Raw genomic sequence first — 53,740 nt, 5'->3', positions numbered from 1 at the left:
TTTCGGTGTTGTGTTGGTTGTTTTCATACCGTTTTACTCACTGTTTTCTCATCACCCGACCCCGGGCCCGACAGGTGGACCATCAGCTCGGCCCGGCTCGCCAGCCCGAGCTTGCGGTAGATCTGCTGCAGGTGCTTCTGCGCCGTCCGCGGGCTGATGCCCAGCCGGCGGGCGATCTCCCGGTCCGTCGCGGCCCGCGCCACCAGCCCGGCCACCTCGCGTTCGCGGGCCGTGAGCACCTCGACCGGCCCGCCGGTGACCGGCCGGACCGGCGGCCGTGCTTCGCGGGCGAACGCCTGGGCCAGGTGCGGCGCCAGCAGGTCCACCAGCTCCCGGTCCCGCGCGGCGAACCCCGGCCGCGACCGGCTGAGCGTCAGCACCCGCCCGTGCCGGTCGTCGACCTGCACCACGCACAGCAGCTGGTCGACCGTCCCGCGCGGGCGGTAGAAGTCGGTGTAGAACGGCAGTCCCCGCAGCGTGCGCAGGTCGGCCAGGTCGCTCAACGCGGCCGACGTGCCCAGCCGCAGCGCGCCGGAACGGTAGGCCGCGAACCCCGGGTGCTGGTGCACGTGCGCCCGGAACTCCGGGTGGCGCATCAGGTTCTGCTCCGGCCGGTCGGTGACCGTGCCGGTCAGCCGGCGGGTCGTGTGCTCGGTGCTCGTGCACGAGACGACGTCGCAGCCGATCAGCCGGCCCAGCCCGGCCAGCCCCGCGCCCGGCCCCGCCGCCTTCAGCTCGCGCACGACGTCGAGGGCGCGGTGCAGGCACCGCGCCGATACTTCACTGCTCACCCGTGTCCCCCTCGGTTCGCCCGGTGGAAAAGACCCAGGCGAACCGAGGGAGATACGAACCGGCCGTTACCGGGCGATCCGGACGTTCAGCGTGGTGTTCGAGCCGGCGCTCACCATCGACTGCGCGATGCTGCTGATCCCCGCCGGCGCGCTGTAGGAGTTGTTGTTGCTGTCGTCCTCGTCGTCGGTGTGGAAGAAGCCGGACGAGTCGACCCCGGAGAACACCAGGTAGCCGAAGCCGACGTTCGGGAACGCCGTCGTCGTCGCCACCCCCGGCGCGAACAGGCAGAACCGCAGCAGCGTGTTGCTGTCGCTCACGTTCGGGAAGATGTTGCCGGAGAACGAGTTGTTGTTGCTGTCGTCTTCGTTGTCGAACCGGCGCGAGAACTCCTGCGAGCCGTTCGGGCAGTTCGCGCCGAGCTTCAGCACGGCGTAGGGCCGGAACGAGCCGGACTGCGTGACCCCGCGGAACGCGGCACCGTTGACCCGGCAGAAGAACATCTCCGTGTTGCCGGTGCTGCTGACGGCGCCGATGAACCCGCCGCGCGAGTTCGCGTTGCCCGAGTCCTCGTCGTCCATCCGGATGACGATCGCCTCGGTGCCGACCGGGCACGACCGGCTCGACGGGATGACGCCGACGTCGGTCGTCGCCGCGCTCGCGGGCGCGGCGGACACGGTGAGCGCCCCGGCGAGCGAGGCCAGCAGCAGTGCCGGAACGGTGAAGAGTCGTTTCATGGTGAGCCTTCCTCCCCTTGCTTCATGACCCGTCCAGGACACCAAGCCGGCCGGGGGAGCGGCCATCCGCAGTTCTGCGTACGCGCACGGCCCCCGCACAGGAACGGGAGGTAGGTTGACGCCATGGCGAATGCGCACGGTCCTGATCGGACGTCCGTGGTCGTGACCGGTGGCAGCGGCTTCATCGGCCGGGCCGTCGTGCGCGCCCTCCGCGACCGGGGCGCCGGGGTCACCGTCGTCGACCGCGTCCCGTTCCCCGAAGAGAGCGACGGCGTCCGCGTGGTGACCGGCGACCTCCGCGAGGCCGCGGTCCGCGAGGAAGCCGTGGCGCCGGGGACCACCGGGATCGTGCACCTCGCCGCGCTGACGTCGGTGCTGAAGTCGGTCGAGCTGCCCGAGGACACCTTCGCCGACAACGTCCTGGTCACGCAGGAACTGCTCGAACTGGCGCGCCTTCGCGACGTGCCGAAGTTCCTGCTCGCCTCGACCAACGCCGTGATCGGCGACGTCGGCACCGCGACGATCACCCCGGACCTGCCGCTGCGTCCGCTGACACCGTACGGCGCCACCAAGGCGGCGTGCGAAATGCTGCTCTCGGGCTACGCCGGCGCGTACGGCATGACGACGTGTGCGTTGCGGTTCACCAACGTCTACGGCCCGGGAATGTCCCACAAGGACAGTTTCGTGCCGCGCATGATGCGGGCCGCGCTCTCCGGGACCGGCGTGAAGATCTACGGCGACGGCCGCCAGCGCCGCGACCTCGTGCACGTCGACGACGTCGTCCGCGCGATCCTGCTGGCCCTCGACAGCGGCTACGCCGGCCGTGCGATCGTCGGCGCCGGGCGCTCGGTGTCCGTGCTGGAGATGGTCGAAGCCGTGCGCGAGGTGACCGGCGCCGAGCTGCCGGTCGAGCACGTCGACGCGCCGGCGGGGGAGATGCCCGCGGTGGTCGTCGACGTCTCGGCCAGCGCCGAGACCATCGGGTACCGCCCGGAGGTCCCGCTCACCGACGGCCTGGCCACGGCCTGGAAGTACTTCTCCGGCCTCGACCGTCCAAACGCGACACCGTGATCGCTTTCCTCAAGCGCCACTGGCTGCTGCTCCTGCTCCTCGTCCCGGCGATCGTCCTGCGGGTGCTGACCTGGCTCGCGTACCGGCCCGCGCTGCTGTACATCGACTCGTTCCGCTACATCGACAACCTGCACGCGCTGCGCGCCGACCAGCTCGACCCGATCGGCTACGACCTCGTGCTGCGCCCGCTGCTGGCCGTCGGCGGGCTCGCGTGGGTCACGGCCGTCCAGCACGTCGGCGGGATCCTCATCGCGATCGGCGTGTACGGGCTGGTGCTGCGCCTCTGCGGCCGCCCGTGGGTCGGCGCGCTCGCCGCCGTGCCGGTGCTGCTCGACGCCTACCAGCTGCAGATCGAGCAGAACATCATGTCCGAGGTGACGTTCGAGGCGGTGCTCCTCGGGCTCCTGTGGCTGCTGCTCGGCTGGGGCACCCCGGGCTGGAAACGCGCCGGCGTCGCGGGCCTGCTGCTCGGTTTCGGCGTGCTGACGCGGCTGATCGGCATCTCCCTGGCCGCGCCGCTGCTGGTGTTCCTGGTCGTCGCCGGGGGAGCGTGGCGGCACCGGGCGGGCTGGCGCCGGGCCGGCGTAGGGCTGCTCGGCCTGCTGGCCGTGCTCGTGCCCTACGCGGCACGGGTGCACTCGGAGACCGGCAAGTGGGGCCTGACCGGGCCGTCCGGGAACATGCTCTACGGCCGCACCGCCGCCGTCGCCGACTGCCCGAACCTGCACCTCGCGCCGGAACTGCGGGTGTTCTGCCCGGCCGAACCGCGCGAGACGCGGCTGGTGGACAACTACACGCACGCCGACCTCGACCCGAACTGGCCGGGCCCGCTGCCCCCGGGCGCGGACAAGGCCGCGCTGGCGCACGAGTTCGCCATCGACGTCCTGAAGGAACAGCCCGGCGACGTCGCGGACGCGATCCTGACCGACTTCGCCAAGAGCTTCGCCTGGACCCGCGAACAGGACCCGACCGACGTCCCGCTGGACCGGTGGCAGTTCCAGCTCACCTACCCGCAGTGGGCCGACCAGTCGCTGATCGACCTGGTCACGCAGCAGAACGACGGGGTCAACGCGAGCGTCGACCAGCCACTGGCCAAGATCCTCCGCGACTACCAGCTCGGCGGCGGGTACGTCCCGGGCGCGGTCCTCGGCATCGGCGCGATCCTCGGCCTGCTCACGGTGTTCCGCCGCAAGAAACCCCTGGACCGGGCACGGGCGGGCGCGCTGCTGGCGGCGTCGAGCGGCCTGGTCCTGCTCTTCGCCTCGGCGGTGTTCCAGTTCTCCTGGCGCTACCAGATCCCCGCCCTCGTGCTGCTGCCCGTGGCCGGTGCGCTCGGTTTCACCACCCTGACCTCGGCCAGCCGGAAGCGCCTCGCCGCGTTCCCCGACGACGTCGACTCCGGTGCCCTCGACGACTTCCGCGGCCGCCACCCCGAGCTGAAGCTGGCGCCGCTGACCGTCGTCATCGCCGCCTACAACGAAGCCGGCGGCATCGGCGAAGTCCTGGAGAAGATGCCCGACGAGTGCCTCGGCAGGCCCGTCGACGTGCTCGTCGTGGTCGACGGCGGCACCGACGACACGGCCCGCATCGCCGAAGACCACGGCGCGTACGTCTGCGTCGCGCCCCGCAACCGCGGCCAGGGTGCCGCGCTGCGCCTGGGTTACCACCTCGCCGCGGAGGCCGGCGCCGAGTACGTCGTGACGACCGACGCCGACGGCCAGTACGACAACAGCGAGCTGGAAGCACTGGTCCGCCCGGTCGTCGAGGGCACCGCGGACTTCGTCACCGGGTCCCGGCGGCTCGGGCACGAGGAAGCCGACAGCCGCGTCCGGTGGCTCGGGGTGCGGGTGTTCGCGGCGCTGGCGTCGGTGCTGACCGCCCGGCGGATCACCGACACGTCGTTCGGGTTCCGCGCGATGCGGGCGGACCTGGCCTGCTCGGTCCCGCTCAACGAGCCGCAGTACCAGTCCTCGGAGCTGCTGCTCGGCGTGACCGCGCGCGGCGCCCGCGTCGTCGAACTGCCGATGAGCATGCGGCTGCGCAAGGCGGGCAAGAGCAAGAAGGGCGGCAGCGTCGTCTACGGCGCGAACTACGCCCGGGTCATGACCGGGACGTGGTGGCGGGGGTACGTGCTGCGCCGCGGCCGAACACGAGCCGGTCGAGCAGCGTGAACTTCACGACGAACACCAGCGCGTAACTGGCCACGTACGTGCCGTCGACGAGTACGACCCACCAGAAGTGCGGGAGGTCCAGCGGGGTCAGCAGCGAGCCCGCGAGGGTCGTCAGGCCGATCGAGGCGAGCCCGCCGAGGCCGATGACGACCAGGTAGGGCAGCAGTTCGCGGCGCACGCGCGGGCGTCCGGTGCGGCCCCACACCCAGCGCCGGGTGACCAGGAAGTTCAGCACCGCGCCGGCCGCCCAGGCCAGCGTGCTGGCCAGTGCCGCGGCGCCGCCGGTGGCGAGCACGGCGAGCAGGACGACCTGGCTGAGGACCGTGGCGGCGACCGACGTCGCCGCGGCGCGCGCGAGGCGGGCCCAGCCGCGTCGGCGGGTCTTCTCCGTTGTGCGGGGCCGCACGCCGTTGGTTACGGTCGTCATGCCCCCATCCTCCCCGCGGGCCCGGGCCGCCGCCGTCCGGGTCCCCTACGCATAGGAGATTCACAGCCTATTGCCAGGTCTTCATCAGCACGTGATCGATAGCGTCGGGTTCTTGAACGAGTAGGAAAGGCGGCACAATGCGGGTGCTGGTTCTCGGCGGTGACGGATATCTGGGCTGGCCGACCGCGTTGCACTTATCGGACAAAGGCCACGAGGTAGCCGTTCTCGACAATTTCGCCCGCCGAGGGTACGACGCCGAACTCGGTGTCGAAAGCCTCGTCCCGATCGAATCGCTGGCCGCCCGGATCGCCGCGTGGGCAGAGGTCTCGGGGCGCACGATCACCAGCTACGAAGGCGACCTGCTGGACGCGGAGTTCCTGTTCGGCGCGGTGCGGGACTTCCGGCCCGACGCGGTCGTGCACTACGCCGAGCAGCGGTCGGCGCCGTACTCGATGATCGACCGCGAGCACGCGGTGTACACCCAGCACAACAACGTGATCGGCACCCTGAACCTGCTCTACGCGATCGCGGAGATCGATCCGGCGATCCACCTGGTGAAGCTCGGCACGATGGGCGAATACGGCACGCCGAACGTCGACATCGAAGAAGGCTGGCTGGACCTGAAGCACAACGGGCGCGAAGACCGGGTGCTCTTCCCGAAGCGTCCGGGGTCGTTCTACCACCTGACCAAGGTGCACGATTCGCACAACATCGAATTCACGTGCCGCGCGTGGGGGCTGCGCGCCACGGACCTGAACCAGGGCGTCGTGTACGGCCAGCAGACGCCGCAGACGGCGCTCGACCCGCGGCTGGCGACCCGCTTCGACTACGACGCGGTGTTCGGCACGGTGCTGAACCGGTTCGTCATCCAGGCGGTGCTGGGGCAGCCGCTGACGGTGTACGGCAAGGGTGCCCAGACGCGCGGGCTGATCGACATCCGCGACACCGTCGAATGCATCCGGCTCGCCGTGGAGAACCCGGCCGAGGCGGGGGAGTTCCGCGTGTTCAACCAGATGACCGAGAGCATGTCGGTGGCCGCGATCGCCGACCTCGTCGCCGACCGGTTCCCCGGCCCGGTGCAGATCGAGCAGCTGGAGAACCCGCGCACCGAGGCGCCGGAGCACTACTACAACGTGAAGCACACCGGGCTGGTCGGGCTGGGGCTGGAGCCGCACCTGCTGTCGGACACGCTGATCGAGTCGATGTTCGACATCGTCGGCGCCAACAAGCACCGGGTGAACCCGGAGAAGCTGCGCCCGACGGTGCGCTGGCGGGGCGCGCTGAAGGGCTAGCGGGTGCGGGTGGCGTGCGGGCTCCCCTGCCCGGGAGCCCGCACGCCGCGTTTTCAGCCCGGGATCTTGTCGAGGAAACCGTGCACCTTGGCGATCTTGCCGTCCTCGAGCTCGACGACGTCGAACCCGATGGCGACGGGCTCGGCCGCCCCGGGCGCACCGAGGTACCACTGGAACCGCGCGAGGTCGTGGTGCGCGTCGGGCTCGGCGGGCAGGCTGAAGGTGAGGCCGGCGAACTGCTGCTGCGCGCCGCCGACGAACTGGTCGATCCCGTCGTGGCCGGTGACGGCGCCGAGCGGGTCGGTGTAGCCGGCGCGTTCGGTGAAGAGGTCGGCGATGAGGGCCCGGCGCTTGTCGGCGTCGGTCTCGTTCCAGACGGCGATGTACTGCTCGACGAGGGTGCGGACGTCGGTCATGGGATGCTCCTTCGGTTGGGGGACAATGGGTTCTGTCGTCCCTGCGCTGAGCACCACTCTGTCGGCCCGGCGGCGGCCCGTCGATTACGCGGGAGGTAATGCCTCGGCCGTCGCCGAGCCGGTCGCCGGCATTACCCCCGAAGTAATGGCAGCCACCCCGTGATCGCCGTAGCGTCGCTCGCGTGACGACCACAGTGCAGGCGGCCGCGCGGCAGCGGCCCGTCGGGCAGCTGCTGCGGGAATGGCGTGACCGGCGCCGGATCAGCCAGCTCGACCTCGCCATCTCCGCCGACATCTCCACCCGGCACCTCAGCTTCGTCGAAACCGGCCGCTCGCGGCCGAGCCGGGACATGGTGCTGCGGCTCGGGGAGCACCTCGACGTCCCGCTGCGCGAACGCAACCGGCTGCTGCTCGCCGCCGGGTACGCGCCCGCCTACACCGAGAACGCGCTGGGGGACCCGGACATGGACGCCGTCCGCCAGGCGGTCCGGCAGCTGCTCGCGAGCCACGAACCCTTCCCGGCCGCCGTCGTCGACCGGAACTGGGACCTCGTCGACGCCAACTCCGCCGTCGGCCTGTTCGTCGCCGGGGTCCCCGCCGAGCTGACCACCAACGTCCTGCGCGCGACCCTGCACCCCGACGGGATGGCCCCGCACATCACCAACCTGGGCGAGTGGCGCGCCCACCTGCTCGGGCGCCTGCGCCGCCAGGTCGGCCAGACCGCCGACCCCGGGCTGGCCGACCTCCTCGCCGAGCTGCGCGGCTACCCGTGCGACCAGCCGGTGCCCGAGGTGGAGGTCCCCGGACCGGGTGACATTTTCGTCCCGCTGAAGTTCCGCCACGAGGGCACCGACCTGACGTTCTTCAGCACCGTGGCCACGTTCGGCACGCCCCTGGACATCACCGTCGCGGAACTGGTGATCGAGGCGTTCTTCCCGGCCGACGCGGCGACGGCGGCATACCTGCGCGAGCGCGCCGCCGCGGTGGAATGATGGAGGACACCCGCGCAGCATCCGACGTGAGGATCACCGGTAGATGGCCGTCCCGCCTTCGCTCGCCCTGTCCGACGGAGTCCGCATCCCCCAGCTGCTGTTCGGTGTCGCGGGGCTGACCGCCGCCGAAACCGGCCGGGCCGTCCGCATCGCCCTCGACATCGGCTACCGCGGCTTCGACACCGCGCCGGGGACCGAGGCGGCGGTGGGCACCGCGCTCGCCGGCGTGCCCCGGGACGAGCTGTTCATCAGTTTCAAGGTCCCCGCGCAGGGCTACGACACCGCCCGCCGCGCCGCCGACCAGGCGCTGACCGCCCTCCAGGTCGAGCGGGCCGACCTGTGCCTGCTCGACGGCACCAAAGGCGCGTTCCCCGACACCTGGCGCGCCCTGAGCCGGCTGCGCGCCGACGGCCGCGTCCGCGCGGTGGGCGTCGCCGGCTTCGGCGTCGCGGAGCTGCGCCGGCTGATCGACGCCACCGGCGCGGTCCCGGTGCTGAACCAGGTCGAGCTGCACCCGTGGCTGCAGCAGCTCCCGCTGCGCGAGTTCCACGCCGAGCGCGGCATCGTGACGGCGGCGTCGAGCCCGGCCGCCAACGCCGGGCTACTGGCCGACGAGACCGTCACCGCCCTCGCGGCGAAGTACGGCAAGACCCCGGCCCAGATCGTGCTGCGGTGGCACCTGCAGGCCGGCACGGTCGCGGTGGCGGCCTCGGCCACCACGACCCGCACCCGCGAGAACTTCGGGATCTTCGACTTCGAGCTGGCCGACGACGACCTCGCGGTGGTGGCCGAGCTCGACAACGGCACGCGCGTCTAGGCGGTCTTGATCCCGGCGGCGGTGAAGTCGGCCTGCTGGGCCGGCTGCTCGAGGTACTCGCGGAAGGTCTGCGCCGCGCGGAGCACGGTGTCGTCGATGCCCGGCCCGGTGAGGCCGATGAACGGGTAGTCCGCGGAGCGGGCGCTGGCGACCGACTGCGCGGGGGAGCCGATCATCTCCGGCTTCTTCTGGGTCAGCTCGCTGACCCAGTACGACGACTCGGGCAGCCACGCGGCCGGGAGCCCGCCGATGGCGTCCAGGTTGGCCCGGCCGACCAGCGCGTCGAGCACCTGCGAAGACGGCTTGGCGTCGATCGTCACGTGCACGCACTGGCCGTGGACGACGGTCGCGGCCTGGTTCCAGCGGTCGGCCGCGACGGTCATCGGCTTCTGCACGCTCGGCGTGACGACGATCCGCATCTGCGACGTGCCGCCGGAGCAGCTGGCGGCCTGCGCCTCGGCGCGGCTGTTGAGCTCGCTGTCGGCCCAGTTCCAGCCGATCACGCCGAGCCCGATGAGCGCGGCGAGGACGGCGCAGGCGATCGGCCAGGTGGCGATCCGGCGTCGCGGGGCCTTCTTGCCGACGATCCGGTGCGAGCCGGTGGCCTCGCCCTTCCCGGCGATCCGGTGCGACCCGGTCGTCTCACTCCTGCCGTCGGTGCGGTGCGACCCGGTGGTCTCGCTCCTGCTCTCGGTGCGGTGCGGACCGGTGGTCTCGCTGCGGCCCGGCGCGCGGCGGGCGGACGTCTCGCCGGCGTCGTCGCGGCGACGCCGGCGCGGGGTGGTTTCGCCGCCGGCCGGGGTGGTGCGGTCGAGGGTGCGGTGGGAGCCGGTGTTCTCGCCGGGGCCGGGCGTCCGGAAGGCACCGGAGTTCTCGCTACGGACCGTGATGGGGTAGTCGCCGGAGGCTTCGCCGTGCCGGGTGATGACCTCGGTCCGCTCGGCGGCGGTCTCGTCCCGCCGGGCGGCCGGGAAGGCGCCGGAAGCTTCCCCGCGGCGGCCGGCACGCCGGCCGGTGACGGGGTACGACCCGGAGTTCTCGCCGCGGCCGGCGACGGGGTAGGAGCCGGAGGCCTCGCCGCGACGAGCGGCCGGGTGCGGCCCGGTGGTCTCGCCGCGGCCGGTGACGGGGTACGAGCCGGAAGCTTCACCGCCGCCGGAGACGAAGTAGCCCGACGACTCGCCACGCGGGGTGCCGCGGCCGGCGATCCCGAAGGCGTCGGAGATCGAGCTGCGCTTCGGGGGCTTCGACGGTCCCGCGACCGGGTAGGCGCCGGAGGCCTCGCCCTGGCGGGCATCGCCCGGGTGCGGGCGGCGCGGCGGGCCTTGGGGGACGCGCGGCGCCCCGGCCCGGTCCTGAGGGTGCGGCACGGGCTCGTCGTCCCGGGTGTGTCGCCCCATCGTCGTCCTTTCGGGGTGAGCGCATGTCAAGCACGCGCTGCGATGCAATGAAACCGTTATCACCCTAACAGGTGAGTATCGGAGAGAGAATAATCTGACTCACAGTGGAGCGTGCTCAGGGTGCTGCTCTGACCAGGCGATGGCAGTGCGCGATCAGCCGAGCACGCAGCGGTGCCGCCCGCCGGGCGAACCCGCCCTGCGCCCTCGCGTATTCAGCTCTTCCTTCGGCCGTCTCGATCCGCACCGGCGGGTAGCCGAGCGCGGCCAGGTCGTACGGGCTCGCCCGCATGTCCAGCGTCCGGATCTCCACGGCCAGCTCGAAGCAGTCCGCCACCAGCTCGGCGGGCACGAACGGATCGAGCTTGTACGCCCATTTGAACAGGTCCATGTTCGCGTGCAGGCACCCCGGCTGCTCGAGTGCGACCTGCGTCTCCCGCGACGGCGTCAGCTGATTGCGCGGCCGCGCGTCCGCGGTGAAGAACCGGAACGCGTCGAAGTGCCCGCAGCGGACGTCCAGCGCCTTCACGACGGCGTCGGTACCCGCCGACCCGAGCCGCAGCGGCACCTGGTTGTGCCGCACCGAGTCCGCCGGCTCGCGGTAGACCATGGCCCACTCGTGCAGGCCGAAGCAGCTCAGCCGCGGTGCGCGCGACGCCGTCGCGGTGAGCAGGCCGAGGACGAACTCGGCCGTCCGCGCCTTGCTCTCGGTGAAGCCCATCGGATCCAGCAGCACGCCGTCGTCCGTCCGGACGTACCCCTTGCGGTCCAGGAAGCGCCGCGCCGCGGGTCCGGCGAGCGCGACGCCGGGCCCGGGCTGCCACCGCTCCAGGTGCGAGGGCCGGTAGGAGTAGTAGGTGAACAGGAAGTCCAGCACCGGGTGCTTCTCGCCGCGCGAGCGCCGGTCCTGGTGCGGGACCGTCCACCGCCGCATCCGCTCGACGTGCGCCGCCTCCCGGGCCAGCCAGTCCGGTTCGGCGAGCACCTCGACGCCGGTCATGCGCCGACGTGGGTTCCGTCGCGCACGGTGCCCACGTACTCCTCGACGAGGTCCTCCAGCGCGACGACGCCGACGGCGTTGCCGCCCGTGTCGAGCGCCCGCGCCAGGTGGCTGCCTTCCTTGCGCATGGCCGAAAGCGCGACGTCGAGCCGGGCGTCGGCGCGCAGTTCGGTCAGCGGGCGCGTCTTCGCGTCGGGCACGATCGTCGCCGGGTCCTGCCCGGCCAGCTCGAGGACGTCCTTCACGTGGATGTAGCCGGTCAGCCGCCCGTCGTCGGTGCACACGGGGAACCGCGAGAAGCCGGTCGAGGAGACCGCCCGCTCGACGTCGCCGACGGTCGGCCCGCACGGCAGCGTGGTCAGCTCGGCCGTCGGCACCAGCACGTCGGCCACCGTCTTCTCCACCGACGACAGCGTCTGGGCGAGCCGCCGGTGCTCGGACTGGTCCAGCAGGCCCTCCCGGCGCGACTCGCTGAGCAGCTCGGCCAGCTCGTCGGAGGTGTAGGCCGTCTCCAGCTCGTCCTTCGGCTCGACCTTCACCGCGCGCAGCAGCGAGTTGGCGACGAAGTTCAGTAGCCAGATGAACGGGTTCGCGATCTTGACCCACCCGACGTGCACCGGCACCAGCCACAGCGCGAGCCGCTCGGGCTCGGCGATGGCGAGGTTCTTCGGCACCATCTCGCCGATCAGGACGTGCAGCACGGTGATGAACGCCAGCGCGATGGCGAACGAAATCGGGTGCAGCAGCGCTTCGGGCAGGCCCAGCAGGTCGAAGAACGCCGACAGCCGGTGCGCGACCGCGGGCTCGCCGAGACGGCCGAGCAGCAGCGAGCAGATGGTGATGCCCAGCTGCGCGCCGGCTAGCATCAGCGACACGTGCTTGCTCGCGTTGATGACGATCTTCGCGCGCGTCTTGCCCTGCTCCAGCAGCGCTTCGAGCCGGTCCCGCCGGGAGGAGATCAGCGTGAACTCCGCGCCGACGAAGAAGGCGTTGGTCAGCAGCAGGAGCACGACGAGGGCGATGTTGAGCCAGTCGCTCACGACGCCACCTCCGCCGGCTCTTCGGCGCGGACGGGGGCCACTTCGACCTCGGCGATCCGGCGTTTGTCCATCGTGGTCACGGTGAGCCGCCAGCCGTCGACCTCGGTGGCGTCGCCCTCGGCGGGGATCTTGCCGAGCCGTTCGAGGATCAGCCCGGCGATGGTTTCGTAGTCGCCGTCCGGCATCCGGAACCCGGTGACGTCGGTGACCTCGTCGGCGCGCAGCTGCCCGGACACCAGCCAGCTGTCGCTGCCGACCTGCTGCGACGCCGGCGCTTCACGGTCGTCGTGCTCGTCGCGGACGTCGCCGATGATCTCTTCGACGACGTCTTCGAGGGTCACCAGCCCGGCGGTCCCGCCGTACTCGTCGACGACGATCGCCAGCTGGAAGCGGGAGTCGCGCAGGCGGTTGAGCAGGTCGTCGCCGGGCAGCGACTCGGGCACGGTCGGCACCGGCCGCATGACCGAGCCGATCGGCACGGCGGCCCGTTCGGCGGCCGGCACGGCGAAGGCCTGCTTGACGTGCACGGCGCCGCGGACGTCGTCGAGGTCCTCGGCGTGCACCGGGAACCGCGAGAACCCGGTGCGGCGCGAGATGTCGATGAGGTCCTCGATGGTGTCGTCGACCGTGAGCGACTCGAGCTGCACGCGCGGGGTCATGAGCTCCTCGGCGGTGCGCTCGCCGAACCGCAGCGAGCGGTCGAGCAGCTCCGCGGTCGAGGTGTCGAGCGTCCCGCTTTCGGCGCTGGACCGCACGATCGAGCCCAGTTCCTGCGGCGACCGCGCGGAACGGAGTTCCTCCTGGGGCTCGACGCCGAACTTGCGCACGAGAAAGTTCGCGCTGTTGTTCATGAGCGTGATGAGCCACCGGAAGAGGGCGGAGAAGCGCGAGTGGTACCCGGCGACGGCGCGCGCGGTCGGCAGCGGCCGCGCGATGGCGAGGTTCTTCGGCACCATTTCGCCGAGGATCATCGACAGCGAGGTGGCGATGACCAGGGCGAGCACGATCGACGCGCCCGCGGCGAACCCCGCCGGGAGCCCGACGCCGGTGAGCAGCGGCCGGACGAGCTCGCCGATCAGCGGCTCGGCCAGGTAACCGGTGACCAGCGTGGTCAGGGTGATCGCGACCTGGGCACCGGAGAGCTGGAAGGACAGCGTCCGGTGCGCCTTCTGCACGGTGAGGGCACGGCGGTCGCCGACCTGCCGCACGTTGGCCTCGACGGTGCTGCGTTCGAGCGCGGTCAGCGAGAACTCCGCGGCGACGGCCAGCCCGGTGCCGACGGTCAGCAGCACGAAGAGGAGGACGCCGAGCACGGCGAAGAGGATCTGGATCATTCCGCACCCGCCCGGTCGGCGGGGGATGAGCCTATCGGACAGCCGGGTCGGTCACCCGGCTCGGTACTGTCACCAGGTGACTGCGCTGCGCGCACGAAACGGTCACTCCTAGTAGGAAATCGGCGTGTACTGCGACGATGCGGACAAGTTTAACGTGTGCGGCCCCGGTGTCGCGGGGATATCGGTGTGTCGGCGCGCTCACCTCGGCGGGTGATTCAGGAGGGTTGCCGCCCGAGGAGGGCGACGAGCCGCGCGGTCGGTCCGGCGCCGGCTCACCTGCCTCGCGTTGGCGGGGCGTGGTGTTGCCTCGGGAGGGCGGGCGCCCGCGAAAGTGCCGCCGTGGGTTCAGCTCGCCCGCGGTTCGGCGCGCTCACCTCGGCGGGTGATTCAGGAGGGTTGCCGCCCGAGGAGGGCGACGAGCCGCGCGGTCGGTCCGGCGCCGGCTCACCTGCCTCGCGTTGGCGGGGCGTGGTGTTGCCTCGGGAGGGCGGGCGCCCGCGAAAGTGCCGCCGTGGGTTCAGCTCGCCCGCGGTTCGGCGCGCTCACCTCGGCGGGTGATTCAGGAGGGTTGCCGCCCGAGGAGGGCGACGAGCCGCGCGGTCGGCCCGGCGCCGCGGTGCACGGGGACCGGTGGGTCGAAGATCCCCAGCCCCTGCCACTCGTCCACCCACGGCCGCACGACGTCGAGGAGGCGTTCGGCGAGCGGCTCGGTCACCGGGCAGGGGAGGCCGAGCGCCGTCGCCAGGTCCCACGCGTGGACCGCCGCGTCGATCGTCATCTGCCAGCCGTACTCGCGGGCCGGGAGCAGTCCCGCCGACACGTGCGCCGCGCGTTCGAGCACGCCGTCGTCGAGGAACGCTTCGCGAGCCGCCTCGGCGGCCGCGTCCCAGGCGGCCACCGGGTCGTCGCCGAGGACGTCGCCGTCGAACCGGTCGCCCACGTCGTCCAAAGTGGCGCCGGCGAGCAGGGACGGCGCCCACAGCTGCTCGGCGACGAGGTGGTTCACGAGGTCGCGGACCGTCCACTCGGTACACGGCGTCCGGCGGTCCCAGCCGTCGGCGCCGGCTGCGTGCACCGTGTCGCCGAAGGCCCGCAACGCCTGGCCGTGCGCCTCGAGGAGATCCACGCGGGCCATTGGACCACGGGGGATCAGGCGGTGCCCGGCCGGTGCCGCCGCACGGTCTCCTCGACGAGGTCGAGCACCGGCCCCAGCCCGGCGGCCGGCAGTCCCATGGCCAGGTGCGAGACGAGTCCTTCGAGGACGAGTTCGAGGAACGCGGTGAGCACGTCGACGTCGACGTCGTCGCGCAGGTTGCCGGCCTCCCGCTGGCGCAGCAGCCGCAGCCGGGTCGCGGTGGTGAGCTGCTCGGACCGCTCGGCCCAGCGGGCGCGGAACTCGGGGTCGGTGCGCAGCCGCCGGCTCACCTCCAGGCGCGTCCCGAGCCAGTCGGCGGGGTGGTCGCCCCCGGCGAGCAGGTCGCGCATGACCTGGACCAGGCCCTGCTCGGCGACGACGTCGGCCATCCGGATGGCGTCGTCTTCGGCGAGGGCGAGGAAGAGCGACTCCTTGTCGCGGAAGTGGTGGAAGATGGCCCCGCGCGAGAGCCCGGTGGCTTCCTCCAGGCGCCGGACTGTGGCACCTTCGTAGCCGTAGCGCGCGAAGCAGACGCGCGAGCCGTCGAGGATCTGGCGCCGGCGTGCGTCGAGGTGATCCTGGCTTACGCGTGGCATCCTGAAATCCTGGCACCGAGGACCGGGACTTCGCAATCCGTACGTACGTACTGTGACCCGGAGTGCCCGGGAACCGAACCGGGATCCCCATCGTCGGAACGTTGCGGCGATTCGCTGACACGGCGTGAGACAGTTGGCTAATCTTTGCACCATCACGGTGGGTGAACTGAGGGGAAGGTGCGGAGCGTGATCATCGGCGAAGCCGGGCAGGCGGTCCAAGCGGTCTGGGGTGGCGACATCCTGGGCCAGAGCGGCCGCGTCTACGGCGGCGGTGGCGGCGGGGGCGGTCAGTTCAAGATGGACCCCGAGGAGCTCGCGTCGGTGATCGGTCTCTGGGAAGACGAGCTGGACAAGATCATCGAAGACGGTCACACGATCGAATCGCTCTCGGCCGGGCGCGTGGCGCCAGGAGAGGACCCGGCGAGCGGGAGCTTCGCTTCGGCCAGTAGTAATTCGATTGCTTCGTTGCAGGCTCAGAACGACTCCATGCGCAAGTACGTGCAGGGCTACATCAAGAAGCTCAAGGAAGCGCAGACCAAGACCGTCGCGACCGACCTGAGCATGTCCGAAACGTTCGGGCAGGCGACGTGAGCCTGGCCAGGATCGCTCGCGCGAGTGTTCTCGGCGGGGCTGTTGTCGTTGCCTGCGCGCTCGCGGCCGGTTGCACCTCCGAGACCGGTGGCACGGCCAACGCGGTGGCCCCCGAGTCCTCGCCGGGAACGTCGTCGTCGGCCGCGGGGCCGACCGGAAGCGTTCCGAAGGTGACCACTCCGTTGGACGTGACGAAGTACGAAAACGACACGTGCAAGCTAGTCCCCGACGACGAGCTGACCAGGCTGAAGTTCACCGATCCCGGCGAGCCGCGCCCTCGGGACAGCAATCCCGAGAACCTGTCGGGTCCCAGCTGCGGCTGGAAGATCCGCGGGGAGGGACTCAGCTTGCTGGTCATCCTCGGGACCGGGAACCGCGACGCCGGGGCCGGTGGGTTGGCCGGCATCAAGGCTGCCTACGAACGGCCGAACGGGCCCTACAAGTTCTTCGAGCCCGCGCCTGATGTCGAAGGCTATCCCGCGGTCTATTTCGACATCCGCGACCGTCGCGCCATCGGGAACTGCAGCATGGCGATCGGCGTCGCCGACGACCTGGCGGTTTCGGTCTTCTCGGAAGGCTATGAGGGGCAACAGGATTCCTGCGCCGCCGCGCAAGGCGCCGCGGCCGCGATGGTCAAAACACTCAAGGGGGCTTGACGAGTGGACGGCAAGCAGATCTACGACAACTTCAAACAGGGCGACACGCAAGGGCTCCGGCAGATGTCCGAGTCGGTGAACAAGCTGTCGGAGGCCTATCAGGCCCGTGCGGAAGGCATCAAAGCCCTCCAGGACCGGATGACGCAGGCCTGGACCGGCTCCGCCGCTGACGCGGCCAACGCGGGCGCGGGTCCGCTCGCACTGGCCTTCGCCGAGACCGCACTGCCCCTCGACGAGACCAAGGCCTCGGTCGACACCCAGACCGAGGTCTTCGACCACTCCAGCAACACGGTCGTCCAGGTGCCGCCCAAGCCCGAGAAGCCGAACCCGTGGACGACCGGGCTCAAGGCCGCCATCCCGATCGCCGGCCCGTTCATGGCGAAGGACGACATCGACTCCTACCAAGAGGGCATCGCCAAGTACAACGCGGCCAACGAGACGAACGTCCGAGTGATGGACCAGTACAGCGTCGTCACGAACGGCACGAGCGCCTCGCTGCCGGCCAACTACGGCGTCCTCGAGTCCGACGGGGCCGCCATCTCCGTCACCAAGCCCGACGGTCCCGGGCCCGTCATCGTCGACGAGCACAGGTGGTACGAAACCGGCGGTGGCGATCCCGGCGACGGCGACCGCACCTCGACCACCAGCGTCGACCCCGGCCGCAGCGGGGGAACCGACCAGCCCGGTGGCACCGACCGTCCCGGCGGGACCGACCGCCCGGGTGGCACCGGCCGCCCCGGGGGGACGGACAAGCCGATCGGCATCGTCGAGCCCCCCGGTCCCGGGGTTCCCGGCGGCGACGACACCCACACCACCGGCACCGGCCGTCCCACCCCGACGCGGCCGGGGCAGGTCACCGACCGCCCCGGCAACACGCCGCCGAACGTCGACGGGTTCAACTACTACCCGACGAACACCGGGGGCGGTCAGAACTACTCGAACACCTTCGGCAACGACCCCGACGCGCCCGGGCGCGGCCCGACGAGCGGCAACGCCGGCAGCCGGCTGCTGGACTCCAACGGCCGGCCGATCAGCGGCAGCGGAAGCGGTGCCGGCAGCGGGTCGGCGGCGGGGGAGCGTGGCCTCGGCAGTGGCCGGGGCTCCGGCATGGGCAGCCTCGGCAACGCGGCCGCCGCGGAGGCCGCCGCCGCCCGGTCGGCCGCCGGGCGCTCCGGGCAGCTGGGGCCGATGGGCCCCGGGGGCAGGCGGGGCGAGGGCGAGGAAGATGATGAGCACCAGCGGCCGGACTTCCTGATCGAAGCCGATCCGGACGCCATCTTCGGCACCGACCAGCGGACCAGCCCGCCGGTCATCGGCGAGTAGAGCGAACAGGCGGGTGGACGTGGCAACAGGCCGGGTGGACGTTCCGGTCGAGGCGCTGGCGGCATTGGCCGAGCGCGAACAGGTCGGTCAGCTGCACCTCACCCTCCGTCCGGAGCCGCTGTGGCTCTCGGCCGAGGAGCGCGCCGAGGCGGACAAGCGGGTCGACGCCGCGCTGGCCGAGGCCGGGCTGGTCGACGCCCGCGGGCGGGCCACCGTCGACTTCCTCGACTGGCTGCCGCTGCTGGTCAGCCCGGCGCGGGAGTGCTACGGCTGGGTCGGGGTCGACGGCCGGACCTACGGCGTGCTCGCGGCCGCCAAAGGCCTCCAGGCCGTCCTCGCGGTCTCGGACGGCACGCACGTCGGCGTGCAGGAGATCGACCGGAACCGGCTCGCCGAGTCGCTCGTCGAGCAGCTGCCGCCGGTGGGAGCCGGCGGCGGCCACCCGCGCACCGTGCGGGTGACGGACCTGACCGAGGCGGCCCGCCGCGGCCGGGACGCCTACCCGCTCGACCCCGCGGTCGCCGACGTGGTCAGCCTGGTGCAGCGGCCGGTCTCGGGCAGCGGTGAGCTCTACGTCGGCCGCCGCGACGACGTCGGCAGGCACACCTGCCTGCAGCAGCCGCTGCACTACGCCGACACGGACTGGGGCCGCTACCTCAGCTACACCTCGGGCGCGGGCGACGACGCCGTGATCCACATCGGGCCCGCGGGCCCCCGCGAACTGGCCGACACGCTCATGGAGCTGGCCGGCGCCCTCGTCTGAGCGGACGAAACACCGCGCGTCGAGCCGCGTACGGCGCTAATGTGACAGCGCTGTTGTATTCCGGGCGGAAGGACGCGCTGATGCTGTACCCCGAGATCGAGCCCTACGAGCACGGCATGCTCGACGTCGGCGACGGGCACGAGATCTACTGGGAGACCTGCGGGAACCCGAAGGGCAAGCCGGCGCTCGTCGTGCACGGCGGCCCCGGCACGGGCTGCTCGACGAACCTCCGCCGCTACTTCGACCCGGACCGGTACCGCGTGGTGCTCGTCGACCAGCGCGGCTGCGGCCGCAGCACGCCGCACGCCGGTGCCCCGGTCGCCGACCTCTCCGCCAACACCACCGGCCACCTCGTCGCCGACTTCGAGCTGCTGCGGACGCGGCTGGGCATCGAGAAGTGGTTGCTGTTCGGCGGTTCCTGGGGCTCGGTGCTCGGCCTGACCTACGCGCTGAGGCACACCGAACGGGTCAGCGAGATGGTCCTCATGGGACTGGCGACCGACCGGTTCATCGAAATCGAGATGCTCATCCGCGGGCTCGGCGCGTACTTCCCGGAAGCCTTCGAGAGGTTCCGCGCCGGAGTGCCGGAGAGCGAGCGGGACGGCGACCTGTCCGCCGCCTACCACCGGCTGCTGATGGACCCCGACCCGGCGGTCCACCGCAAGGCGGCCGACGACTGGTGCGCCTGGGAGGACGCGATGCTCCCGGGCGTGCCCCCGTACAAGTCCTTCGAGGATCCGGCCTACCAGCTCTGCTTCGCGCGGCTGGTCACGCACTACTTCAGCAACCGGGTCTTCCTGCCCGACGGCGAAATCCTGCGCAACCTCGGCAAGCTCGCCGGCATCCCCGCGGTGCTGGCGCAAGGCGTGCTCGACACGAGCAACATCGTCGGCACGCCGTGGCTGCTGCACCACGGCTGGCCGGGCAGCGAGCTGGTCATGCTGGAGAACATCGGGCATTCGACGCAGGACACCCCGATGCAGGACGTCCTCGTCGGCGCGACCGACCGGTTCGCGCGGTGAAGGAACCGCGCGGCGCCCCCCACCCGAGGCGCCGCGCGGAACCCCGGCTCACGGGATGAGCAGCCCCGGCTCGCCTTCCGGCGCGAGCGCCGCTTCGGCCCGCCGGGCCCGGTTGGCCTCGGCCAGCTTCAGCCCGGTGATGCGCAGCGGCAGCCGGTCCATGTTCCACTCGGCCAGCAGCAGCGCCACCTTCGCCTGCATCTCGGTGCGCAGCCGCAGGAACGAGTCGGCCGGGTCCGCGCCGACCTCGCCCAGCAGCAGCCACCACGCCCACGCCGCCGCGCCCGCGTTGGCGACGAAGTCCGGCACGACCGCGACGCCCCGGGCCGACAGCGCGGCCTCCGCTTCCGGCGTCGTCGCCGCGTTGGCCGCTTCGACGACGACCGCGGCCTTGACGAGGTTCTCGTTGTCCGGCCGGAGCGCGTAGGAGATCGCGGCCGGGACGAAGATGTCCGCGTCGATGCCGACGACGGCTTCGCGGGCCAGCGACCGCACCCCGGCCGGCAGCCGGGTCCGGTCGACCTCGCCGAAGCGGTCGCGCAGCTCCAGCAGCGCCGGGACGTCCAGCCCGGCCGGGTCGTACAGCGTGCCCGCGGCGTCGGCCACCGCGACGACCTTCATCCCGGCCTCGTGCAGGTACCAGGCCGCGCCGCCGCCCATCGTGCCGATGCCCTGGATCGCCACGGTCGTCTCGCGCACGTCCCAGTCCCACGCCGCCGCGACGCCGAGGCAGGCCTGCGCCACGCCGTAGCCGCCGACGACGTCGCCGAGCAGCAGCCCGCCGGGCACCGGTGCGTTGAGGCCCGCCTGGACCCGCCGCAGGGTGCGCGCCGGATCCGCCGAACGGCCGATCGCCGCGTGGTACGACTGCTCCAGCCCGAGCTCGGCGAACACTTCGTCGATCAGGTGCTGGGGCACGCCGAGGTCCTCGGCGGTCACCCAGTGCGCGTCCAGCCACGGCCGCAGGAACGCGCAGAACCGCTTCAGCACGCCGAACGCCCGCGGGTCCTTCGGGTCGAAGTCGATGCCGCCCTTCGCCCCGCCGACCGGCAGGTTGAAGGTCGCGGTCTTGTTGGCCATGCCCCGGGCGAGGTCCTCGACCTCGCTCATCGTGCAGCCCGCCCGCATCCGGGTGCCACCGGTGGCGACACCGGAGACCAGGCTGTGCACGACCAGGTAGCCGTGCGCGCCGGTGACGGGATCGGTCCACGTGAGCCGCATCAGCGGCTCGGCGTTGCGCGGGGTCATCAGGGCCACTCACCTCCAGGGAAGTCCGGGGCGGCCCGTCGCGGCCGCCTCCCCGAGCGTGCGCCCCGGACGGCGCCGGCGTCCATTTAACGAACCTGCACGATCTCGTTTAGGTTTGGTGTATGGAGCTTTCGTTGCACCGCTTGCGGATGCTGCGCGAGCTGCACCGCCGGGGCACGGTCACGGCGGCGGCCGCTTCGCTGCACTACACCGCTTCGGCGGTATCGCAGCAGCTCGCGCAGCTGGAGCGCGACGTCGGCGCGAAGCTGTTCGAACGGCTCGGCCGGCGCGTCCAGCTGACCGAGCTGGGCAACCTCCTGACGGAGCACGCCGAGGAGATCCTCGGGTCGGTCGAACGGGCGACGCTCGCCCTGGAAGAAGCCCAGGAGGCGCGCACGGTCCGGCTGACCGCCGGCGTGTGGGCGTCGGTGGCCTCCGGGCTCCTGCCGACGGCGCTGACCGCGCTGGCCGGCGACCACCCCGGCATCGAGGTGCGCACGCGCGAGCTGGCGCCGGAGGACACCGCCGACGCGGTCCGCGACGGCACGCTCGACCTGTCGTTCGTGATCGACTACTCGGACGCGCCGACGCCGTGGGACGCCGGGCTGGAACGCGCCGTCGTGGCGGTGGAGCGGCTGCACGCGGCGGTGCCGCGGGGCGCGGTGCCGTCGGGCTCTGCCTCCCTCGACGAGCTCGCCGAGCACCCGTGGATCCTGGCCAGCCCGAAATCGCACTTCGGCCGGGCGATGCGCACGGCCTGCCAGCGGCACGGCTTCGCGCCGAAGATCAACCACGAGGTCGAAGAGCAGTCCACGGCGATGGCGATGGTGGGTGCCGGGCTCGGCGTCACGCTCGTCTCGGACCTGGGCCTGCGGCTGCTGCGGCCGCCCGGGATCGACGTCGTCGCGCTCACCACGCCGCTGCTGCGGACGGTGTCGATCGCCTATCGGCGCACCGCGTTCCGGCGGCCCGCGTTGCACCTGGTGATCGAGGCCGTGCGGGCGTCGGCCGCCTCGCTCGGCCTCGGCACGGAGTCCGCTTTGCCCTGATCCGGGACTTCTTACGGAGTGGTGAACCCGTCCTGCACCGCAAGATCCGGCCTGATTTTGTCGTACCCCGCGTGTAGCGTCCGAAGTCAAGAAGTTCCACCACACGGAACAGGAACGGACATGCAAGCGGTGCACGATTTCCCCGAGAAGTCGGGTAGTGCGTCGAACCGCACCGCGCGGGTCCTGGCGGACCGCGCGGCCGGCGAGGCGTACGTCGCATCGGTGTGTTTCAAGCACGGACCACCCCGCCTGACCGGCGTGGAGCTGGAGTTCACCGTGCACCATGCCGACGACCCGGCCAGACCCCTCGATCCCGACGTCCTCGCCGCGGCGCTGGGTCCGCACACCCCGCGGACGCTCCGCCCCGGCAGCCCCGCCTCGCCCCTCCCGGCCGGCTCACCGGTGAGCCTCGAACCCGGGTGCCAGGTCGAGATCTCCGCTCTTCCCCAGGCCTCCCTGCGCGAACTCGACGCAGTCGTCACGGCCGACCTCCACCACCTGCGCGACCGCCTCGCCCGGCACGGCCTCGTGCTGGGCGAAACGGGCATCGACGCCCACCGCCCGCCGCGCCGGGTCCTGCACACCCCGCGTTACGCGGCGATGGAACGGCGGTTCGCGCCGATCGGTCCCGGTGGGCTCACGATGATGTGCAGCACCGCGGGCCTGCAGGTCTGCGTCGACGCGGGGGAGCCGGAGCACTACGCGGCGCGGTGGGCGGCGGCCCACGCGATGGGCCCGCCGTTGCTCGCCCTCTTCGCCAACTCCCGCGTCCACGCCGGACGGGACACCGGACACGCCTCCGCCCGCTGGCTCGCGGTGCACGACACGGAGGCGGTCCGCACGCGCACGTCCGGCGTCACCGGCGACGACCCGGCCGGAGCGTGGGCCGAGCGCCTGATGGACACCCCGCTGATGGTGCTGCGCCGCGGCGACCGGCCGTGGGACGCGCCGGAGGGGCTGACCTTCGCCGACTGGATCGACGGCCGGGGCGCGGCCGCGCTGCTGCCGAAGCCGACGGCGGCGGACCTCGACTACCACCTCACCACGATGTTCACGCCGGTCCGGCCCCAGGGCTACCTGGAGATCCGGTACCTCGACGCGCAACCGCCGGACGAGTGGCTGGCGCCGGTGGCGCTGGTCTCGGCGCTGCTCGCCCGGCCGTCCACTGTGGACAAGGTGCGGGCGGTCTGCGCCCCGGTGGCGGACCGGTGGACCGAGGCGGCGCGGCGGGGACTGGCCGACGAGGAGCTGGCGGCCGTCGCGGCGGCGCTGGCCGACCTGGGCTGCGCCGAACTGGGCGCGACGGGGCTGGCGGCGGAGTCGATCACCGAGATCAGCGAGAGCGTGCAGGGGCGCGCGTACCGATCGAGGAGCGAAGCATGAGCACGGAAGCACTGGGTGACCTGAGCGCGCAGGACCTGCGTGCCCGGGCCGCCGAAGCACTGACCCGGGCGCGGGCGCGCAGCGTGGCGCTGACCGACGCCGTGGACGACGAAGACCTGGTCCGCCAGCACTCCAAGCTGATGTCGCCGCTGGTCTGGGACCTCGCGCACATCGGCGTCCAGGAGGAGCTCTGGCTGGTGCGCGACGTCGGCGGCCGCGAGCCGCTGCGGCCGGACATCGACGACATCTACGACGCCTTCCAGCACGCCCGCGCCGACCGGCCGGAGCTGCCGCTGCTCGGCCCGGCCGAGGCGCGCGCGTACGTCAAGCAGGTCCGGGAGAAGGCGTTCGACGTGCTGGAACACGCGCCGCTGGAGGGGCGGCGGCTGACCGAACAGGCCTTCGCGTTCGGCATGATCACCCAGCACGAGCAGCAGCACGACGAGACGATGCTGGCCACCCACCAGCTGCGCAAGGGCGACCCGGTGCTGCACGCGCCGGAGCCGCCGCCCGCGCGGTCGGGCACCCTGCCCGCCGAGGTGCTGGTGCCGGGCGGCCCGTTCACGATGGGCACGACGGCCGAGCCGTGGGCCCTGGACAACGAGCGCCCGGCGCACGAGGTCGCCGTCGCCGCGTTCTGGATGGACACCGTCCCGGTGACGGGCGGTGCCTACACGCGGTTCCTCGACAGCGGCGGCTACGACGACGAGCGCTGGTGGAGCCCGGCGGGCTGGGCCTACCGGCGGGACAACGACATCACCGCGCCGCGGTTCTGGAAGCGGGAGCAGGACGGCTGGTGGCGGACGGCGTTCGGCGTCTACGAGCGGGTCCCGGCCGACGAGCCGGTCGTGCACGTCTCCTACTACGAGGCCGAGGCGTACGCGGCGTGGGCCGGGCGGCGGCTGCCGACCGAGGCGGAGTGGGAGAAGGCCGCCCGCTTCGACCCGGCGACCGGCCGGTCGCGGCGGTTCCCCTGGGGTGACGAGGAGCCGACGGCCGAGCACGCCAACCTCGGCCAGCGGCACCTGCGCCCGGCGCCCGCGGGGGCGTACCCGGCCGGCGCGTCACCGACCGGCGTGCACCAGCTGATCGGCGACGTCTGGGAGTGGACGTCGACGGATTTCCACGGCTACCCGGGCTTCGCGGCGTTCCCGTACCGGGAGTACTCGGAGGTCTTCTTCGGACCCGAGTACAAGGTGCTGCGCGGCGGCTCGTTCGGCACCGACGCGGCGGCGATCCGGGGCACGTTCCGCAACTGGGACTACCCGATCCGGCGGCAGATCTTCGCCGGCTTCCGCACCGCCCGCGACGCGGCACCCGGCGAGGTGGGCTAGGCGCATGTGCCGCCACATCGGATACCTCGGCGAGCCGGTCTCGCCCGCCGAGGCGGTTTTCCGCGCCCCGCATGCGTTGCTGGTGCAGTCCTACGCGCCGGCGGACATGCGCGGTGGTGGCTCGGTCAACGCGGACGGGTTCGGGCTGGGGTGGTACCCCGGCCCGGGCTCGGCCCCGCTGCGCCACCGCCGGTCGACTCCACTGTGGACGGACGAGACGCTGCCGCCGCTGGCCGCGGCGGTGACCTCGGGCGCGTTCGTCGCCGCGGTCCGCAACGGCACCACCGGCCTGCCGGTGACCGAAGCGGCCGCGGCGCCGTTCACCGCCGGGCGGTGGCTGTTCAGCCACAACGGCGTCGTCCGCGGCTACCCGGACTCGCTCGCCGAGCTGGCCAAGACCCTGCCGGTCACCGAGCTGCTGACGCTGGAGGCGCCGACGGACTCGGTGGTGCTGTGGGCGTTGCTGCGGGCCCGGCTCGCCACGGGCGAGGACCCGCTGACGGCGGTGGCGGAGCTGACCCTCGCCGTCGAAGCGGCCGCGCCCGGTTCCCGGCTCAACTTCCTGCTGACCGACGGCGCAACGCTGATCGGCACGACCTGGACGCACGCGCTGTCCGTGCTGGAGACCCCGGCCGGCAGTGTTGTGCCGGGGCTTCGCCCCGGGCCGGGGGCTCCGCCACCCGGAACCCCCGGAAGCAACGTGTGGCTCGCGTCCGAACCCTTCGACGGCGATCCGCGCTGGCGGCCCGTCCCCGACCACCACGCCGTGCGCGCCACCGCGGCCGGCGTCGACCTGCTTCCCCTTACCCAGGAGCGTTCATGACCGAGATCGACCTCGACCACCACCGCTCCGGCGACGCCGTCACCGCGGAACTGCGCGCGGACGTCGTCGCCGGGCTCACGGCCGAGCGCAAGTGGCTGCCGCCCAAGTGGTTCTACGACGCCGAGGGCAGCGAGCTGTTCGAGAAGATCACCCAGCTGCCGGAGTACTACCCGACCCGCAGCGAGCGCGAGGTGCTGGCCGCGCACGCCGGCGACGTCGCGGAGCTGACCGGCGCGCACACGCTCGTCGAGCTCGGGTCCGGGTCGAGCGAGAAGACCCGGCTGCTGCTCGACGCGCTCACCGCGCACGGCACGCTGGAGGCGTTCGTCCCGCTCGACGTGTCCGAGTCCGCGCTGGCCGACGCCGCCGAAGCCATCTCGAAGGACTACCCGGGCCTGACCGTCCGCGGGGTCGTCGGCGACTTCACCCAGCACCTCGGCCTGCTGCCCGGTGACCAGCCACGCGTGGTGGCGTTCCTCGGCGGCACGATCGGCAACTTCTTGCCCGCCGAGCGCGCCATCTTCCTGCGCTCGGTGCGCGAAGTGCTCGACGAGGGGGAGTGGCTGCTGCTCGGCACCGACCTCGTCAAGGACCCGGGCATCCTCGAACGCGCCTACGACGACGCCGCGGGCGTCACGGCCGAGTTCGACAAGAACGTCCTCCGCGTGATCAACGCCCGCCTCGGCGCGAACTTCGACCTCGACGAGTTCGAGCACGTGTCGCACTGGGACGCGGACAACGAGTGGATCGAGATGCGGCTGCGCGCCCGGCGCGCGCTGACCGTCGAGATCCCCGGCGCCGACCTGACGGTGAGCTTCGCCGAGGGCGAGCACGTCCGCACCGAGATCTCGGCCAAGTTCCGGCCCGCCGGCGTCGAGGCGGAGCTGGCCGCGGCCGGGTTCGCGCTGGAGCGCTGGTGGACCGACTCCCAGCAGCGGTTCGGGGTGAGCCTGGCAAGATCGGTGCGTGGCTAATCCTCTCCGGGCCTTCGCCCGGGCCCTCGGCACCCGGCCGTGGCTGATGCGCACGGCCGGGGCCGTCGTGTGGGCGGACAAGAAACTGCACCGCGCGTTCGGCGGCCGGGTGAGCCTCGTGGCGCTCGCCGGGCTGCCGTCGCTGCGCCTCACGACGACGGGCCGCAAGAGCGGGCAGCCCCGCAGCACGAACCTCCTGTACTTCCCGCACGGCGGCGACCTGGTCCTGACGGCGTCCAACTGGGGCCGCCCGAAGGATCCGGCGTGGGCGCTGAACCTGCGCGCGAACCCGAAGGCGGAAGTCGCGCTCAAGGGACGGCCGCGCGCGGTGGTGGCACGGGAGCTGGACGGCGAGGAGTACGACGCCATGTGGCGGGAGCTGCTCGAGTTCTGGCCAGGGTACCGGATGGAGCAACGCGAGGCGGGCCGTCCGTTGCCGGTTTTCGTGCTCACGCCGGTGGCCGGGTAGGTTCCCACCATCCTTTTGGCCGGTGACGGCTTTCACCGGTTTGTGCCAGTCTCTCCGGGGTAACGCGCCGTGACGGCTCGACCGCGCGGCTCATGCGTCACCAAGGGAGGAGACGTCTTGCCGAGATCCACACAGGGCCGGGTGCGGTCGTTCGCACTGGTGGGGGCGCTCGTGGCCGGCGTGGGACTGGCCGGGCCGGCCGGAACCGCCGCGGCGGCCGAAGACACCGTCGCCAAGCCCGCCGTCGTCGGGGCGACGGCCGCCGTCGCCTGGGGTACCTGCTCGAGCGACACCCTCGCCGGCGTGCCCGCGGACCAGGTCAAGTTCTACAGCTGCGCCCGCTACCGGGTCCCGATCGACCACGACAACGCGGCATTGGGCACCATCGACATCGCGCTGCTCAAGCGCGCCGCCCGCACGCCCGACAAGCGCGTCGGTTCGCTGTTCCTCAACCCCGGCGGCCCCGGCGGCTCGGGCCTGCGGATGCCGATCAGCGGGCAGTACTACTTCCAGCCGCAGGTGCTCGACCGGTTCGACCTCGTCGGGTTCGACCCGCGCGGCGTCGGGCAGAGCAACCCGCTGCGCTGCTTCACCACCCAGGAGGACGCCGACGAGGTCTTCGGCGCCCAGATCCCGGTGCCGCTGACCCGCGCCGAGATCTCCGGCACGCTCGCCAGCTACCGCGACTACGGCCGGTTCTGCAAGAACAACGCGGGTTCGCTGCTGAACCACATGTCCACCAAGGACGTGGTGCGCGACCTCGACACGCTGCGGGCGGCGGTCGGCGACCAGAAGCTGACCTACGTCGGCTTCTCCTACGGGACGCTGATCGGCTCGACCTACGCGTCGATGTTCCCCAAGCAGTCGCGGGCGATCGTCATCGACGGCAACGTCGACCCGGCGCTGCGCACCAGCGACGGCGTGCAGTACGACCGGGAACGCGCGCAGGGCTTCGAGATCTCGCTCGACGGCTTCCTCAAGCGGTGCGACCAGGTGGGCGCGAAGTGCGCGTTCAGCGACGGCACCCCGCGGGCGAAGTTCGACGAGCTGCGCGAGTACCTCCGCAAGCAGCCGATCACCATCCCCGGTGGCGGCACGGTGGACATCAACGCGTTCACCGGCGGCGTCTCGAGCGTCCTGTACTCGCCGTCGGCCTTCCCCGGCCTGGCCGAGGACCTGCAGGCGCTGTACAACGTGATCCACCCGGCGGGCGCGCAGGCGCAGACGTGGGCGGCCAAGCAGCTCAAGGTGCTCACCGGTGGCAAGCAGGGCCTGGCCGACCAGAACCCGGACAGCCCGTACACCAGCGACGACTCGTACTTCGCCGTCAACTGCTCCGACAAGCCGTTCCGGATCCGGCAGGAGCAGGTGCCGGAGATCGCCGCGAAGTGGGAGCGCGAGTCGCGCACCTTCGGCCGCTACCAGGCGTTCGCCGACACGGCGGGCTGCCCGGTGTGGCCGGCGAAGCAGCCGGACGTCTACCGCGGTCCGTGGCGGGCCAAGACCGACGTCCCGGTGGTCGTGGTCAGCAACTACTACGACCCGGCGACGCAGTACAAGTTCGGCCAGCGGATGGCGGCCGAGCTCGGCAACTCGCGGCTGCTGTCGGTCGACGCGTTCGGCCACTGCATCCTCGGCGACGCGCTCGGCGTCGACAAGGCCGTGGCCGACTACCTGACCGACCTCAAGGTGCCGGCGAACGGCCAGGTGTTCCAGCCGAACGTCCAGCCGTTCGAAACCGCTTAGCGGCAGGGAAAACGGGCCGGGGTGACGCTGTCGCCCCGGCCCGTTTCACTTGCTTAGCAACCGATCCAGCACGTCGCCGGCCGCGGCCTCGGCTTCGGCCACCGCACTCGCGTGGTCCTCGGCCCGGGCGACCAGCAACGCGATCTCGTTCATGCCGGCGAGCAGCACGTGCGCGAAGAGATCCACGCGCTCGGCGGGAATCCGGCCGTCGCGCCGCAGGGCCGCCTTGATCCGGCCGAGCGTGCGCACCTCGTCGAGTTCCCGCCAGCGCTGCCAGCCCAGCACGGCCGGCGCGTCGATGAGCATCACCCGCCGCACCACGGGGTCGCGGGTGCTCCGGATCCAGGCGAGGCACGCGGCGCGCAGCGCCTCGATCGGGTCGGCCAGGCCCTCGACGGCCCGCGCCCCCTCCGCGCCGACCCGGTCGTAGACGGTGTCCAGGACCGCCGCGAACAGCGCGTCCTTGCCGGGGAAGTGGTGGTAGAGCGCGCCGCGGCTCACCTCGGCGGCCTTCAGGACGGCCTCGATCGACGTGCCGTCGTAGCCGTACTCGGTGAACAGGCCGGTCGCGACCGCGACGAGGTGCTCGCGGGTCGCCTGACCCCGGTCGATCTTCTTGTTCATACGGGCCGGCTGCCTCCATCGTTGACAAACCGACTGTCGGTCTGTTGATACTAGACCGTCAGTCGGTTTACTTCTGGAGGGACTCTACCGATGGACCTGCGCATCTGGGAGGACCAGCGCGGACGCGTGTCGACGGCGTCCGGCGACGTGAGCTACGTCGACGTCGGCGAAGGGCCGGTGGCGCTCTTCGTCCACGGAGTGGGGACGAACAACCTGTTGTGGCGCAAGGTGCTGACCGAACTGGCGGGGGAGAGGCGGTGCCTCGCACCCGACCTGCCGGGGCACGGCCACTCGCCGGTGACGGCCGAGCAGGACCTGAGCCTGAACGGGCTGGCCCGGCTGCTCGACGACTTCTGCGAGTCGCTGGAACTCGACAGCGTCGACCTGGTCGCCAACGACACCGGCGGCGCGGTCGCGCAGGTCTTCGCCGCGCACCACGCCGATCGGCTCCGCACGCTCACCCTGACCAACTGCGACACGCAGGGGAACCTGCCGCCCGAGGCGTTCCGCCCGGTCGTCGAGCTGGCCGGCCGCGGGAAGCTCGCCCCGCTGCTGGTCCAGCTCGCCGCGGACCCCGAGCGGGCGCGGGCCGGGGCGCTCGGCGGCGGTTACGAGCACCCCGGACAACTGCCCGACGACGTCCTGGCCGCCTTCGTGCGGCCGGTCGGCGCCGCGGCGCGGCAGTTCGAGCGGCTGCTGACGGAGGTCCGCGGCGAGGAACTGGACGCGATCGAGCCGCTGCTCAAGGAGCTCCGCGTGCCGACGCTGCTGGTGTGGGGGACCGGCGACCCGAACTTCGGTGTCGAGTGGGCCCACCGGTTCCAGGACGCGGTCCCCGCGGTCACCGAGGTGGTCGAGGTGCCGGGCGCGAAGCTGTTCTTCCCCGACGAACGGCCCGAGGACCTCGTGCCGCACCTGCGCCGGCACTGGGCGTAGCGATCATCACAGGCGCCGGAGCACGGATCCGGCGCTACAGTGGGGGAGTTGATCAACCACGAGCACCGGAAGCGAGGTGAGCGGCACATGCCAGCGGACAGTCACGGGACGACCGGGCGTGCGCTCACCGGAGGCTTCCGGCTGGGCTGATCCGTCCGGTCTCCCCTGTCCGGCAGTGCGCGCACGCCGGAAAAGAGCGAGATCATGACCATCTTCGAAATGCTGCTGCGCGTCGGCACCGGCGTCGGCCTGGGTGCCGTCATCGGGATCGAGCGCCAGTTCCGCGCCCGGATGGCCGGGCTGCGCACCAACGCGCTGGTCGCGGTCGGCGCGACCCTGTTCGTGCTCCTGTCCGCGCACGGCTTCGGCGGGCTGAGCACGAGCGGCGACGCCGACCCGACGCGGGTCGCGGCCCAGATCGTCTCGGGCATCGGGTTTCTCGGCGCCGGCGTCATCCTGCGCGACGGGCTGAACGTCCGCGGCCTCAACACCGCGGCGACGCTGTGGTGCTCGGCCGCGGTCGGTGCGCTCGCCGGGGCCGGGCTGTACGCGATCGCGGCGGCGGGGACCGCCGTCGTCGTCGGGGTGAACGTGGTGCTGCGGCCTCTGGGCCGGGTCGTCGACCGCCGCCCGGACGCGGGCGACGAGACGCCGACGCGGTACGCGTTCCAGGCCGTCACCCGCGACGCGACCGAGGCGCACGTGCGGGCTTTGCTCGTGCAGTCGTTGACCCGCACGGACTTCCGGCTGCTGTCGGTGCTCAGCACCGATCGCGAGAACCGCACGGTCGAGGTCCGCGCCGAGCTGGTCGGCGACCGGCGCGACGACGCCCAGATGGAGGCGGCGGTGTCGCGGCTTTCGCTGGAGCCGTCGGTGTCCAGCGTCCGCTGGGAAGCCGTGCCGGCCTAGCCGAGGAACTCGTCGAGCAGCTCGCCGAACCGGGCGGGCTGCTCGGCGTTGACCTGGTGCCCCACGCCGTCGAGCGTGACCCCGCGGGCGTGGGGTGCTTCGCGCTCGATCAGGCCCGCGATCTCGTGGATGTCGGTGGTGTCGAGCGTGCCGGTGATGACCAGCGTCCGGGCCCGGATCTCCCGGACCCCGGTCACCGCGTGCAGCTCGGCACCCGGGGCGAACCCGCCGTGGCCCTTGCGCGCGTTGTCCGCCAGCAGCCGCCGGAACAAGGCCCGGACCGCCGGGTCGACCTGCTCGGGGGTCCGGTGCGGGCCGTCGACGAGCATCCGGAGCACGCACTCGAAGGCCTCGGCGAAATCCCGCCTGGCGATCGCTTCGGCGGTCAGCCTTCGCTGCTCCAGGGTGAAGGGGTCGCGCTCGACCATGCCGCTCAACCCGGGTGAGGCGAGCACGAGCCCGTCGACCCGGTCCGGGTGCGAGAGCGCGAAGTCGGCGGCGGTCCGGCTGCCGAGCGAAGAACCGACCAGCACCGCGCGCTCGATCCCCAGCGCGTCGAGCAGCTGCCGGAGGTCGTCGTGGTGGGAGAACCCCGGCACCGGACCCGGTGAGTCGCCGTGCCCGCGAGCGTCGTACCGGACGACGCGGTGGCTCGCGGCGAAGCGGTCCAGGTGCTCATCCCACACCTGCCTGGCGAAGCCGCCCGGGTGCAGGAACACGAGTGGCCGGCCGTGGCCGCGTTCGTCGTGGCGCAGTGGTTCCCCCATGGCGGCCACCGTACCGAAGACGAAGGCCTCCCCACCGGCACGATGGGGAGGCCTTCGGGGCGGAAGTCCTTACGCCTGCGTCATCTTCCGCAGCACGTACTGCAGGATGCCGCCGTTGCGGTAGTAGTCCGCCTCGCCCGGGGTGTCGATGCGGACGTCCGCGTCGAACTCCACCTTGGAGCCGTCCTCCTTGGTGGCGGTGACGTGCACCGTGCGCGGGGTCTCGCCGTCGTTCAGCTTGGTGATGCCCGAGATGTCGAACGTCTCGGTACCGTCCAGGCCGAGCGACGAGGCCGACTCGCCCTGCGGGAACTGCAGCGGGATGACGCCCATGCCGATCAGGTTCGAGCGGTGGATGCGCTCGAACGACTCGGTGACGACCGCGCGCACGCCCAGCAGCGAGGTGCCCTTGGCCGCCCAGTCACGCGACGAACCGGAGCCGTACTCCTTGCCGCCCAGCACGACCAGCGGGGTGCCCGCCGCCGCGTAGTTCTGCGCCGCGTCGTAGATGAACGCCTGCGGCGCGCCCTCCTGCGTGAAGTCGCGGGTGTAGCCGCCCTGCACGTCGTCGAGGAGCTGGTTGCGCAGCCGGATGTTCGCGAACGTGCCGCGGATCATCACCTCGTGGTTGCCGCGGCGCGAGCCGTAGGAGTTGAAGTCCTTCTTCTCCACGCCGTGCTCGGTCAGGTACTGCGCGGCCGGGGTGCCCGGCTTGATCGCGCCGGCGGGGGAGATGTGGTCGGTGGTGACCGAGTCGCCCAGCTTCGCCAGCACGCGCGCGCCGGTGATGTCGGTGACCGCCGCCGGCTCCGGGGTCATGCCCTCGAAGTACGGGGGCTTGCGGACGTAGGTGGACTCGGCGTCCCACTCGAAGGTCTTGCCCTCCGGGGTGGGCAGCGACTTCCAGCGCTCGCCGCCGTCGAAGACGTCGGCGTAGTCCTTGGAGAACATCTCCTGCGTGATCGCGTAGTCGATGGTCTCCTGGATTTCCTGCGCGGACGGCCAGATGTCCTTCAGGAAGACGTCGTTGCCGTCCGTGTCCTGGCCGAGGGGCTGGGACGCGAAGTCGAAGTCCATCGTGCCGGCCAGCGCGTAGGCGATGACCAGCGGCGGCGACGCGAGGTAGTTCATCTTCACGTCGGGGTTGATCCGGCCTTCGAAGTTCCGGTTGCCCGAGAGCACCGAAACCGCGGTGAGGTCGTTCTCCTGGATGGCCGCGGAGATCTCGTCCGAGAGCGGGCCCGAGTTGCCGATGCAGGTGGTGCAGCCGTAGCCGACCAGGTGGTAGCCCAGCTTCTCCAGGTACGGCCACAGGTTGGCCTTGGTGTAGTAGTCGGTGACGACCTGCGAGCCCGGCGCCATCGACGTCTTCACCCACGGCTTGACCGCGAGGCCCTTGTCCACGGCGTTGCGCGCGAGCAGCGCGGCGCCGAGCATGACCGACGGGTTCGAGGTGTTGGTGCACGAGGTGATCGAGGCGATCACCACGGCGCCGTGGTCGAGGACGAACTCGCCGCGGTCCGGCGTGGAGACCTTGACCGGCTTGCTCGGGCGGCCCGAGGCGCCGTTCGCGGCGGAGGAGGTGACCGGCGCGGCGTCGTCCTCGGCGAACGACAGCGACGGGGCGTCGCTGGCCGGGAAGGACTCCTCGGAGGCCTCGTCCATCTTGGTGTGCGGCGTGGTGTCCTCGCCGTCTACGTAGTCGTGGATCGACTTGCGGAACGACGACTTCGCCTCGGACAGCTCGATGCGGTCCTGCGGGCGCTTCGGGCCGGCGATCGACGGGACGACCGTCGAGAGGTCCAGCTCGAGGTACTCGGAGTACGACGCCTCGCGCGACGGGTCGTGCCAGAGGCCCTGCTCCTTGGCGTAGGCCTCGACCAGCGCGACCTGCTCCGCGGACCGGCCGGTCAGCTTGAGGTAGCGGACGGTCTCCTCGTCGATCGGGAAGATCGCCGCGGTGGAGCCGAACTCGGGGCTCATGTTGCCGATGGTGGCGCGGTTGGCCAGCGGCACCGCGGACACGCTCTCGCCGTAGAACTCGACGAACTTGCCGACCACGCCGTGCTTGCGCAGCATCTCGGTGATGGTGAGCACGACGTCGGTGGCGGTGACGCCGGCCGGGATCTCGCCGGTCAGCTTGAAGCCGACGACGCGCGGGATCAGCATCGACACCGGCTGGCCCAGCATGGCCGCCTCGGCCTCGATGCCGCCGACGCCCCAGCCCAGCACGCCCAGGCCGTTGACCATGGTGGTGTGCGAGTCGGTGCCGACGCAGGAGTCGGGGTAGGCCTGGCCGTTGCGGGCCATCACCGTGCGCGCGAGGTGCTCGATGTTGACCTGGTGCACGATGCCGGTGCCCGGCGGGACGACCTTGAACTCGTCGAAGGCGCCCTGGCCCCAGCGCAGGAACTGGTAGCGCTCGCGGTTGCGCTCGTACTCGATCTCGACGTTGCGCTCGAAGGCGTCGGGGCGGCCGAAGACGTCGATGATCACCGAGTGGTCGATGACCAGCTCGGCCGGGGCGAGCGGGTTGACCTTGTCGGGGTCGCCGCCGAGGTCGGTGACCGCCTCGCGCATGGTCGCCAGGTCGACGACGCACGGCACGCCGGTGAAGTCCTGCATGATCACGCGGGCCGGCGTGAACTGGATCTCGATCGACGGGTCGGCGTTCGGGTCCCACGAGCCGAGCGCGCGGATGTGGTCGGCGGTGATGTTCGCGCCGTCCTCGGTGCGCAGCAGGTTCTCGAGCAGGATCTTCAGGCTGTACGGCAGGCGCTCGGCGCCTTCGACCTTGTTCAGGCGGAACACCTCGTACGAGGCGTCGCCGACCTTCAGCGTGTCTTTGGCGCCGAAGCTGTCCTTGCTGGCAGGTGCGGTCACGTCTAACTCCAGTGGCGTGGACTTCCGCGCCGGTGCGGCGGTCGAGTCCCGGGTCAGTTCGGTCGGGTTCGGTGGTGGCGAGTCTTGCGCACCCCCACCGTAGGACCGGATTCGGGATGCCACACCTCGCGGTGCCTCAAACAGTACGCGCGTCCTGTTTAACGGACAAGACGACACGCGGTGTGGGCTGCGCCATTCGGAAAGCCGACACCGCGAGGGTCCCTCAATGAGGGGAATTGGTGCCTACGTTGTGTAAGTTTCCGGTGATGCTTGTGATAGTGGTGTGACTGCAGTGACGCGCGATGTGCGCAGGTGAGCGGAGGTGGGCGGTCGTGGCGGGACGGCGTGGGGGTCCGGAGGTGCCGCGGGCCCGCCGGGGACTCACCGTGAGCGCGCTCACGCTGGTGATCTTGTTCGGGGCCGGCGGCACGGGCCTCGCGGCACCCCCGCCACCGCCCAACCCGAGCGACTCGGACATCAATTCGAGCAAGGCCGAGGCCAACGCGAAGGCCGGCGAGGTCGGCAGGCTGACCAACCAGCTGGCCCAGGCCGAGCAGAAGCTCTCGCAGCTGCAGGACGACGTCGAGCTCAAGCAGGAAGAGGCCAACAAGGCCCTGGTCGACCTGCAGTCCGCGCAGGACGCGGCGGCGCAGGCGGAGAACGACGCCAAGGCCGCCCGCACCGAGGCCGACGCCGCGTCGGCGGCCATCGAGAAGGCCCGCGCGGACCTCAAGACGTTCGCCGCCGCGAGCTTCCAGCAGGGCAGCACGGTCGGCTCGCTCTCGGCCTACCTGAGCGCCGACAGCCCGAAGGACATGCTGGCTCGTGCGCAGCTGCTCGACGCCGTCGGCGGCGACCGGCTCAACGCCCTCGACCGGCTCCAGCAGGCGCAGACCGAGAAGTCCAACAAGGACGCCGCCGCCCGCAAGGCCGCCGAGATCGCCCAGCAGAAGCAGGACGCGGCGCGCCAGGCGAAGGCCAGCGCGGACTCCGCCCAGTCCGCGGCCATCGCCGCCCAGGACAGCCAGGCGTCGCAGAACACCCAGCTCGAGAAGAACAAGTCCGACGTCGAGCAGCAGCTCTACGCCGCGCAGGCGAAGGTCAACGGCCTGCAGGGCCAGCGGCAGCGCTACCAGGACTGGCTCGCCGAGAAGCAGCGCGAGGACGACGAGCGCGCCCGCCAGGCCGCGCTGGGCTCGTCCGGCGGGGGCGGCCGGCCGGCGAGCAAGCCGGCGTCGGGTCCGGCCGGCTCGTCGATCGAGGCGGTCATCGCCCGGGCGCTGTCGAAGATCGGCCTGCCGTACGCGTGGGGCGGCGGCAACGCGAGCGGCCCCACCCGCGGCATCCGCGACGGCGGCGTCGCCGACCGGTACGGCGACTACAACAAGATCGGCTTCGACTGCTCGGGCCTGATGATCTACGCCTTCGCCGGGGTGACGTCGCTGCCGCACTACAGCGGCTACCAGTACACGTCCGGGCGCCGGGTCCCGCTGTCGCAGATGCGCCGCGGGGACATGCTGTTCTGGGGCGGCGCGGGCGGCATCCACCACGTCGCGCTCTACCTCGGCGGCGGTCAGATGATCGAGGCGCCGCAGTCCGGGCTGCGCGTCCGGATCGCACCGGTCCGCTACGGCGGGATCATGCCTTACGCGACCCGCCTGATCGGCTGAAAACCCGGTCGACGCGGTCGTCGTCCGGGGCCCAGGATCGCCGGGTGGACGACGAACTGAACGCGCTGCGGCGCTCGCGGATGCGCTGGAACACGCCCCTGTCCGAGGCCCACGCCTCCGTGCTGCTCGATCGGATGGCCCTCGGTGCGGGACACCTGGTCGACCTCGGCTGCGGGTGGGGCGAGCTGCTGCTGCGGGCCGGGGAACGGACTCCGGGGCTGCGGGGAACCGGCGTCGACACCGACGTGGTTTCCCTGGCGAGGGGCCGGGCGGCGGCTCGCGAGCGCGGCCTGGCGGTCGAGTTCGCCGAGGCCGACGCGGCGACGTGGGACGGGTCCGCCGAGCGGGCGTTCTGCGTCGGCGCCGCGCACGCCTTGGGTTCGACCAAGGCCGCGCTGGAGGGGCTCGCGCGCGTGGTGCCCTCGGGCCGGGTGCTCTACGGCGACGGCTTCTGGGCCGCCCCGCCCGGTGCGGCGGCGCTGGAGATCTTCGGGCCGGACACGCCGACCCTGCCGGAGCTGCTCGACGCGGCGGACGGCGCCGGCTGGCGGGTGCTCCACCTCAGCACCGCCGACCAGCTCGAATGGGACGACTTCGAGTCGACGTCGAAGCTGGCCTGGCAGGAGTGGCTGCTGGCGAACCCGGCCGACCCGCGGGCGGCGCGGGTGCGGGACTGGCTCGACGAGCGTCAGCGGCAGTACGTCCGGGACTACCGGGGCGTGCTCGGCCTCGCCTACCTGGTGCTCGGCCGCTGAGGCCCGGCTTGCTCCCGCTTGAGCTTGCGCCAGCCGCCGGCCCGGTTGTTGGCGATGATCTGCCGGAACATCGCCATGAGCGCGGGCGCGTTGATCGTTTCGCCCTCGCGGAAGGCGACCGTCCGCGCGGTCTTGTTGCCGTGCCCGGCGGTGATGATCCCCTCGGGGTCGGGGACGATGCCGCCGTCGTAGACGAAGACGTTGACGTGGTCCTTCGCCGCCAGCAGGGCGCAGATGTTGCCTTCGAGGACGAAGTAGGGCTGCCGGGTGCGCTTGATCGTCTCGACGACCTCGGGATCCGCCGCGTGGACCAGCTCGCGGACCTCGCGGCAGATCGCCTGCTGCCACCCGGGCAGGGCGTCGATGTAGGCGTCCACGCGCGGTTCGACGGTGTAGGACACGCGTCCAGTATGGGCTAGATTCCCGGGATGCGGTACGCGGGGATCGTGGTGGCCGGGGGTTCGGCCAGCAGACTGTCCGGTGTGGACAAGCCGGCGTTGTCGGTGGGCGGGAAACCGTTGCTCGCCCGCGCGATCCACGCTCTCGCCGGCGCCGAGCGCGTGATCGCCGTGGGCCCGCGGCGGCCCGGGTTCGACGTCGTGTGGACCCGGGAACCGGTGCCGGGCACCGGGCCGGTGGCCGCGCTCGCGGCGGGGCTCGCGTTCGTCCCGGACGACGTCGAGGCGGTCGCCGTGCTGGCGGCCGACCTCCCGGGCGTCCGCCGGTCCACTGTGGACCGCCTGGTCGCCGCGCTCGGCGACGGCGACGGCGCCGTCCTGGTCGACGCCGGCGGGTCCCGGCAGTGGCTGCTGGGCGCCTGGCGGGTCGCGGCGCTGCGGGACGCGTTGCCCGAGCAGGTGGAGAACGCGGCGCTGCGGCGGGTGCTGGGCGGACTGAGCGTCACCGAGGTGCCCGCCGAACGGGGCGAAGCGGACGATATCGACACCCCCGAGGACCTCGAGCGGCACCGCTGAAGGGCAGCTTCACAGATGTCATACCGCTGACGGTGTTGGCTACTCACGGGCGAACCCGCGCGTCCGCGTGCCGGACGGACGGAGAACCGGGGGACGCAGTACGGTCGCACCGCGTGATCACCGTCGCGGGGGCGGCGCACGAACTTTCGAGGAGGCAGAGTGACCGAGCCCGGCTACGCCGAGGGCGGGAACGGCCAGCAGGCGACACCGGCGCGGGACGCCCAGTTGCTGGAGCGGACCGTGTTCGAGGTCAAGCGGATCATCGTCGGCCAGGACCGCCTGGTCGAGCGGATGCTGGTCGGCCTCCTGGCCAAGGGCCACCTGCTGCTCGAAGGCGTGCCCGGCGTGGCGAAGACCCTCGCCGTCGAGACGTTCGCCCGGGTCGTCGGCGGCTCGTTCTCCCGCGTCCAGTTCACCCCCGACCTGGTGCCCGCCGACATCCTCGGCACGCGCATCTACCGCCAGGGCGCCGAGCGGTTCGACGTCGAGCTCGGCCCGGTCGTGGCGAACTTCGTGCTCGCCGACGAGATCAACCGCGCGCCCGCCAAGGTCCAGTCGGCGATGCTCGAGGTGATGGCCGAGCGGCACGTGTCGATCGGCGGGCAGACGTTCCCGATGCCCGACCCGTTCCTCGTGCTGGCCACGCAGAACCCGATCGAGAACGAGGGCGTGTACCCGCTGCCCGAGGCGCAGCGCGACCGCTTCCTGTTCAAGATCCTCGTCGAGTACCCCTCCGCCGAGGAGGAGCGCGAGATCATCTACCGGATGGGCGTCACCCCGCCCACCCCGCACGAGGTGCTCAGCCCGGGCGAGCTGGTCCGGCTGCAGGGCGTCGCGTCGCAGGTGTTCGTGCACCACGCGCTGGTCGACTACGTCGTGCGGCTCGTGCTGACCACCCGGACGCCGAACGAGCACGGCCTCGCCGACGTCGCCGGCTGGGTGTCCTACGGCGCCTCGCCGCGCGCGAGCCTCGGCATCATCGCCGCCGCCCGCGCGCTGGCCCTGGTCCGCGGCCGCGACTACGTGCTGCCGCAGGACGTCGTCGACGTCGTGCCGGACGTATTGCGCCACCGGCTCGTGCTGTCCTACGACGCGCTCGCCGACGGCGTGCCCATCGACCACATCATCACGCGCGTGCTGCAGACCGTGCCGTTGCCGCAGGTCTCGGCCCGGCCGCAGGGCGGGGCCGGCCAGGGCGGCCCGGTCCCGGCGGGCGCGCCGGTCAGGTAACCCGGCGATGGCGAAGAACGAGAAGGGCGAACGCCCTTCGTGGGCGCCCCCGGTGCTGCGGGGCGACCGGATGGAAGCCGGGCTCCGCACGCTGGAGCTCGACGTCCGCCGCCGGCTCGACGGGCTGCTGCAGGGCAACCACCTCGGCCTGGTGCCGGGGCCGGGGTCCGAGCCCGGCGAGGCCCGCCCGTACCAGCCCGGCGACGACGTCCGCCGGATGGACTGGGCGGTCACCGCCCGCACCACGACCCCGCACATCCGCGAGACCGTGGCCGACCGCGAGCTGGAGACGTGGGTGGTCGCCGACCTGTCGGCGAGCCTCGACTTCGGCACGGCGCTGTGCGAGAAGCGCGACCTCGTGGTGTGCGCGGTCGCGGCGGTCGCGCACCTGACCGGGGGCGGCGGCAACCGGATCGGCGCGCTGATCTCCACCGGCGCCGACACGACCCGCATCCCGGCGCGCGGCGGCCTCGCGCACGCCCGCGGCCTGGTGCGGAAGCTGGCCGAGACCCCGCGGGCGCCCGAGGGCACCCGCGGTGACTTCGCTGCCGCTTTGGAAGCGCTGCGCCGTCCGCCGCGGCGGCGTGGCCTGGCCGTGGTGATTTCGGACTTCCTGGGCGACACGTCCTGGGAGCGCCCGCTGCGGGCGCTGGGCGGGCGCCACGAACTGATCGCGATCGAAGTCCTCGACCCGCGCGACGTCGACCTGCCCGAGGTGGGCACCGTCGTGCTGGCCGACCCGGAGACAGGGAAGCAGCGCGAAGTGCATGCGTCGGCCTTGCTGCGCAAGGAGTTCGGGGCCGCGGCCCACGCCCACCGGCAGCAGGTGGCGGCCGGCCTGCGGCGCGCGGGTGCGGCCCACCTGACGCTGCGCACGGACGCCGACTGGATCGCCGACATGGTGCGGTTCGTCGTCGCCCGCAAGCGCCGCTGGTCGGGGGGTGTCGCGTGAGCCTGACGGGTTTCAGCGCGCCGTGGTGGTTCCTGCTGCTGATCGCCGTCGCGGCGGTGGCGATCGGGTACGTCCTGGCGCAGCGCGCGCGGCGGAAGCGGACCATGCGGTTCGCGAACCTGGCGCTGCTGGAGAAGGTCGCGCCGAAGAGCCAGGGCTGGGTGCGGCACCTGCCGGCGGTGCTGATCGTGCTGTCGCTGCTGATCCTCACCGTGGCGCTCGCCGGCCCGACCGCGGAGCAGAAGGTCCCGCGCAACCGGGCGACCGTGATGCTGGTGATCGACGTGTCGCTGTCGATGGAGGCCACCGACGTCGCGCCGACGCGGCTGAAGGCGGCCCAGGACGCGGCGACGCAGTTCGCGCAGAACATGACCCCGGGCATCAACCTGGGCCTGATCTCGTTCGCGGGCACGGCGACGGTGCTGGTCAACCCGACGACGGACCGCAACGGCGTGATCAAGGCGATCGAGAACCTGAAGCTGGCCCAGTCGACGGCGACCGGCGAAGGCATCTTCGCGGCCCTGCAGTCGGTGGAGAGCTTCTCGAGCGTCGTGGGCGGGGCCGACGGACCGCCACCGGCTCGGATCGTGCTGATGTCCGACGGCAAGCAGACGGTGCCCGAGGACCTGTACGCGGCGCGCGGTGGCTACACGGCGGCGCAGGCGGCGAAGCAGGCCGGGGTCCCGATCTCGTCGATCTCGTTCGGCACGACGCACGGTTCGGTGGACATCGACGGCAAGGCCCAGCCGGTGAGCGTGGACGACGAGTCGCTGCGCGAGATCGCCAGGCTGTCCGGCGGCGACTTCTACAAGGCGGCGAGCGCCGAGGAGCTGAAGAAGGTCTACGCGGACCTCGGCGAGCAGATCGGCTACGAGCTGAAGGACGCCGACGCGAGCAAGCCGTGGGTGGTCATCGGAACGCTGTTCCTGATGCTCGGCGCGGCGGCGAGCTTGTTCTTCGGCCAGAGACTGCCGTGACTCAGGCTCGGCGGACGCCGTAGAGGCTTCCGCCGAGCAGGGTCACCCCGGAGAGCACGCCGCTGACGAACGGCACCCACGCCGCGGCGCTTCCCAGCAGGGCCAACCCGACGACGCCCAGCACGGTCAACACCACGCCGACCACCAGGATCGACCGGGTCTTCCACGCCCACGCCAGCGCGACGAAGTGGAGCCCGACGATCGTGGCGATCCACGCGACGTTCGCCTGCACCGGCGCGTCGAGCAGGCTCAGCACGAAGAACCCGGCGATCAGCAGCACGACCTCGCCGATGACGATCACGCGGTAGCTCGGCCCGAACACCGGCCGTCCTTCGAGGGTGGGCCGGCCGCCGGCCCGGACGCCGAGGACCACCACCGCGGCCAACGCGAGCACGGCCAGCGCGCGGAGCACCCAGCCGAGCGCTGCGGGAACCGGCGAGCCGGAGTTGACCAGGACGAACACGGTGCCGAACGCGGCGCCGATGAGCGCCCCCAGGAACTGCTGTCGCATCCGGCGAACCTACCGGACGGTGATCACGCGCCCGCGAAGCCGTTCTGCCGCCAGGCCTCGTAAACCGTGATGGCCGCGGTGTTCGCGACGTTCAGCGACCGGCTCGTCGGCAGCATGGGCAGCCGCACGCGGTCGGTCACCTCCGGGGCTTCCTGCACCGATGCCGGCAGCCCGACCGACTCCGGGCCGAACATCAGGACGTCTCCCGGTCCGTACGCGACATCCGTGTACAGCCGGGTCGCCGACGCGCTGAACGCGTACACCTTCGCCGGCAGCAGCACTTCCCACGCCGCGGCCAGTGACGCGTGGACGTGCACCCGTGCGAGGTCGTGGTAGTCGAGTCCCGCGCGGCGCAGCTGCTTGTCCTCCAACGTGAACCCGAGCGGCTCGACCAGGTGCAGCTCGCACCCGGTGTTCGCGGCGAGGCGGATCGCGTTGCCCGTGTTCGGCGGGATTTCCGGCTGGTAGAAGAGAACGCGGAACACGGCTCAGTCCCCGAGCAACGCGGCGTAGGCCTTGCGGACCGCCTCGGGCGGCGCCGCCGGGCGCAGCGTCTCCGGGTCGATGAACACGTACCGCAGGGTCGCCGCCGCGATCAGGGTTTCGCCGCGGTGGATCTCGAAGTCGAAGATCAGCGATGTCGTGCCGAGGTGGTTCAGGTACTGGGAAACGACCAGTTCGTCGTCGTACCGGGCCGGGGCGCGGAACTTCAGGTTCGCCTCCGCCACCACGACGTCGGTGCGGTGGGCCAGGAACTCCTCGTGCGAACCGAAGAGCGCCTTCTCCGCCTCGAAGGAGCACATGTCCACATAGGCCAGGTAGTGGGCGTTGAAGACGATGCCCTGGCCGTCGCACTCGTGGTAGCGCACGCGCAGCGGCAGCTCGGCGACGGGGCGGCGGGGTTCGGTCACCGGCCCAATCTAGCGCTCAGCCGTGCAGCGCCCGGTACGCGGCCGCCGCGCCCGGCTGCAGCGGCACCGGCTGCGTGCCGATGAGCGTCCGCACGTCGAGGAACTGCGTGCCGACGGCCTCGGCGGGCACCAGGTCGGTGGCCCGCTCGACGAGCAGCCGGACGACGGCCGCGGCGACGTCGTCGGGCAGGGCGGGGGAGCAGACGAGCAGGTTCGCCACCCCGATGGTGCCCAGCGCGCCGACGCCGCGGTACGCGCCGTCGGGTACCTGGACCTGGTCGTAGACCGGCCCGTACGCGACCCGCAGCGCGGGCACCACCGCGTCGAGCGGCAGGAGCGCGATCGGGGTCGTGCGGGTGAGGTCCGCGAGCTTCGGCGTCGGTACCCCGCCGGACCACAGCATGGCGTCGATCCGGCGGCCGGCCAGCGCGCGGACGGCGTCGTCGAAGAGCAGGTGCCGGGCGTCGACGGTGATGCCGGCCTTGGCGAAGAGGCGTTCGCCGAGCTGGGCCGCGCCTGAGCCGCCGGCGCCGAGCGACACCGGGCGGCCGGTCAGGTCGGCGAGCCGGCGCACCGGGCCGTCCGCGCGGACCACGAGCTGCAGGTAGTTCTCGTAGACGCGGCCGAGCGCGAGCAGCGGCACCTTGCCCGTGAACGGCGCGCCGCCGGTCAGCGCCGTCTGGGCGACGTCGGCCAGCACCAGGCCGAGGTCGGCCTGGCCGCGGCGGACGAGGTCGACGTTGGCGACGCTCGCCTCGGTCGGCACGGCGGTGGCGTGCAGCCGCGGCTCGGCGCGGTTCAGCTCGGCGGCGAGCAGTTCGGCGAAGGCGAGGTAGAAGCCGCCGCGCTCGCCGGCCGCGATGGTGACCGTCCGTTCGGGACCGCCGTAGCCCGACGTCGAGCAGCCGGCCAGGGCGAGCCCCAGGCCGCCGAGCAGAGCGGTACGCCGCGTGAGTCTCATGGCGCCGCCAGGGGCAGGGTGACGCGGGCTTCGAGGCCGCGGGGGAGTGCTTGACGCAGTTCGAGGACACCGCCGCGGGTGCGCACCTGCTGGTGCGCGATGGCCAGCCCCAGCCCGGTGCCGCGCGGGGCGCCTTCACCGCCCGCGCGCCAGAACCGCTCGGTCGCCCGCGCCCGGTCCTCAGTGGACAGTCCGGGCCCGTCGTCGGAAACGACCAGTGTGGCGGTCGAGGCGCTGGCTTCCCAGCCGGTCGTGATCGTCGCGCCGCGGCCGGCGTAGTGAACGGCGTTGTCCAGCAACACGTCCAGGATCTGCGCCAACTCGCCTTCGGGGCAGCGCACGGTCACCGGCTCGTCGTGACCCGGTGGCGGCACGATCGTCGATCCCGCGTCTTCGGCGGCGGGGCGCCAGGCGTCGACGCGCTCGGCGAGCACGGAGGCGAGGTCGCAGGACTCGTCCGCGCCCCCGGCGGCGACCCGCGTCGCCGTGCTCTCGGCGAGCGCGAGGGCCAGCAACCCGTCCAGGAGCCGCTCCAGGCGTTCGACTTCCGCGACGGTCGCCCGGTACGTCGTGTCGTCGCCCTCGACGCGGCCGGCCAGGGAGTCGACGCGCAACCGCAGCGCCGCCATGGGGTTGCGCAGCTGGTGGGAGGCGTCGGCGACCAGCCGGTGCTGCTGCTCGGCCGCTTCGAGCACCGCCTCGGACATCCGGTTGACCTCGCCGGCCAGCACCCGCAGCTCACGCGGCCCGGCGCGCTCCGGGACCTGTGCGCGGTGCCCGGCGGCGACGGCGAGGACGCCGGTCTCCAGCTCGTGCAGCGGCCGGACCATCCAGCGGGCCAGCAGCACGGCGAGCAGCACGAACACGACCGCGACGAGCAGCGCCCCGGCGCCGATGGTGCCCCAGCGGGTGGCGACGTCCGCGGCCGCCGCCGTCACCGACGCCCGCAGCACGACCACGCCGGACACGCGGGTGCCGGTGCCCACCGGCCGCGCGAAGTACGCCGGTTCGGCCGACCACGGGCCGAGGCTGCCGACCTGCGGCGCGGGTTCGTTGCGCATGGTCGCTTCCACCAGCGCGTGCACCGCCGGGTCGGCCGCGGTCAGCCCGCCGGCCTGCACCAGCGGATCGCGGCGAGCGTCGACGATGACGACGCCTTCGCCGTACAGCTCGGCGTAGCGGCCCGCGTCGGCCACGAGCGCCGCCGGGTCGCGCGTGTCGACGGCCTGCTGCGCCAGCACGACGAACCGGTCGACGTCCGCGGTGCGGGAAATGACCAGCTGCTGGGTGCGCTGCTCGGCGGTGGAGGCCAGCAGCGGCACGGCGAACGCCGCGACCACCGCGAGCGCGAGCGCCACCAGCACGACCAGCAGCCGGGTGCGCACGGCTCAGTCCCGGCCGAGCCGGTAGCCGAAGCCGCGGATGGTGGTGAGCAGGCCCGGCCGGTCCAGCTTCGCGCGCAGCCCGGTCAGGTGGACGTCGAGCGAGCGCGAGACGGCCAGGTAGGCGTCGCCCCAGACCTCGTCCATCAGCTGCTGGCGGCTGACCGCGGTGCCCGGGCGGGCGGCGAGCACGGCCAGGATCTCGAACTCCTTGGTGGTGAGCCCGACGTCGTGCCCGGCGACGAGCACCCGGCGGGCGCCGAGGTCGATTTCGACGTCCTCGATGCGCACGACGTCACCGGCCGGAGCCTCGCGAGCCACCGCACGGCGCACTACGGCGTCCATCCGGGCCAGCAGCTCGGCCAGCCGCACCGGCTTGGTGAGGTAGTCGTCCGCGCCGAGCCGCAGGCCGCGGACCACCGAGCGTTCGTCGCCGCGGGCGGTCAGGACGATGACCGGCACCGGGGACACCGCGCGGATCTTGCGCAGCACGTCCAGTCCGTCGAGGTCGGGCAGGCCCAGGTCCAGCAGGACGAGGTCGGCGTCGCGGTGGCGGTGCAGGGCGTCGGCCCCGCGGCCGACGCTGGTGACGGGATGACCGCGCGCGTGCAGCGACTCCGCGAGCGCGCCGGCGACACCCGCGTCGTCTTCGACGAGGAGCACGCGCACGGCCATCCCTTTCTCAGCGTTCGTCTTCCCTGCGGTCTTCCAGCTCCGAGGTCTTGGAGGTCTCCCGCATTGTGCCGTAGACGATCAGGGAGACCAGGACACAGCCCGCGACGTACCAGAAGAACACCGACTCGTGCCCGGCGCTCTTGAGCGCCTGCGCGATCAGCTCCGCGGTACCGCCGAAGATCGCGACGGTCAGCGCGTAGGGCAGCCCGACGCCGATGGCGCGGATCTTCGTCGGGAACAGCTCGGCCTTCACGATCGCGTTGATCGACGTGTAGCCCGCCACCACGACGAGCCCCGCGAGGACGAGGAAGAACGCGCCGACCGGGTTCCGGGTCGAGCCCATCACCGTCATGATCGGCACGGTGAGCAGCGTGCCCGCGACGCCGAAGAACAGCAGCAGCGGCCGGCGGCCGATCCGGTCGGACAGCTTCCCGGCGAGCGGCTGCAGGATCGCCGCGAGCAGGATCGCCGAGAACAGGATGATCGTGACCGTGCGCCGCGGGATGTGTGCGGTGTTCTCGAGGAACTTCTGGCTGTAGGTGGCGAAGGTGTAGAAGGCCACCGTGCCGCCGAGGGTCAGGCCGACGACGAGCGCGATCTCCTTGGGGTACTTGGCCAGCGCGCGCAGCGTGCCGCGGTCGCCGGTGGTGGTTTTCGCGTCCGCTTCGCGCGTGTAGCTCTCGGACTCGTCCATGCCGCGGCGCAGCCACATGACGCTGAGCGCGGCGACCGTGCCGACGCCGAACGCGATCCGCCAGCCCCACGACGCCAGCTGCTGTTCGGTGAGCAGGCCCTGCAGGATCAGCTGGAGACCCAGCGCCAGCAGCTGGCCGCCGTAGAGGGTGACGTACTGGAAGCTCGAGTAGAAGCCGCGCTTGCCGGGAGTGGCCACTTCGGACAGGTACGTGGCGGAGGTGGAGTACTCACCGCCGACGGAGAGCCCCTGGATCAGCCGGGCGACCAGCAGCAGGATCGGGGCCGCCAGCCCGATCGTGTGGTAGCTCGGCGTCACGGCGATGAGCAGGGAGCCGCCCGCCATCAGCGTGACCGACAGCACCAGTGCGCTGCGCCTGCCGAAGCGGTCGGCGAACCGGCCGAGCATCCAGCCGCCGAGCGGGCGCATGAGGAACCCGACCGCGAACACGGCGGCGGTGCCGAGGAACGCGGCCGTCGTGTCGGTCGTGGGGAAGAAGGATTTGGCGAAGTACGTGGTGAACGCCGCGTAGGCGTACCAGTCGTACCACTCGACCAAGTTGCCGATCGAGCCGCGCAGCACGTTGCCGATCACGCGTTTCTCGCTGACGGCGCCCTCGGTGGGCCCGCTGATCCGGGTTGTCATCGTCGACCTCCTGTGTTGCGACTCACGGTGACCAACCAGCGGGTAACCAGCAAGGTCGGGAGGCAGTTCCTAACACCCGCTTAGGGCGGTCGCGGGCACCGCCGGGCGCGGGTGCGCGGCCGCGTGGAGCTGCCGATAACCTCGTGCCCGGCATCAGCGCACGTCGACGAAGAGGGAGAACACCGTGGGACGGTCGGTTCTGGTCACCGGGGGCAACCGGGGCATCGGTCTGGCGATCGCCCGGGACCTGGCGGAGCAGGGTCACCGGGTCGCCGTCACGCACCGTGGCTCGGGCGCGCCCGAGGGGCTGTTCGGGGTCCAGGCGGACGTCACCGACACCGAGCAGGTCGACGCGGCGTTCAAGCTCGTCGAGGAGCACCAGGGCCCGGTCGAGGTGCTGGTGTCCAACGCCGGGCTGACCGACGACACGCTGCTGATGCGGATGAGCGACGAGCAGTTCGAACGCGTCCTGAACGCGAACCTCACCGGCGCCTTCCGCGTCGCGAAGCGGGCCTCCCGCGGCATGCTGCGCGGCAAGTGGGGCCGGTTCGTCTTCATCTCCTCGGTGGTCGGCCTCTCCGGCTCGGCGGGCCAGGCCAACTACGCGGCGTCGAAGGCCGGCCTGGTCGGCTTCGCGCGTTCGCTGGCGCGCGAGCTCGGCTCCCGCAACATCACCTCGAACGTCATCGCCCCGGGCTTCGTGCACACGGACATGACCGACGAGCTGCCCGAGGCGCGCAAGAAGGAAATCCTCGCGCAGGTGCCCTCCGGCCGGTACGCCGAGCCGTCGGAGATCGCCGCCGCGGTGCGCTACCTGGCCTCCGAGGAAGCCGGCTACGTCAACGGCGCGGTGCTGCCCGTCGACGGCGGCCTCGGCCTCGGCCACTGACTTCCCGCTATCCCGAACCACGACTTGGAGGACAAGTGCCCGGACTGCTCGAAGGCAAGCGCCTGCTGATCACCGGCATCATCACCGACGCCTCGCTCGCCTTCCACGCGGCCAAGATCGCGCAGCAGGAGGGCGCGAAGGTGGTGCTGACCGGCTTCGGCCGCATGTCGCTCGTCGAGCGCATCGCGAAGCGTCTCCCCGAAGAGGCGCCGGTGATCGAGCTGGACGTGACGAACCAGGAGCACCTCGACGGTCTCGCCGACAAGGTCCGCGAGCACGTCGACGGCCTCGACGGCGTGCTGCACTCGATCGGCTTCGCCCCGCAGACCTGCCTCGGCGCGCCCTTCATGGACGCGCCGGCCGAGGACGTCAAGACCGCGATCGAGATCTCGACGTACTCGTACATGTCGCTCGCGAAGGCGTGCCTGCCGCTGCTCGGCCGGGGTGCTTCGTACGTCGGCATGGACTTCGACGCGCGGGTCGCGTGGCCGGTCTACAACTGGATGGGCGTCGCGAAGGCCGGGCTCGAGTCGGTCAACCGGTACCTGGCCAAGGAGCTGGGACCGCAGGGCATCCGCGTCAACCTGGTCAGCGCGGGCCCGATGAAGACGATGGCGGCCAAGTCCATCCCGGGCTTCGTCGACCTGGAGGACGGCTGGGGCGAGCGCGCGCCGCTCGGCTGGGACAGCACGGACCCCGACCCGGTGGCCAAGAGCGTCTGCGCGGTGCTGTCGGACTGGCTCCCCGCCACCACCGGCTCGATGATCATGGTCGACGGCGGGGTGCACTTCCTCGGCGTCTGAGGGTCAGGCAGCGACCGGCTCGCGGTCGTCGTTCCGCTGGACGACGGCCGCGGCCGTGAGCGCGGCCAGGGTTCCCGCGCCGAGCAGCATCCCGGTCCACGCGACGCTCGGGAAGCCGAGCCCCGCGTCGATCGCGACCCCGCCCAGCCACGGGCCGATCGTGTTGCCGACGTTGAACGCCGAGGTCGTGCTGGCCCCGACGAGCGTGGGCGCGTCGCCGGCCGCCTGGAAGGCGCGCAGGTTGAGCGCGGGGTTGGCCCCGAACCCGGCCACGCCGAAGGCGATCACGGCCGCGACGGCGACGAGCGCGTCGGTGGTCAGGGCGAGCACGAGCAGGGCGGCCAGCGCGAGGGCGAGACAGCCGTAGAGCGTCGCGAACGGCCGCCGGTCGGCCAGCCGCCCGCCCGCGCTGATCCCGATCAGCGCGCCGACGCCGAACAGCGCCAGGACGCCCGGCACCCACGCCGCGGGCAGGCCGTCGGTCTCGGTCAGCAGCGGCGCGAGGTAGCTGAACGCGGCGAAGATCATGGCCTGGCACAAGGCGATCACGCCGAGCGCGAGCCAGACCCGGCCCCGGCGGTAGAGCCGCAGCTCGCCGCGGACGCTCACCGCGTCGCCGGTCGTCTCCGGCACCAGCAGCGCCACGCCGGCGATCGCGAGCAGCGTCACCGCCGCCACCGCCCAGAACGCCGTCCGCCAGCCCGCGTGCTGGCCGAGGAACGTGCCGGCGGGCACGCCGGCGATGTTCGCGACGGTCAGCCCGCCGACCAGCACCGCCATCGCGCGCCCGCGCCGGTCGACGGGCACGAGCGCGATCGTCGTCGCCAGTGCGACGGCCCAGAACCCGGCGCAGGCCAGCGCCGCGACCACCCGCGTCGCGAAGAGGACGGCGTACCCCTCGGCGAGCGCGCCGACGACGTGCGCGACGGTGAACACGGCGAGCAGGGCCAGCAGCGTCCGGCGGCGGGGGAGCCGGAGGGTGCCGATCGCCAGCAGCGGCGCGCCGACGACCATGCCGATCGCGAAGGCCGAGATCAGCAGTCCCGCGTCGGGGATGCTCACGTGCAGGTCGGCGGCCATGCCGGGGAGCAGGCCGGTGATCATGAACTCGGACGTGCCCAGCGCGAACACGCTGAGCCCGAGGACGAAGACGGCCAGGGGCATGGGGGTTCCTCCCGGTTGTGTATTGATCAGTCCAAAATCAGGGCGTGCTTCGGTGCTTTTGTGCGGCGCTCAGCGCGTGAGGGCGTTCATGGCGAGATCGGCGACGGCGTGCATGCTTTCGCGGCTCGTGCCGCGGCGGGCCATCACGCGCAGGCCCGAGGTGGTGCTGAGCAGGAACTCCGCCACGTCGGCGGGGTCGAGGCCGTCCCGGAGGCTGCCGTCGAGCAGGCCTTCCCGGACGCACTCGGCGAACATGGCCAGGTTCTGGTCGGTGTCGTCCCGCAGTGCCGCGCCCACTTCGTCGTCCGGCAGGCCGAGTTCGGCCAGGGTGTTGACCACGAGGCAGCCGCGGCGGCGCTGCTCCACGTCGTCCTCGATGGCGTGGTCGAGCACCGCGGCGATCCGCTCGGCCGCGGTGCCGGGACCGTCGAGGATCGCCTGCCGTTTCCCCAGCTGGGTGCCGGTGTAGTGGGTGAGCGACCGCTGGAAGAGGGCCCGCTTGCTGGTGAAGGTGTTGTAGACGCTGCTGCGCCCGAGCCCGGTGGCCTCGCAGAGGTCCTGTGTGGACGTCGCTTCGTAGCCGTGTTCCCAGAAGGCGTGCATTGCCTTCTCGACGGCGGCGGTCTCGTCGAACTCCCGTGGCCTGGCCATGGGAGGAGCTTAGCAGAGTTTTGGACTGATCGATTCACAACGGGCCCGCGTCAGCGTGCGGGCCGCCACATCGGCAAGATGGCGGGGTGGGATACGACGCGTTGCTGTGGCTTTCGTTCGGCGGTCCGGAAGGGCCCGACGACGTCATGCCGTTCCTCGAGAACGTCACCAGGGGCCGGGGCGTGCCGCGCGAGCGGCTGCTCGAAGTCGCCGAGCACTACCGGCACTTCGGCGGGGTTTCGCCGATCAACCGGCTGAACCGCGACGCGATGGCGGCGGTCGAGAAGCAGCTCGCGGCGGCCGGCGTCGACCTGCCCGTGCACTTCGGCAACCGCAACTGGCACCCGATGGTCGAGGACACCCTGGCTTCGCTTGCCTCTTCCGGCGCCTCGCGGGTGCTGGTGTTCCCCACGAGCGCGTACGGCGGGTACTCGGCGTGCCGCCAGTACGACGAGGACATCGAGCGCGCCCGCGCCGCGGTCGGCCCGGGGGCCCCCGAACTGGTGAAGATCCGGCAGTTCTTCGACCACCCGCTGTTCGTGTCGGCGGTGGCGGACGGCGTCCGCGCGGCGCACGCGTCCCTGGGCAACGCACCGGGGATCCGCACGGTGTTCACGGCACACTCGGTCCCGTCGAGCGCGGACAAGGCGTCGGGGCCACCGGCCGAGGGCGGCCACCGCTACTCGCGCCAGATCGCCGAGGCGGCGCGCCTGGTGGCGGCGGAGGCGGGGATCGACTCGTACGACGTCGTGTGGCAGTCGAGGTCGGGGCCGCCGCAGGTGCCGTGGCTGGAGCCGGACATCGTCGACCACATCGACGCGCTGCACGCCGCCGGCGTCCCGGGCGTGGTCGTCTCGCCGATCGGGTTCGTGTCGGACCACCTCGAGGTGATCTGGGACCTGGACAACGAAGCGGCGGAGCGGGCAGCCGAGCACGGGATGGCGTTCGCCCGCGCGGCGACGGCGGGGTCGGACCCGCGGTTCGCCGAGCTGGTGGTGGAGCTGGTGCGGGAGCACACGCACGGGGTGAAGCCGCGGAAGCTGTCGCCGTTCCCGGCGGCGGGGTGCACGGTCAACGGTGCGCCGTGTGCGGTGGGGTGCTGCGAGCCGGCCAAGCGCCCGGCCCGGTAGCCGACGGAGGAGGGCGACGGTGGGGCCGGGAGGAGCTGGATGACACTCGATGGCCGGCCCGTCATTTCGAACCCGTCGCACCCGGGGCGACGGTGGCGGAGCGCGGTCGTCGTCGTGGCCGCGGTTGTTCTCTGTGCCGGGGCGGTCGCTGCTCTGCTCGCGTTGCCCGCGGTGATCGTGCCGGCGAACGCGGTTCCCGACGCCGCCACCCGGTTGCGGCTGCAGAACGAATATCGGACGACGGTGCTGCAGGGCATCGGCGGACTCGTCGTGGTGCTGGGCGCCTACTTCACCTGGCGTCAGCTGCAGGTCAGCCGCGGCCAGCTGCGACACAGCCTGGATTCGGCGATGGCGCAGCTGCAGCTCGGCACTCGGACGCAGGTGAACGAGCAGCTCAGCCGATCGATCGGGCAGCTCGGCCACGACCGGGCCGGGGTCCGGCTCGGCGCGGTCTTCGCGCTTGAGCAGATAGCTCGCACTTCGGTCGACGTCCGTGCGGGGATCCACGAGCTGCTCGCCGGTTACGTGCGCTCGGAGTCGCCCTGGTCGGGGCACGACCGCGCGACCCTCGTCGCGCTTGAGCCGGAGTTCGCCCCCGGCGACCCGCCCGAACTGCCGTTGCTGAAGGTCCGTGCGCCCGATGTCCAGGCGGCGCTCACGGTACTGGGACGGCGGCTCGAGGTGCCAGGCGAGGCGATCGAACTCCAGAGCACCGACCTGCGGGCCTGCTACCTCGGTCAGGCGGCCCTACGCGGGGCATTCCTGGGCCGGGCGATGCTCGCGGGCTCGGACCTGACCGGCTGCAAGCTCTCCGGCGCCTGGCTCCGGAGAGCGAATCTGCGCGGGGTAGCGGCGTCTGGCGCCGACTTCCGGGGAGCGGTGCTGAGAGATGCGATCCTGCGTGGCGCCGATCTGACCGGCGCGGATCTTCGCGGTGCCGACCTGTCGAACGCGGACCTCACCGAGGCGACACTGGAAGGCGTGCGGGTCGACGAGGCCACCGCCTGGCCCGATGGCTTCGACCGGCAACCGTGACGGAGGGGAGCGTCAGCCTTCGCGCGCCGCGGATTCGGCGAACACCCGCACCGCCTCGTTGACCGCCGCCCGGCGGGCCGTCCGGACCGCGTCCGACAACGGCCGCAACGCCTGGGCCCGCAACGTCGACGCCGACGCCGAGATCGCCCCGCCCGGGTCGTCCGACGACGCGATCGCCAGGATCGCCGCGATCTCCTCCGCGCGCTGCAACACCCGCAGCGCCCGGCCGGGCGTCCCGGCCGGCCAGTCCACGTCCGGCCGCGACCGCAGGTGCGCCGACAGCTCCGCCCGCACCCCCGGCCGGTCCGAAGCCACGTCCAACGCCTGCAACGCCCCCGCGCTGTTGCGGATCGCGTCCGTCAGCCCGTGCTCGGCTTCGCCCAGCCCGACGTACTCGGGAGCCGAAGGCGAGGACAGCGAGTACACCGTCCACCGGACGAGCCCCTCGGCGATCGGCTCCGGCACCAGCCCGAAGCCGAGCTCCGGCAGCACCACCGCGTCACCCGCGCGCAGCGCCGCCTCCGTGAACGGCCCGCCGCCGCCCAGCCCGCGGACGTCGCCCGGGACCGGGAGGACCAGCTGCATGCTTTTCGCTCCCTGCGAACGCAGCGCCATCAGCAACTGGACCGGGGTGGCCGCGCGGTTGAACGCCAGCGGCAGCGCGAACGCCTCCGCCGCGGCGGCGTCGGCGGCGACCACGTCATGGGCCTCACCCCACGCGAGCAGGGCGTCGAGCACATCGTCGGACGCGGCGGCTCCGTTGAGCCACGCGGAGGACCAGACGGCGAAAGTCGCACTGGGACGGCACACGACGCCCTATTTTACCGGGCCGGCAGGCAACACAGCAGCGCGCCCACGCTGGAGTCGCTCCACGTCGACGCACCGCCGATCCGGCAGTAGCGTCGAACGGGTGAACGCAGTTCCAGACGCACTTCCCCGGACCGCCGGGGCCCTGCGCGCGGCCGGGTACGAGCCGCGCCCGATCGCCCGAGAGATCCACGACAACCTGCTGACCGC

Annotated in this window: 55 protein-coding genes (1 of these 55 only partly in view); 30 read left to right on the top strand and 25 right to left on the bottom strand. The window is 72.1% G+C overall.

Features of this window, described 5'->3' with window-relative positions; genetic code table 11:
* Positions 1–23: 23 nt before the first annotated feature.
* Both AB0J40_RS25395 and AB0J40_RS25390 read right to left on the bottom strand, forming a co-directional pair.
* Entirely contained in the window at positions 24–791 is a 768-nt protein-coding gene (locus tag AB0J40_RS25395; protein WP_364457128.1) for a helix-turn-helix transcriptional regulator, read from the bottom strand.
* A gap of 66 nt (positions 792–857) precedes the next feature.
* Complete coding sequence (locus AB0J40_RS25390; RefSeq protein WP_364457126.1) at positions 858–1,526, bottom strand: hypothetical protein; 669 nt, start codon at positions 1,524–1,526, stop codon at positions 858–860.
* A gap of 123 nt (positions 1,527–1,649) precedes the next feature.
* Between AB0J40_RS25390 and AB0J40_RS25385 the strand changes: the two genes are divergently transcribed.
* Positions 1,650–2,597: an NAD-dependent epimerase/dehydratase family protein gene (locus tag AB0J40_RS25385; protein WP_364457125.1), complete on the top strand. Its 948-nt coding sequence runs from the start codon at positions 1,650–1,652 to the stop codon at positions 2,595–2,597.
* Positions 2,594–4,768 carry a glycosyltransferase family 2 protein gene (locus AB0J40_RS25380; RefSeq protein ID WP_364457124.1) on the top strand — a complete coding sequence of 725 codons (2,175 nt, stop codon included), beginning with the start codon at positions 2,594–2,596 and terminating at the stop codon, positions 4,766–4,768. The genes AB0J40_RS25385 and AB0J40_RS25380 overlap by 4 nt, the downstream gene beginning before the upstream one ends.
* On the opposite strand, the gene AB0J40_RS25375 is transcribed toward AB0J40_RS25380, so the two are convergent.
* A complete protein-coding gene (locus AB0J40_RS25375; protein ID WP_364457122.1) occupies positions 4,698–5,195 on the bottom strand; it encodes a GtrA family protein in 498 nt (165 codons plus the stop codon). The two genes, AB0J40_RS25380 and AB0J40_RS25375, sit on opposite strands and share 71 nt — an antisense overlap.
* Before the next feature lie 137 nt (positions 5,196–5,332).
* On the opposite strand from AB0J40_RS25375, the gene AB0J40_RS25370 reads away from it, so the two are divergent.
* The gene (locus AB0J40_RS25370) at positions 5,333–6,487 is read left to right on the top strand and encodes an NAD-dependent epimerase/dehydratase family protein (RefSeq protein WP_364457120.1); all 1,155 of its coding nucleotides are present in this window, start codon (positions 5,333–5,335) and stop codon (positions 6,485–6,487) included.
* Between the two features lie 53 nt (positions 6,488–6,540).
* Here the strand turns inward: AB0J40_RS25370 and AB0J40_RS25365 are convergent, their stop codons facing one another.
* Positions 6,541–6,903 (bottom strand): nuclear transport factor 2 family protein, encoded by a 363-nt coding sequence (locus AB0J40_RS25365; protein ID WP_364457119.1) that lies wholly within the window; start codon positions 6,901–6,903, stop codon positions 6,541–6,543.
* Positions 6,904–7,085: 182 nt separating this feature from the next.
* Here AB0J40_RS25365 and AB0J40_RS25360 point away from each other — a divergent pair, with 182 nt between their 5' ends.
* On the top strand, positions 7,086–7,895 hold the full coding sequence (locus AB0J40_RS25360; protein ID WP_364457117.1) for a helix-turn-helix transcriptional regulator: 810 nt from the start codon (positions 7,086–7,088) through the stop codon (positions 7,893–7,895).
* 43 nt (positions 7,896–7,938) lie between these two features.
* Entirely contained in the window at positions 7,939–8,712 is a 774-nt protein-coding gene (locus AB0J40_RS25355) for an aldo/keto reductase (protein WP_364457115.1), read from the top strand.
* On the opposite strand, the gene AB0J40_RS25350 is transcribed toward AB0J40_RS25355, so the two are convergent.
* The 6 genes from AB0J40_RS25350 to AB0J40_RS25325 form a co-directional block, all read right to left on the bottom strand.
* Positions 8,709–10,112: a hypothetical protein gene (locus AB0J40_RS25350; RefSeq protein WP_364457113.1), complete on the bottom strand. Its 1,404-nt coding sequence runs from the start codon at positions 10,110–10,112 to the stop codon at positions 8,709–8,711. The two genes, AB0J40_RS25355 and AB0J40_RS25350, sit on opposite strands and share 4 nt — an antisense overlap.
* Positions 10,113–10,227: 115 nt before the next feature.
* On the bottom strand, positions 10,228–11,109 hold the full coding sequence (locus AB0J40_RS25345) for a 3-methyladenine DNA glycosylase (RefSeq protein ID WP_364457111.1): 882 nt from the start codon (positions 11,107–11,109) through the stop codon (positions 10,228–10,230).
* Positions 11,106–12,149 carry a hemolysin family protein gene (locus AB0J40_RS25340; protein ID WP_364457109.1) on the bottom strand — a complete coding sequence of 348 codons (1,044 nt, stop codon included), beginning with the start codon at positions 12,147–12,149 and terminating at the stop codon, positions 11,106–11,108. The genes AB0J40_RS25345 and AB0J40_RS25340 overlap by 4 nt, the downstream gene beginning before the upstream one ends.
* Positions 12,146–13,483, bottom strand: a complete 1,338-nt coding sequence (locus tag AB0J40_RS25335; protein ID WP_364457108.1) for a hemolysin family protein — start codon at positions 13,481–13,483, stop codon at positions 12,146–12,148. The genes AB0J40_RS25340 and AB0J40_RS25335 overlap by 4 nt, the downstream gene beginning before the upstream one ends.
* A gap of 559 nt (positions 13,484–14,042) precedes the next feature.
* On the bottom strand, positions 14,043–14,609 hold the full coding sequence (locus tag AB0J40_RS25330) for a TIGR03086 family metal-binding protein (RefSeq protein WP_364457106.1): 567 nt from the start codon (positions 14,607–14,609) through the stop codon (positions 14,043–14,045).
* 23 nt (positions 14,610–14,632) lie between these two features.
* Positions 14,633–15,214 (bottom strand): TetR/AcrR family transcriptional regulator, encoded by a 582-nt coding sequence (locus AB0J40_RS25325; protein WP_257918778.1) that lies wholly within the window; start codon positions 15,212–15,214, stop codon positions 14,633–14,635.
* 186 nt (positions 15,215–15,400) lie between these two features.
* Between AB0J40_RS25325 and AB0J40_RS25320 the strand changes: the two genes are divergently transcribed.
* The 5 genes from AB0J40_RS25320 (at position 15,401) to pip (ending at position 19,569) form a co-directional block, all read left to right on the top strand.
* Positions 15,401–15,805, top strand: a complete 405-nt coding sequence (locus tag AB0J40_RS25320) for a hypothetical protein (RefSeq protein ID WP_364457103.1) — start codon at positions 15,401–15,403, stop codon at positions 15,803–15,805.
* Entirely contained in the window at positions 15,802–16,461 is a 660-nt protein-coding gene (locus AB0J40_RS25315; protein ID WP_364457102.1) for a DUF3558 domain-containing protein, read from the top strand. The genes AB0J40_RS25320 and AB0J40_RS25315 overlap by 4 nt, the downstream gene beginning before the upstream one ends.
* Before the next feature lie 3 nt (positions 16,462–16,464).
* Positions 16,465–17,784: a hypothetical protein gene (locus AB0J40_RS25310; RefSeq protein WP_364457100.1), complete on the top strand. Its 1,320-nt coding sequence runs from the start codon at positions 16,465–16,467 to the stop codon at positions 17,782–17,784.
* A gap of 34 nt (positions 17,785–17,818) precedes the next feature.
* Positions 17,819–18,547 carry an ESX secretion-associated protein EspG gene (locus tag AB0J40_RS25305; RefSeq protein ID WP_364457315.1) on the top strand — a complete coding sequence of 243 codons (729 nt, stop codon included), beginning with the start codon at positions 17,819–17,821 and terminating at the stop codon, positions 18,545–18,547.
* Between the two features lie 80 nt (positions 18,548–18,627).
* The gene (gene pip / locus AB0J40_RS25300; RefSeq protein WP_364457098.1) at positions 18,628–19,569 is read left to right on the top strand and encodes a prolyl aminopeptidase; all 942 of its coding nucleotides are present in this window, start codon (positions 18,628–18,630) and stop codon (positions 19,567–19,569) included.
* 48 nt (positions 19,570–19,617) lie between these two features.
* Here pip and AB0J40_RS25295 read toward each other — a convergent pair whose 3' ends face one another.
* The gene (locus AB0J40_RS25295) at positions 19,618–20,817 is read right to left on the bottom strand and encodes a Glu/Leu/Phe/Val dehydrogenase dimerization domain-containing protein (protein WP_364457096.1); all 1,200 of its coding nucleotides are present in this window, start codon (positions 20,815–20,817) and stop codon (positions 19,618–19,620) included.
* Between the two features lie 122 nt (positions 20,818–20,939).
* Here AB0J40_RS25295 and AB0J40_RS25290 point away from each other — a divergent pair, with 122 nt between their 5' ends.
* The 7 genes from AB0J40_RS25290 (at position 20,940) to AB0J40_RS25260 (ending at position 28,595) form a co-directional block, all read left to right on the top strand.
* Positions 20,940–21,866, top strand: a complete 927-nt coding sequence (locus AB0J40_RS25290; RefSeq protein ID WP_364457094.1) for a LysR substrate-binding domain-containing protein — start codon at positions 20,940–20,942, stop codon at positions 21,864–21,866.
* A 120-nt stretch (positions 21,867–21,986) separates the two neighbouring features.
* A complete protein-coding gene (locus AB0J40_RS25285) occupies positions 21,987–23,249 on the top strand; it encodes a glutamate-cysteine ligase family protein (RefSeq protein ID WP_364457092.1) in 1,263 nt (420 codons plus the stop codon).
* Positions 23,246–24,583 carry an ergothioneine biosynthesis protein EgtB gene (egtB, locus tag AB0J40_RS25280; RefSeq protein WP_364457090.1) on the top strand — a complete coding sequence of 446 codons (1,338 nt, stop codon included), beginning with the start codon at positions 23,246–23,248 and terminating at the stop codon, positions 24,581–24,583. The genes AB0J40_RS25285 and egtB overlap by 4 nt, the downstream gene beginning before the upstream one ends.
* A gap of 4 nt (positions 24,584–24,587) precedes the next feature.
* Positions 24,588–25,406, top strand: coding sequence for an ergothioneine biosynthesis protein EgtC (gene egtC / locus AB0J40_RS25275; protein WP_364457088.1), 819 nt, complete (start codon positions 24,588–24,590; stop codon positions 25,404–25,406).
* Entirely contained in the window at positions 25,403–26,380 is a 978-nt protein-coding gene (gene egtD, locus AB0J40_RS25270; protein ID WP_364457086.1) for an L-histidine N(alpha)-methyltransferase, read from the top strand. The genes egtC and egtD overlap by 4 nt, the downstream gene beginning before the upstream one ends.
* A gap of 46 nt (positions 26,381–26,426) precedes the next feature.
* Positions 26,427–26,849 (top strand): nitroreductase family deazaflavin-dependent oxidoreductase, encoded by a 423-nt coding sequence (locus AB0J40_RS25265; protein ID WP_364457313.1) that lies wholly within the window; start codon positions 26,427–26,429, stop codon positions 26,847–26,849.
* Between the two features lie 141 nt (positions 26,850–26,990).
* Positions 26,991–28,595: an alpha/beta hydrolase gene (locus AB0J40_RS25260; RefSeq protein WP_364457311.1), complete on the top strand. Its 1,605-nt coding sequence runs from the start codon at positions 26,991–26,993 to the stop codon at positions 28,593–28,595.
* A 45-nt stretch (positions 28,596–28,640) separates the two neighbouring features.
* On the opposite strand, the gene AB0J40_RS25255 is transcribed toward AB0J40_RS25260, so the two are convergent.
* Positions 28,641–29,219, bottom strand: a complete 579-nt coding sequence (locus tag AB0J40_RS25255; protein WP_364457085.1) for a TetR/AcrR family transcriptional regulator — start codon at positions 29,217–29,219, stop codon at positions 28,641–28,643.
* A gap of 90 nt (positions 29,220–29,309) precedes the next feature.
* On the opposite strand from AB0J40_RS25255, the gene AB0J40_RS25250 reads away from it, so the two are divergent.
* Together AB0J40_RS25250 and AB0J40_RS25245 are read left to right on the top strand one after the other, a co-directional pair.
* On the top strand, positions 29,310–30,155 hold the full coding sequence (locus AB0J40_RS25250) for an alpha/beta hydrolase (RefSeq protein WP_364457083.1): 846 nt from the start codon (positions 29,310–29,312) through the stop codon (positions 30,153–30,155).
* A gap of 204 nt (positions 30,156–30,359) precedes the next feature.
* Positions 30,360–31,064 carry an MgtC/SapB family protein gene (locus AB0J40_RS25245; RefSeq protein WP_364457081.1) on the top strand — a complete coding sequence of 235 codons (705 nt, stop codon included), beginning with the start codon at positions 30,360–30,362 and terminating at the stop codon, positions 31,062–31,064.
* Here the strand turns inward: AB0J40_RS25245 and AB0J40_RS25240 are convergent.
* Positions 31,061–31,831, bottom strand: a complete 771-nt coding sequence (locus AB0J40_RS25240) for an alpha/beta fold hydrolase (RefSeq protein WP_364457079.1) — start codon at positions 31,829–31,831, stop codon at positions 31,061–31,063. The two genes, AB0J40_RS25245 and AB0J40_RS25240, sit on opposite strands and share 4 nt — an antisense overlap.
* Before the next feature lie 69 nt (positions 31,832–31,900).
* Positions 31,901–34,714, bottom strand: a complete 2,814-nt coding sequence (locus AB0J40_RS25235; protein WP_364457077.1) for an aconitate hydratase — start codon at positions 34,712–34,714, stop codon at positions 31,901–31,903.
* Positions 34,715–35,073: 359 nt separating this feature from the next.
* Between AB0J40_RS25235 and AB0J40_RS25230 the strand changes: the two genes are divergently transcribed.
* Positions 35,074–36,384 (top strand): NlpC/P60 family protein, encoded by a 1,311-nt coding sequence (locus AB0J40_RS25230; protein ID WP_364457309.1) that lies wholly within the window; start codon positions 35,074–35,076, stop codon positions 36,382–36,384.
* Positions 36,385–36,428: 44 nt separating this feature from the next.
* On the top strand, positions 36,429–37,139 hold the full coding sequence (locus AB0J40_RS25225) for a methyltransferase domain-containing protein (RefSeq protein WP_364457075.1): 711 nt from the start codon (positions 36,429–36,431) through the stop codon (positions 37,137–37,139).
* On the opposite strand, the gene AB0J40_RS25220 is transcribed toward AB0J40_RS25225, so the two are convergent.
* Positions 37,118–37,540 (bottom strand): DUF1801 domain-containing protein, encoded by a 423-nt coding sequence (locus AB0J40_RS25220; protein WP_364457073.1) that lies wholly within the window; start codon positions 37,538–37,540, stop codon positions 37,118–37,120. The two genes, AB0J40_RS25225 and AB0J40_RS25220, sit on opposite strands and share 22 nt — an antisense overlap.
* 27 nt (positions 37,541–37,567) lie before the next feature.
* Here AB0J40_RS25220 and AB0J40_RS25215 point away from each other — a divergent pair, with 27 nt between their 5' ends.
* The 4 genes from AB0J40_RS25215 to AB0J40_RS25200 all read left to right on the top strand — a co-directional run bounded on the left by AB0J40_RS25215 (position 37,568) and on the right by AB0J40_RS25200 (position 41,272).
* Positions 37,568–38,113 (top strand): molybdenum cofactor guanylyltransferase, encoded by a 546-nt coding sequence (locus AB0J40_RS25215; protein ID WP_364457071.1) that lies wholly within the window; start codon positions 37,568–37,570, stop codon positions 38,111–38,113.
* A gap of 159 nt (positions 38,114–38,272) precedes the next feature.
* The gene (locus AB0J40_RS25210; RefSeq protein ID WP_086673929.1) at positions 38,273–39,343 is read left to right on the top strand and encodes an AAA family ATPase; all 1,071 of its coding nucleotides are present in this window, start codon (positions 38,273–38,275) and stop codon (positions 39,341–39,343) included.
* Between the two features lie 7 nt (positions 39,344–39,350).
* Complete coding sequence (locus AB0J40_RS25205) at positions 39,351–40,295, top strand: DUF58 domain-containing protein (protein ID WP_364457069.1); 945 nt, start codon at positions 39,351–39,353, stop codon at positions 40,293–40,295.
* Complete coding sequence (locus AB0J40_RS25200) at positions 40,292–41,272, top strand: VWA domain-containing protein (protein WP_364457067.1); 981 nt, start codon at positions 40,292–40,294, stop codon at positions 41,270–41,272. The genes AB0J40_RS25205 and AB0J40_RS25200 overlap by 4 nt, the downstream gene beginning before the upstream one ends.
* A 1-nt stretch (position 41,273) precedes the next feature.
* Here the strand turns inward: AB0J40_RS25200 and AB0J40_RS25195 are convergent, their stop codons facing one another.
* From AB0J40_RS25195 to AB0J40_RS25165, 7 genes are read right to left on the bottom strand one after another with little or no spacing between them, the layout of a single operon-like run.
* Positions 41,274–41,783, bottom strand: coding sequence for a hypothetical protein (locus AB0J40_RS25195; RefSeq protein WP_364457065.1), 510 nt, complete (start codon positions 41,781–41,783; stop codon positions 41,274–41,276).
* 23 nt (positions 41,784–41,806) lie between these two features.
* A complete protein-coding gene (locus tag AB0J40_RS25190; RefSeq protein WP_364457063.1) occupies positions 41,807–42,268 on the bottom strand; it encodes a tRNA (cytidine(34)-2'-O)-methyltransferase in 462 nt (153 codons plus the stop codon).
* Between the two features lie 3 nt (positions 42,269–42,271).
* Positions 42,272–42,694: a thioesterase family protein gene (locus AB0J40_RS25185; protein WP_364457061.1), complete on the bottom strand. Its 423-nt coding sequence runs from the start codon at positions 42,692–42,694 to the stop codon at positions 42,272–42,274.
* 16 nt (positions 42,695–42,710) lie between these two features.
* Complete coding sequence (locus AB0J40_RS25180; protein ID WP_364457059.1) at positions 42,711–43,655, bottom strand: TAXI family TRAP transporter solute-binding subunit; 945 nt, start codon at positions 43,653–43,655, stop codon at positions 42,711–42,713.
* Positions 43,652–45,040: a HAMP domain-containing sensor histidine kinase gene (locus AB0J40_RS25175; RefSeq protein WP_364457057.1), complete on the bottom strand. Its 1,389-nt coding sequence runs from the start codon at positions 45,038–45,040 to the stop codon at positions 43,652–43,654. The genes AB0J40_RS25180 and AB0J40_RS25175 overlap by 4 nt, the downstream gene beginning before the upstream one ends.
* A gap of 3 nt (positions 45,041–45,043) precedes the next feature.
* On the bottom strand, positions 45,044–45,712 hold the full coding sequence (locus AB0J40_RS25170) for a response regulator transcription factor (RefSeq protein ID WP_364457056.1): 669 nt from the start codon (positions 45,710–45,712) through the stop codon (positions 45,044–45,046).
* 7 nt (positions 45,713–45,719) lie between these two features.
* Positions 45,720–47,051 (bottom strand): MFS transporter, encoded by a 1,332-nt coding sequence (locus AB0J40_RS25165; protein ID WP_364457054.1) that lies wholly within the window; start codon positions 47,049–47,051, stop codon positions 45,720–45,722.
* A gap of 184 nt (positions 47,052–47,235) precedes the next feature.
* Between AB0J40_RS25165 and AB0J40_RS25160 the strand changes: the two genes are divergently transcribed.
* Complete coding sequence (locus AB0J40_RS25160) at positions 47,236–47,940, top strand: beta-ketoacyl-ACP reductase (protein WP_364457053.1); 705 nt, start codon at positions 47,236–47,238, stop codon at positions 47,938–47,940.
* A gap of 35 nt (positions 47,941–47,975) precedes the next feature.
* On the top strand, positions 47,976–48,743 hold the full coding sequence (gene fabI, locus AB0J40_RS25155) for an enoyl-ACP reductase FabI (RefSeq protein ID WP_004562814.1): 768 nt from the start codon (positions 47,976–47,978) through the stop codon (positions 48,741–48,743).
* Positions 48,744–48,746: 3 nt separating this feature from the next.
* Here fabI and AB0J40_RS25150 read toward each other — a convergent pair whose 3' ends face one another.
* Complete coding sequence (locus AB0J40_RS25150) at positions 48,747–49,907, bottom strand: Cmx/CmrA family chloramphenicol efflux MFS transporter (protein ID WP_364457051.1); 1,161 nt, start codon at positions 49,905–49,907, stop codon at positions 48,747–48,749.
* 69 nt (positions 49,908–49,976) lie between these two features.
* Positions 49,977–50,558 (bottom strand): TetR/AcrR family transcriptional regulator, encoded by a 582-nt coding sequence (locus tag AB0J40_RS25145; protein ID WP_364457049.1) that lies wholly within the window; start codon positions 50,556–50,558, stop codon positions 49,977–49,979.
* 86 nt (positions 50,559–50,644) lie between these two features.
* On the opposite strand from AB0J40_RS25145, the gene AB0J40_RS25140 reads away from it, so the two are divergent.
* Together AB0J40_RS25140 and AB0J40_RS25135 are read left to right on the top strand one after the other, a co-directional pair.
* Positions 50,645–51,688, top strand: coding sequence for a ferrochelatase (locus tag AB0J40_RS25140; protein WP_364457047.1), 1,044 nt, complete (start codon positions 50,645–50,647; stop codon positions 51,686–51,688).
* 39 nt (positions 51,689–51,727) lie between these two features.
* Positions 51,728–52,723 carry a pentapeptide repeat-containing protein gene (locus AB0J40_RS25135; protein WP_364457045.1) on the top strand — a complete coding sequence of 332 codons (996 nt, stop codon included), beginning with the start codon at positions 51,728–51,730 and terminating at the stop codon, positions 52,721–52,723.
* 12 nt (positions 52,724–52,735) lie between these two features.
* Here the strand turns inward: AB0J40_RS25135 and AB0J40_RS25130 are convergent, their stop codons facing one another.
* Positions 52,736–53,533, bottom strand: coding sequence for a hypothetical protein (locus tag AB0J40_RS25130; RefSeq protein WP_364457043.1), 798 nt, complete (start codon positions 53,531–53,533; stop codon positions 52,736–52,738).
* Positions 53,534–53,633: 100 nt separating this feature from the next.
* Here AB0J40_RS25130 and AB0J40_RS25125 point away from each other — a divergent pair, with 100 nt between their 5' ends.
* Positions 53,634–53,740 carry the start of an ATP-binding protein gene (locus tag AB0J40_RS25125; RefSeq protein WP_364457041.1) on the top strand. Its footprint extends 1,291 nt past the window's final position, so the window shows 107 of its 1,398 coding nt (coding positions 1–107); it begins with the start codon at positions 53,634–53,636; the stop codon falls past the right edge of the window.

Source organism: Amycolatopsis sp. NPDC049691 (genome assembly GCF_040675005.1).
In the GTDB taxonomy this organism is placed as follows: Bacteria; Actinomycetota; Actinomycetes; order Mycobacteriales; family Pseudonocardiaceae; genus Amycolatopsis.
Note: the sequence above shows the minus strand (reverse complement) of the source record. Positions and strands in the feature narration are given on the sequence as shown.

Bases quoted from the DNA above. Each gene is read 5' to 3' on its own strand.
- AB0J40_RS25390 (WP_364457126.1), bottom strand. From the start codon at position 1,526: ATGAAACGACTCTTCACCGTTCCGGCACTGCTGCTGGCCTCGCTCGCC.
- AB0J40_RS25385 (WP_364457125.1), top strand. From the start codon at position 1,650: ATGGCGAATGCGCACGGTCCTGATCGGACGTCCGTGGTCGTGACCGGT.
- AB0J40_RS25375 (WP_364457122.1), bottom strand. From the start codon at position 5,195: ATGACGACCGTAACCAACGGCGTGCGGCCCCGCACAACGGAGAAGACC.
- AB0J40_RS25370 (WP_364457120.1), top strand. From the start codon at position 5,333: ATGCGGGTGCTGGTTCTCGGCGGTGACGGATATCTGGGCTGGCCGACC.
- AB0J40_RS25365 (WP_364457119.1), bottom strand. From the start codon at position 6,903: ATGACCGACGTCCGCACCCTCGTCGAGCAGTACATCGCCGTCTGGAAC.
- AB0J40_RS25355 (WP_364457115.1), top strand. From the start codon at position 7,939: ATGGCCGTCCCGCCTTCGCTCGCCCTGTCCGACGGAGTCCGCATCCCC.
- AB0J40_RS25350 (WP_364457113.1), bottom strand. From the start codon at position 10,112: ATGGGGCGACACACCCGGGACGACGAGCCCGTGCCGCACCCTCAGGAC.
- AB0J40_RS25345 (WP_364457111.1), bottom strand. From the start codon at position 11,109: ATGACCGGCGTCGAGGTGCTCGCCGAACCGGACTGGCTGGCCCGGGAG.
- AB0J40_RS25335 (WP_364457108.1), bottom strand. From the start codon at position 13,483: ATGATCCAGATCCTCTTCGCCGTGCTCGGCGTCCTCCTCTTCGTGCTG.
- AB0J40_RS25325 (WP_257918778.1), bottom strand. From the start codon at position 15,214: ATGCCACGCGTAAGCCAGGATCACCTCGACGCACGCCGGCGCCAGATC.
- pip (WP_364457098.1), top strand. From the start codon at position 18,628: ATGCTGTACCCCGAGATCGAGCCCTACGAGCACGGCATGCTCGACGTC.
- AB0J40_RS25295 (WP_364457096.1), bottom strand. From the start codon at position 20,817: ATGACCCCGCGCAACGCCGAGCCGCTGATGCGGCTCACGTGGACCGAT.
- AB0J40_RS25290 (WP_364457094.1), top strand. From the start codon at position 20,940: ATGGAGCTTTCGTTGCACCGCTTGCGGATGCTGCGCGAGCTGCACCGC.
- AB0J40_RS25285 (WP_364457092.1), top strand. From the start codon at position 21,987: ATGCAAGCGGTGCACGATTTCCCCGAGAAGTCGGGTAGTGCGTCGAAC.
- egtB (WP_364457090.1), top strand. From the start codon at position 23,246: ATGAGCACGGAAGCACTGGGTGACCTGAGCGCGCAGGACCTGCGTGCC.
- egtC (WP_364457088.1), top strand. From the start codon at position 24,588: ATGTGCCGCCACATCGGATACCTCGGCGAGCCGGTCTCGCCCGCCGAG.
- egtD (WP_364457086.1), top strand. From the start codon at position 25,403: ATGACCGAGATCGACCTCGACCACCACCGCTCCGGCGACGCCGTCACC.
- AB0J40_RS25265 (WP_364457313.1), top strand. From the start codon at position 26,427: ATGCGCACGGCCGGGGCCGTCGTGTGGGCGGACAAGAAACTGCACCGC.
- AB0J40_RS25255 (WP_364457085.1), bottom strand. From the start codon at position 29,219: ATGAACAAGAAGATCGACCGGGGTCAGGCGACCCGCGAGCACCTCGTC.
- AB0J40_RS25250 (WP_364457083.1), top strand. From the start codon at position 29,310: ATGGACCTGCGCATCTGGGAGGACCAGCGCGGACGCGTGTCGACGGCG.
- AB0J40_RS25245 (WP_364457081.1), top strand. From the start codon at position 30,360: ATGACCATCTTCGAAATGCTGCTGCGCGTCGGCACCGGCGTCGGCCTG.
- AB0J40_RS25240 (WP_364457079.1), bottom strand. From the start codon at position 31,831: ATGGGGGAACCACTGCGCCACGACGAACGCGGCCACGGCCGGCCACTC.
- AB0J40_RS25215 (WP_364457071.1), top strand. From the start codon at position 37,568: ATGCGGTACGCGGGGATCGTGGTGGCCGGGGGTTCGGCCAGCAGACTG.
- AB0J40_RS25205 (WP_364457069.1), top strand. From the start codon at position 39,351: ATGGCGAAGAACGAGAAGGGCGAACGCCCTTCGTGGGCGCCCCCGGTG.
- AB0J40_RS25195 (WP_364457065.1), bottom strand. From the start codon at position 41,783: ATGCGACAGCAGTTCCTGGGGGCGCTCATCGGCGCCGCGTTCGGCACC.
- AB0J40_RS25180 (WP_364457059.1), bottom strand. From the start codon at position 43,655: ATGAGACTCACGCGGCGTACCGCTCTGCTCGGCGGCCTGGGGCTCGCC.
- AB0J40_RS25170 (WP_364457056.1), bottom strand. From the start codon at position 45,712: ATGGCCGTGCGCGTGCTCCTCGTCGAAGACGACGCGGGTGTCGCCGGC.
- AB0J40_RS25165 (WP_364457054.1), bottom strand. From the start codon at position 47,051: ATGACAACCCGGATCAGCGGGCCCACCGAGGGCGCCGTCAGCGAGAAA.
- AB0J40_RS25150 (WP_364457051.1), bottom strand. From the start codon at position 49,907: ATGCCCCTGGCCGTCTTCGTCCTCGGGCTCAGCGTGTTCGCGCTGGGC.
- AB0J40_RS25145 (WP_364457049.1), bottom strand. From the start codon at position 50,558: ATGGCCAGGCCACGGGAGTTCGACGAGACCGCCGCCGTCGAGAAGGCA.
- AB0J40_RS25135 (WP_364457045.1), top strand. From the start codon at position 51,728: ATGACACTCGATGGCCGGCCCGTCATTTCGAACCCGTCGCACCCGGGG.